Source organism: Pseudarthrobacter sp. AG30 (genome assembly GCF_003116525.1).
Lineage (GTDB): Bacteria > Actinomycetota > Actinomycetes > Actinomycetales > Micrococcaceae > Arthrobacter.
In genome coordinates, this window is record NZ_QEHL01000003.1 from 55,911 (window position 1) to 113,581 (window position 57,671).

Here is a 57,671-nt window from a genome sequence, read left to right on the forward strand (position 1 = left end):
ATGACGTGGCCCAGGTGTCCAGGACGTCGGCATCTCCGGTAAAGCCGTTTGCCTGGTCGCGCTGCGTCTCGTCGAAGCCGGGCGCGGCGTCCGCTGCCGGATCCACGGGGAGCATGTCGTCCGAGGGGAGGATGGGGTGGTCGTAATCCGGGTTGCCCTGCCCGTCCAGCGGGTACCAGACCGGAATGGGCACGCCGAAGAACCGCTGCCGGGAGACCAGCCAGTCGCCGTTCAACCCGGCGATCCAGTTCTCGTAGCGGGACCGCATGAACGAGGGGTGGAAGTCGATCTCCTTGCCGCGGCCGATCAGGCGTTCGCGGCGGTCCTCGTCGCGGCCGCCGTTGCGGATGTACCACTGGCGTGAGGTCACAACCTCGAGCGGCTTGTCGCCCTTCTCGAAGAAGTTCACCGGGTGGGTGATCTTCTTCGGCTCACCGTCCAGCAGGCCGGCTTCCTTGAGCAGTTCCACCACGGCCTCCTTCGCGGAGAACGCCGTCTTGCCGGCAATGGCCGCGTACGCCTCCTTGCCGGACTCGCTGGTGATCCACTCGGGGGTTTCGCCGATGATGCGGCCGTCACGGCCCATGATGGCGCGCGTGGGCAACTGCAGTTCGCGCCACCAGGTGACGTCGGTCAGGTCGCCGAAGGTACAGACCATGGCGATACCCGAGCCCTTGTCCGCCTTTGCCAGCGGGTGGGCCTTGACCTCCAGTTCGACGCCGAACAGCGGCGATGTCACGGTCTTGCCGAACAGTGGCTGGTACCGCTCGTCGTCGGGGTTTGCCACCAGTGCGGCGCACGCGGCCAGCAATTCCGGACGTGTGGTCTCGATGAAGATCTTTTCGCCGTCTTCGGTGAAAAAGGGGTAGCGGTAGTAGGCGCCGGGAACCTCGCGGTCCTCCAGCTCTGCCTGCGCCACCGCCGTGCGGAACGTCACGTCCCACAGGGTCGGGGCCTCGGCCATGTAGGCGTCGCCGGCGGCCAGGTTGGCCAGGAAAGCGCGCTGTGACACGGCACGGGAGGTGTCATCGATGGTGCGGTACGTCAGGTCCCAGTCGACGGACAGGCCCAGGGTCTGGAACAGGTTCTCGAAGACCTTCTCGTCCTCAACAGCCAGTTCCTCGCAGAGTTCGATGAAGTTCTGCCGGGACACGACGTCGAAATCGCGCTGGTTCTTGGCCGGCTGGGCCGGTGGCCGGTAGTCGGCGTTGTACGGAACAGCGGGGTCGCACCGCACGCCGTAGTAGTTCTGCACGCGCCGCTCGGTGGGCAGGCCGTTATCGTCCCAGCCCATGGGGTAGAAGACGTTCTTGCCCGTCATGCGCATGTAGCGCGCCTGGACGTCCGTCTGGGTGAAGGAGAACATGTGCCCCACATGCAGGGAACCCGACGCGGTGGGCGGGGGAGTATCGATCGAGTAGACCTGCTCCCGGGTGGTGTCGGGGTTGAACTTGTAGGTTCCTTCGGACAGCCAGCGCTGGGTGAGCGTGGCTTCCAGGCCTTCGAGGGCCGGCTTGTCCGGAACGTTGATGGGGGCGGTGGTGGGCGTGTCTGTACCCTGCGTGTCTTCAGCCATTGGGCAATTCTTTCATGCCCGCTTCAATCCCACCCAACCAACGCCGGGCCGCCCGGTCCCGTTAGGGTGGTGCCATGACTGAGGACTTGCAGAAAAAGGCAGCATTGGTGACCGGAGCGAGCAGCGGAATCGGGGAAGCATCCGTCCGTGCCCTGCGCGCAGAAGGCTGGACAGTCTTCGCCGTCGCGCGCCGGGCAGACCGCCTCGCCACCCTGGCGGGTGAGACAGGCGCCATGGCCATCCCGGCCGATATCGCAGAGGACGACGACGTGTCCCGGCTTCTTGCCCGGGTCACCGATGCGGGCGGCATCGATACGCTCATCAACATCGCCGGCGGCGCCCGCGGCGCCGACAGGGTAGGAGATGCCAGCACGGAGGACTGGGAGTGGATGTTCCGGGTCAACGTCCTGGGAACCATGAAGCTGACCCGTGCTTTCCTGCCGATGCTCCGCGCCACCGGCCGGGGCACCGTGCTCAACCTGACGTCGACGGCGGGACTGGACGCATATGAGGGCGGCGGCGGCTACAACGCGGCCAAGTTCGGCCAGCACGCCATGACCAATGCCCTCCGCCTGGAGGAAGCGGAGCACAACCTGCGCGTCATTGAGGTGGCGCCGGGCCTGGTGCAGACCGAGGAATTCGCGCTTAATCGGCTGGGCGATGCGCAGGCCGCCGGGAAGGTCTACCAGGGGGTGGAAAAGCCGCTGACCGCGGCGGACGTCGCGGACGTGGTCCGATACGCCGTCTCCGCCCCGCACCATGTCAACCTGGACCAAATCGTTGTCCGGCCTGTGGCGCAGGCCGCGACACACAAATTGATCAGGAAAGGCTAGGAGCCCCGACGTGCAGGGTGGCAACCACCGCCGCATGGTCGGTGCCCGGAACCGGCTGGACTGAATAGTTCGTGGCCCTGATGTCCGGGCTGGTCACCAAATGGTCCAACGTGATCCCGGGCAGCCGGTAGTCGCGCATCGGCCAGGTGGGCACGAGCCTCGTTCCCAGCGAGGCGGCCACGTCCACGAGGCTTTGGGTCCGGCCCGTTCCTGCCAGCAGCGACCGGAATTCGTGATGGTCGCAGGTGGCGTTGAAGTCGCCGGCCAGCAGCAGCGGCCCGGAGCCGGTGTCCACTCTCCCCACGGCCGAGAGGTCGGTGCGCCATTGCCTGACGGCCTCGCCTACGGGCGCCAACGTGTGAACGGCCACCACCCGCAGGGCCGTCCCGCTGTCATTGGCCAGTTCGAGGCTGGCCACGGGCATGGTGAATTGGGTGCCGGGCAGCACTCCGGACTCTTTGAGCTTGTAGGTGGAATAGATGGCGGCGCCGCCTGCGCCCTCCCTGGCATGGGCAACGCGGTGGGGGAGCAGCTGGTCCAGGCCGGCCGCCGTCAGCCTCCGTGCCAGCGCGGGCGTGTACTCCTCAACGGCCAACAGGTCCACGCGCCGGTCACGGACCATCCCCACGATGCTGGATGCGTCCGCACCGCCCAGTTCTGCGTTAATGGTCATGGCTACCAGCGTGACCGGCGCTGCGGCCTCGACCGCGGGCTCCCTGATGTCCAGCGGAACAAGCCACAAAACCTGGACCCCCAGCAGGACGGCTGCCACAGCCTGCTGCCAGCGGCGCCGCCCTGCGAAAGCCAAGGCAAGTGCTGCGGCGCCCGGGACTGCGAGCCACGGAGTGAAGGCCACCAGTTGCACCCCAAGCACCGGCCAATCGGCTGGTATTGCACGGAGGGCTGTTCCCGCCGCCACAGGCAGGACCGCGGGAAGAAACAGCCACCTGCACACCGCAGCCGCCCGCGCGCCGGGGGAAGAACCTTTCGATGCTGTCATGGGGCGAGTCTAGGCACCCCATGCCCCGGGTGTGATCGTGTTGGACATGGACGTGGGCTGGCCGATCCTGCGATGCCGGCCAAGGCACCCACCGGCGGCAACCTGATGCAGCCGATGGCACCGTGCCGCCACCCCCGGCCTTCGGAATGGCACTGGACGCGGCGGAAATAGTAGACTGGCCAGTGGCTATGACCCGGCAATCACCGGTGAGCTTCCGGAAGAACACGCTGCCGCCCGTCAACGGCGGCCGCGCCAGTAGAACCGGACGGGTAAGCCCGTCACAGCAGTCAACGAGAGGCCGGTGCGGCGCCCGTTCCGCGAGGGACACGCAGTGCCGGTAAGTGAGGTGGTACCGCGGTGAGCGTGCAGTCCCAGGACGGCACGGACGCCGTCCTCGCATCCTGAACGGAACAGCCGGCCCGCGCCGGAGGTTCACCGCGCCCAACCCAGGATGTCGAACATGACGTTTTACCCCAAGGCCTCAGCCTCCAGCACCCCAGCCAGCGGCAATGCCGGCGTTTCCGCCTCCGTGAAGTTTCCGGAGATCGAAGAGCGCATCCTGAAGTACTGGGACCAGGACGGAACGTTCCAGGCCAGCATCGACCAGCGCAGCGCGGATGCCCCCGGCGGCGAGCCGGGCAGCAACGAATTCGTGTTCTACGACGGCCCACCGTTCGCCAACGGCCTGCCGCACTACGGCCACCTCCTCACCGGTTACGCCAAGGACCTCGTGGGCCGCTACCAGACCCAGCGCGGAAAGCGCGTCGAGCGCCGCTTCGGCTGGGACACGCACGGACTGCCCGCCGAGCTCGAAGCCATGAAGCAGCTGGGCATGACGGACAAGACCCAGATCGAAGCCATGGGCATCGACAAGTTCAACGACGCCTGCCGGGCATCCGTCATGAAGTACGCCGACGAATGGCGCAGCTACGTCACCCGCCAGGCACGCTGGGTGGACTTCGACAACGACTACAAGACCCTGAACGTCGAGTACATGGAGTCGGTGCTCTGGGCCTTCAAGCAGCTGCACGACGAGGGCCTGACCTACAACGGCTACCGCGTCCTGCCGTACTGCTGGAAGGACGAGACCCCACTGTCCAACCACGAGCTGCGCATGGACGACGACGTCTACAAGAACCGCCAGGACCAGACGGTCACCGTCACGTTCCCCATCCTGGCCGGCGACTCCGCGCTGTCCAAGCAGCTCGACGGCGTCCAGGCCCTCGCCTGGACCACCACGCCCTGGACGCTGCCCACCAACGCCGCGCTCGCCGTCGGCCCCGACATCACCTACGCGGTGCTCCCCGCCGGACCCAACGGCGTCAAGGCTGCCTCGGCCGAGGCCCCGGTGACGGGCAGCTTCCTGCTGGCGGCAGACCTGCTGGGCAACTACGCCAAGGACCTCGGATACGACAGCTTCGAGGACGCCGAAGCGGCGGTCGTTTCCACCCACACCGGTGCCGAACTGGAAGGCCTGGAGTACCGGCGGCTCTGGGACGACTTCGCCGACAACGAAAAGTACGGCATGGAGAACGCCTGGCGCTTCCTGGTGGCCGACTACGTGACCACCACGGACGGTACCGGCATCGTGCACCAGGCTCCGGCCTACGGCGAGGACGACCAAAAGGTCTGCGAGGAAGCCGGCATCCCGGTGGTGCTCTCCGTTGACGAGGGCGCAAAGTTCCTGCCACTGTTCAAGCACGGCGACCTCCACGACATTGCCGGACTGCAGGTCTTCGAGGCCAACAAGCCCATCACCCAGGTGCTCCGCGCCCAGGGCCGGCTGGTCCGCCAGGCGAGCTACGAGCACAGCTACCCGCACTGCTGGCGCTGCCGCAACCCGCTGATCTACCGGGCCGTGTCCTCCTGGTACGTCGAGGTCACCAAGTTCAAGGACCGGATGTCCGAACTGAACCAGGAGATCAACTGGATCCCCGGCAACGTCAAGGACGGCCAGTTCGGCAAGTGGCTGGACAACGCCCGTGACTGGTCCATCAGCCGCAACCGCTACTGGGGCAGCCCCATCCCGGTGTGGCAGTCCACGGATCCCGACTACCCGCGCACCGACGTCTACGGTTCCCTCGCCGAACTCGAAGCGGACTTCGGCCGCCTGCCCCTGAACAAGGACGGCCAGGTGGACCTCCACCGCCCGTTCATCGACGAGCTCACCCGGCCCAATCCGGACGATCCCCGCACCCCGGAAGAGGGCCAGTCCGTGATGCGCCGGGTCGAGGACGTCCTGGACGTCTGGTTCGACTCCGGCTCCATGCCCTACGGCCAGGTCCACTACCCGTTCGAGAACGAAGCCTGGTTCAACACGCACAACCCGGCAGACTTCATCGTGGAGTACATCGGACAGACCCGCGGCTGGTTCTACATGCTGCACATCCTCTCCACGGCGCTGTTCGACCGCCCGGCGTTCCGGAACGTCATCAGCCACGGCATCGTGCTGGGCTCCGACGGGCAGAAGATGTCCAAGAGCCTGCGCAACTACCCGGATGTCTCCGAAGTGCTGGACCGCGACGGCTCCGACGCCATGCGCTGGTTCCTGATGTCCAGCCCCATCCTCCGCGGCGGCAACCTGATCGTCACCGAGCAAGGCATCCGCGACGGCGTCCGCCAGGTCATCCTGCCGCTCTGGAACGTGTACAGCTTCTTCACGCTCTACACCAACGCCGCAGACGGCGGCCGGGGTTACGACGCCACGCTGCGCTACGACGGCTACGCGGACACCCTGGACCAGTACCTGCTGGCCAACACCGGCGACCTGGTCCGGAACATGACGGCCCAGCTGGACTCTTATGACATCTCCGGTGCCTGCGACTCGCTGCGCAGCTACCTGGACATGCTCACCAACTGGTACGTCCGCCGCAGCCGGCAGCGGTTCTTTGATGAGGACAAGGACGCCTTCGACGCCCTGTACACGGCCCTCGAGACCGTCACCCGTGCCGCGGCGCCACTGCTGCCGCTGGTGTCCGAGGAAATCTGGCGCGGCCTGACCGGCGGCCGGTCCGTGCACCTGGCCGACTGGCCGGACGCGGGCCTCTTCCCCGCAAACCCCTCCCTCGTCGAAGCCATGGACCGGGTCCAGCAGATCTGCTCGACAGGATCCTCGCTCCGCAAGGCAGCCAACCTGCGCGTCCGGCTGCCCCTGCAGGAGCTCACCGTGGTGGCACCTGGTGCCGGTGCACTGGACGGTTTCGCCGCCGTCGTCGCCGATGAACTCAACTTGCGCGCAGTCCGCCTGCTCGACGCGGAGAACGCGTCCCCGGAGGAATTTGGCATCCAGCAGAAGCTGGTAGTCAACGCCCGCGCCGCCGGCCCGCGGCTGGGCAAGAACGTCCAGGCCGCCATCAAGGGCGCCAAGTCCGGCGATTGGTCAGTGGACGACGACGGTGTGGTCACCGCGGGCGGGCTGCGCCTGGAACCCCAGGAATACACCCTGGAGACCGTCGTGGCGGATTCCGATGGCAGTGACGGCGGCTCCAAGGCCGTGGCCGTGCTGCCCGGTGGCGGCTTCGTGGTGCTGAACACCGAAGTGACCCCTGAACTTGAGGCCGAAGGCCTGGCCCGCGACATGGTCCGCGCCATCCAGCAGGCCCGCAAGGATGCCGGACTCAATGTCAGCGACCGGATCCGCACCACGGTAACCGCCGCGCAGAACGTCGTGGCCGCCCTGCGGGCGAACGCCGAACTGGTCAAGGGCGAGACCCTGACCGTTGACCTGGCTGCCGAACCGGCAGACGTGGACGAACCCGCCGTCGTGGTGGAAAAAGTGGAGGCCTAGGACATGACCGACGAATTTTCGGTGGAAAGCGTCTACGCGGAACTGCTGGGCCGGGCGCCGGAAAACAAGATGGAGCCTCGCCTGGCTCCGCTGTTCCGCGCCATGGACGTCCTCGGCGAACCCAACAAGGCGTTCCCGATCATCCACGTGACGGGAACCAACGGCAAGACCTCCACGTCGCGGATGATCGAGTCGGTGCTCCGCGCCCATGGCCTGAGCACGGGGCGGTACACCAGCCCGCACCTGTCCAAGGTCACCGAGCGGATCAGCATCGACGGACACCCCGTGCCGGATGAGACGTTTGTGCGGATCTGGGACGAAATCCGGCCCTACCTGCAGATTGTGGATTCGGAACTGGAAGCCGAGGGCCAGCCGCGGCTGACGTACTTCGAATGCCTCACCATCCTTGGCTTCGCCATCTTCGCTGACCAGCCGGTCAACGTGGCCGTCATCGAGGTGGGCCTGGGCGGCATCACCGATGCCACCAACGTCGGGGACGGCCAGGTGTCGGTGGTTACCCCGATCTCCTTGGACCACACCGACCTGCTCGGTGACACCACGGAGGACATCGCCCACGAAAAGGCAGGCATCATCAAGCCGGGCGGCTACCTCATCAGTGCCGCCCAGCCCATCGACGCGGCCCAGGTCCTGCTGGAGAAGGCCAAGGAGGTTGGCGTGCCCTTCCGCTTCGAGGGGGTGGAGTTCGGTGTCGAGTCACGCACCGTGGCCGTGGGCGGCCAGATGGTCACCATCCAGGGCATCGCCGGGCGCTACCCTGACCTGCTGGTGCCCCTGCATGGATCCCACCAGGCCCAAAACGCCGCCGTGGCGGTCGCCGCACTGGAGGCGTTCTTTGGCGGCGAAAAGGAACTCGACTTCGAGGTCCTGCAGGAAGGATTCGCTGCAGTGACCTCGCCCGGCCGCCTGGAAGTGGTGCGCACGGCGCCCACCATCGTCGTGGATGCCGCACACAACCCGGACGGCATCCGGGCCTCCGCCGCCGCCCTGCAGGAAGCATTCACGTTCACCAAGCTGGTTCCGGTAGTGGGCGTACTCAAGGAGAAGGACGCCGAAGAGATCCTGCGCGAACTCAAGGAATCCCTGGGCGGCCTGGCAGACGAGTACTGCTTCACCCAGTCCAACTCCCCGCGCGCAGTTCCGGCAGCCGAACTCGCCGAGCTCGCCATTGACCTTGGCTTCGGCGAAGACAAAGTGCACATCGCCGAGAAGCTGGACGACGCCCTGGAATGGGCTGTTGAGCGGGCCGAAGCCAACGACGACCTCTCCGGCGCCGTCCTGGTCACGGGCTCCATCACCCTGGTGGCTGAGGCACGGATCCTGCTCGGGAAGACTGAGGCGTAATCCATGGCCAGACTGACAAAGGCACAGCGCGAGTGGCGCCCCGGGATGCCAAAGAAGCGCCGCTCCACCAAGGTCATGTTTGCCTCCACGGTGCTGCTCCTGGAAGCGTTCGTCATGTTTTTCGCCACCCTCGCGGTGTTCGGCCTGCGCCGGGAGGAGTTCCCGCCCGCCCTCATTTTGGGCGTGGGCCTTGCCCTGAGCGCCGTCATGGTGATGGCCTGCGCGGTCCTCAATAAGCCCTGGGGGGTGGCGCTGGGGTGGATCCTGCAGGTCATCCTGATCCTGACCGGCATCTTTGAGCCGGCCATGTTCCTGGTGGGCGCCCTGTTCGCCATCGCCTGGTGGTACGGGATCCGCACCGGCATCCGGCTTGACCGTGAAGCGGCGCAGCGCGCCCGCGAGCAAGCTGAATGGGAAGCCTCCCACCCGGACCAGGCCGCCGGCCCGGCCCAGCCATAGTCCCCGTAGACTTGACCTGAAACCCCACCCGAACCATTGGAGCAGTTGTGACCACAGAGCGCACCCTCGTCCTGATCAAGCCCGACGGCGTCGCCCGTAACCTGACCGGCGCCATCCTGGCCCGGATCGAAGCCAAAGGCTACAGCCTTGTTGAGCTGAAGAAGGTTGACGCCACCCGCGAACTGCTGGAGCAGCACTACGAAGAGCACGTGGGCAAGCCGTTCTATGAGCCGCTGGTGGAGTTCATGCTCAGCGGCCCGGTCGTGGCAGCCATCTTCGAAGGCCACCGCGTCATCGAGGGCTTCCGTTCACTGGCCGGGACCACCGATCCCACCACGGCGGCGCCGGGCACCATCCGGGGCGACTTCGGCCGCGACTGGGGCCTGAAGGTCCAGCAGAACCTGGTGCACGGCTCGGACTCCACCGAATCCGCCGGGCGCGAGATCAAGATCTGGTTCCAGGGCTGACAGGCCCCGGAACAGCAAGAAGCCCTTGGTTCTTCGGAACCAAGGGCTTCTTTCGTGTGCGGCCTAGAAGCCGGAGGTACCTGCGAACACCTGGATGAACGCAAAAAAGATGGTGGCGATGACGGCAACATACAGCAGCGCCGTGATGATCCAGCCGGAGTCACCGAGGATGCGGGTTGCCCGGGCGGGCAGGGGGATCACTCCTGCTGTGATGTTCCTGATGGTGGTCCAGACGAAGAGCGGGATCATGGCCGACCACACGATCATGCAGAACGGGCACAGGATGTGGATGGAGTACAGGGCCTGGGACCACAGCCACACGACGAATGCGAAGCCCAGCGTGACGCCCGCCTGCAGGCCAACCCAGTACCAGCGGGCGAAGGTGGCGCCGGCGAGCAGGGCCATGCCTACGGTAATGATGATGGCGAAGGCCACGATTCCGATGAACATGTTGGGGAACCCGAACAGTGAACTCTGCCAGGTCTGCATGACCTGGCCGCATGAGATCCACGGATTCACATCGCAGACGGTGGTGTGGTTGGGGTCCTTGAGAACCTCGAGCTTTTCCAGGACAAGGGTTCCGGAGGCAAGCCATCCCACAATTCCAGTGATGACCAGAAGCCAGCCGAACGGCCGGTTCCGGGTCATCCGGGGAAGGTTTTCGGCAGCAGCGGTGCGCGGCGCAACGGCTCGATCGCTTTCGTGGGCGCTGACGGGGGAGATGCTGGGCATGGGTGTGGCGTCCTTTTCATCCGGTGCTCCTGTGCCTGATTGTAACGCCGGTGGCTGGTCCCGCCACCCAGGAAGGCAGGAGCAGCGCGGGCCTCCGCGGCGATCCGGCCCGGGTATGAGAGAATGAACGTGGCTGGAAGCCGATCCACATTCGGACTCCGGTCCGGTGGTTTGTTCCCAAGACCGCCAATGATGAGCAGGGCAGGCTTCGGAATTCTCCGGCACTCCCGCGACTCCATTGAGCGGCACCTGGTTGTGGCACGCAGAACAACGGGTTTCAGAACATCCACCGGCTCCTGTGGGCTGCCGCACCCCAATGACGGTGCGAACCCGGGAGCATCCATTTGACTTCTGTCAACGCCTGCGGGTTTTGACAATATGTGCCCCAATGGGTGCCGGATGTGGCGGTACGTCAGGGGCAGGAGTGTAGCCACATATGGATATTGATCGAGAACTGGCCGTTAATGACGAAGCATTGGCCCCGGAGGCCGCTGCTGCACCGAAGAGGGCTCCACGGGTCCGGCGCAAGGCGGCGCCCAAGGCTGCCGAAGCCGTAGCGGACGAAGCTGCCGCACCAGAGCCTGCGGCCGACGCGCCGGTGGAAGAACCAGCCGCGGAGAAGAAGGCCCCGGCCCGCCGCACCCGCGCCCGGAAGAAAGCCGACGCCGCCGAACCTCTTCCCGCGTTCGCCGACGACGCTGCGTCCGCCGCAGCCGTTGCCGCGGTTGAGGTATCCGCACCGGCGCCGGCCCATGAGGCCCCGGCTGCCGGCCCCGCCCCGGATGCCGCGGCGAACGCCGAAACGAAGCCTGTGCGCCGCCGTCGGGTAGCCACCCGCAAGGTCGCTTCCCCGGCTCCAGCTCCGGCCCCGGAAACTGCAGCGGCGGAAGCTGCTGCCGCCGCTCCGGTGCAGGACGCCGTGGCAGAAACCGCATCGGAGGAAACCCCCGAGGCGGCTGTTGCTGCCCCGGAAGTCGCCGCCGCCCCCGCAGTCGAGGAGGTCCCGCAGGCGCCGGTGCAGGCACAGGAGCCCGCCGCCGCACCTGCAGCTCCCGAGGCCGGAAGCGACGCCGCGTCCACGGCGGCAGCAAGCCCCTTTGGTTCGCTGTTCCTGGAACCAGGTTCCCCCACGTCAGTCCTCTTCCAGGCGCCGGACCTGAGCACCGTGGTCCGCCCCGCGACGCCCGCGGCGGAGGACGCCGACGAAGAAGAGGCCGACGACGCAGACGATTCCGCCAGCCGCCGCCGGCGCCGCAGCCGTGGCCGCCGTGGCCGCAGCCGCATCGGCGAGCGGACAGATGAAGACGTCGAGGGCGGCACCGGTGACGCCGATGCCGAAGACGAAGCCGACGAGGACGCCAACGGGCCACTGGAAGACGGCGTGACCTCCCGCCGTCGCCGCCGCCGCCGCCGCGGTGACCAGGACCTGGAGTTGACCGGTGGGGAAGGCGACGATCCGCCCAACACGGTGACGAGGGTCCGTGCGCCGCGCGCGGTCAGCGAAGCGCCGGTCAACAACCGGGTCACCAGCGTCAAGGGCTCCACCCGCCTTGAGGCCAAGAAGCAGCGCCGCCGCGAATCCCGCGATACCGGTCGCCGCCGCACCGTGATCACCGAAGCCGAGTTCCTGGCCCGCCGCGAATCCGTGGACCGCCAGATGATCGTCCGGCAGCGCGACGACAGAATCCAGATCGGCGTCCTCGAAGACGGCGTCCTGGCCGAGCACTTCGTGTCCAAGACCCAGCAGGACTCGTTGATCGGCAACGTCTACCTGGGCAAGGTCCAGAACGTGCTGCCGTCCATGGAAGCTGCTTTCGTGGACATCGGACGCGGCCGCAACGCCGTGCTCTACGCCGGCGAGGTCAACTGGGAAGCCGTCAACCTCGAGGGCAAGCAGCGCCGGATCGAAAACGCCCTGAAGTCCGGCGACACTGTCCTGGTCCAGGTGACCAAGGACCCTGTGGGCCACAAGGGCGCCCGCCTCACCAGCCAGATCTCCTTGCCCGGACGCTACCTGGTGTACGTGCCCGGCGGCTCCATGACCGGCATTTCCCGCAAACTGCCGGACGTCGAACGCAACCGCCTCAAGCGCATCCTCAAGGACCGCCTCCCCGAACGCGCCGGTGTCATCGTCCGCACCGCCGCAGAGGGCGCCTCCGAAGAGGAACTCACGCACGACATCAACCGGCTGCGCGCACAGTGGGAAGGCATCGAAAGCCAGTCCACCTCCACCAAGGTCCTTGCCCCCGAACTGCTGTACGGCGAACCTGACCTCACCATCAAGGTGGTCCGCGACGTCTTCAACGAGGACTTCTCCAAGCTGATCGTCTCCGGCGAGGAAGCCTGGGACACCATCGAGGCCTACGTCACCTACGTCGCCCCGGACCTGGTGGGCCGCCTCGAGAAGTGGACCAAGGACCAGGACATCTTCTCCGCCTGGCGGATCGATGAGCAGATCCACAAGGCACTCGAGCGCAAGGTGTTCCTGCCCTCCGGCGGATCCCTGGTCATCGACCGGACCGAAGCCATGACCGTGGTGGACGTCAACACCGGCAAGTTCACCGGCAGCGGCGGCAACCTCGAGGAAACCGTCACCAAGAACAACCTCGAAGCTGCCGAGGAAGTGGTGCGCCAGCTGAGGCTGCGCGATATTGGCGGCATCATCGTGATCGACTTCATCGACATGGTGCTCGAATCCAACCGGGACCTGGTCCTGCGCCGCCTCGTCGAGTGCCTGGGCCGCGACCGGACCAAGCACCAGGTTGCCGAGGTCACGTCCCTGGGCCTGGTCCAGATGACCCGCAAGCGCATGGGCACGGGCCTGCTGGAAGTCTTCGGCGAGCAATGCGAGGCGTGTGCCGGACGCGGCGTCGTGACCCATGACGATCCCGTGGAGCACCGCCGCGCCAACATCGTGGCGGCCGAACACCACGTCCAGCGCGCCGACAACCGTCCCGAAGCCCGCGGGGAGGCCCACCGCCCCGACGGACAGCGGACCGATGCCGGCCAGCCCGGTGCACGCCCCGAGCGGAAGCGCCGCCGTGGACGCGGCGGCCAGCAGGCCGAGGCAGTACCGGCGCCGGCAGTGCACGTGCACACTGTGCAGCCGGATCCCAGTGACGCCGAGCGGCACGCCAAGGCTGAAGCCACCCGGCTTGCGTTGGCCAACATCGCCGCGGCGGCCCACGCGGCGCACCTCCACGACGACGAGCTGGCAGCTGCCCGGCACGCGCCGGCGGAGCAGGCTACGGCCCCGCAAGCACCGGTCCAGCCTGCACCGGCAGCTGACGGGGAAAAGCACGACGCCGATACGCACGGGCGTCCCGCGGCGGTCCTGACGTTCGGCGGCGAGAAAGTCCCGCTTCCGTTCGTGGAGCACGCGGAGGAGCAGCAGCCCAAGCCCGCCCTGACGCTGGACCGGCTCGCGGAAGCATTCGCGCACCTCGGCCAGCCGGTTTCCGCCGTCGAGGACGCTCCGAAAGATCCTGCAGCGGCTGAACCGGCAACGGAACAGGCCGCACAGGAGCCCCGGCCGCAGGGCGGCGGAGCCCCTGCGCGGGCCGCGGAAGCACCGGTTGAAAAGGACTACTCCGACCACACGCTGGAGCAGACAAGGCAGCGCAGGCCGCGCCGCCACCGGGCCGCCAGCCGAGCCCAGGGCGCCGCGAACGAAACCGCCGTCCAGCACCATGAGAACGTCCAAGCCGCAACTACCGGGCACTCGCACGCAGCCAAGGCCCCCGAGCCCGCGAACCAGCAGCCCGCTGATAGCGGCAAGCGTTCCGAGGAACCCATCATCCTCGGCGTGGGCGTCCCGGCTTCGGAGCTCTAAATTCCGGCAGACCACGGCGTCGAAAGGTGAAGTCCCCGTCTCGTGGACCATTCCCCCCGAAAGTACAGGGGGAACAGTCCACGAGGCGGGGACTTCCTGCATCCGGCCGCTGTCACCTTTAGCCCGGTACCGCGCCACCGGCTAGGCTGGGAAACCGACACGGGGTGCCGCGCAGAAGGCCGGCTGAGATCCACACCCGTTGAACCTGTCCGGCTAGTACCGGCGAAGGGATGTCTGTTGTCTTCGACCCTCTCCATGCCCCTGCCAAGTGCCTCCACTGACTCCTCCGGGACCCCTGCGGGCCGCGATATCCCACGCGTCCTCTCCATTGCGGGCTCTGATCCTTCCGGCGGAGCAGGAGTCCAAGCGGACCTGAAGAGCATTGCAGCGCACGGCGGATATGGCATGGCCGCCATCACGGCACTGACGGCGCAAAATACCCGTGGCGTTGTGGCCGTCCACGTCCCGCCTGCTGCGTTCCTGGCGCAGCAGCTCGATGCCGTCAGCGACGACATCACCATCGACGCCGTCAAGATCGGCATGCTCGGCGACGAAGCGGTGATCCGCACGGTCCAGCAATGGCTCGACAAGGTGCGTCCCGCCGTCGTAGTCCTGGACCCGGTGATGGTGGCCACCAGCGGCGACCGCCTGCTGAAGGAAACCGCCGAGGCCGCCCTCCGCGACCTGCTTCCGCTTGCCCACCTCATCACCCCCAACCTGCCCGAACTGGCCATGCTGGTGGGCGAAGAGCCAGCGGGGGACTGGGAAGGTGCGCTGGACCAGGGCAGGCGCCTGGCGGATGCCACTGGCGCCACCGTCCTGGTAAAAGGCGGACACCTGTCAGGCGAAGGCTGCCCGGACGCCCTGGTGAACACCGCCGGTGTGCTGGCCCGGGACGTGGTGGAAGTGCCCGGCCCCCGCGTCAACACCCGCAACAGCCACGGGACGGGTTGTTCGCTGTCCTCTGCCATGGCCACGGTCCAGGCCCGGTTGGGCGACTGGGAAGGGGCGCTGCGGACGGTCAAGCCCTGGCTGGCCGGAGCGCTTGAGGATTCCGGCAGGCTGGAGGTCGGCCACGGGAACGGGCCCGTGCACCACTTCCACCATGTGCGGCCCCACCTGCCGGAAGGCGGCTTCGCGGCCAGGCTCTGGGCCGAAGCCCGGCAGGACCTGGCGGATATTTACGCCCTGGACTTCATCCAAGGCCTGGTCTCCGGCGAACTGGCGGAAAAGGACTTTGCCTACTATCTGGCCCAGGACGCCCAATACCTCAACGGCTACTCCCGGGTCCTGGCCCGTGCCAGTGCCCTGGCCCCCTCCGAAGAGGAGCAGCTGTTCTGGGCAGGCTCGGCCCGGCAGTGCCTGGAGGTTGAATCGGAACTGCACCGCTCATGGCTCAGCACCCGGCCCGGGCAGACGGGCCTGGGACCCGTTACCAAGTCCTACGTTGACCACCTCACAGCCGTCTCGGCGTCAGGCAGCTACGCCGTCCTTGCCGCCGCCGTCCTGCCCTGCTTCTGGCTCTACGCCGAGGTTGGCAGGACACTGCACGCCCGGTTCCTCGCGGCGGGCGAACCGGACGGGCACGCGTACGCCGCGTGGCTCCGCACCTATGCCGACGAGGGCTTCGCCGAGGCCACCCGGCAGGCCATCGCCATGGTGGATGCGGCCGGACGGAAGGCCTCCGACCATGAACAGGCCGCCATGGTCACAGCGTTCAAGCAGTCCTGCCGGCTCGAAGTGGAATTCTTCGACGCGCCGCGCATTCACTCCTGACGCCCAACGGCGGCGCCCCGGCTACAATGGATACGCACGGTTGCGGCGCTGCATGCCATGCTGTGGTTACTATCACAGCCGGCCCTCCGGAACCAGCCTCATTTGCGGCTGGAGACGGATTTAGCGTATTCTGGATCTTCGGTGCTTACGCCAACACTTGGGTTATGACCCCACGGCGTTGAGGCACAGCGAGAAACCAGGCTTTTATTGAGTCGGTTCCGCACGCAAATTTTGTTATAAACGTCGAGAGAAGTGAGTTCCCAAGTGGTGTACGCGATTGTCCGCGCAGGCGGCCGCCAAGAGAAGGTTTCCGTTGGAGACTTCGTTACCCTGAACCGCGTCGCCGGTGGAGCCGGCAGCACCATTGAGCTGCCCGCACTGCTCCTGGTTGACGGTGACAAGGTCACCTCCGCAGCCAAGGACCTGGCCAAGGTAACTGTTACGGCTGAAATCCTCCAGGACCTGCGTGGTCCTAAGATTGTCATCCAGAAGTTCAAGAACAAGACCGGCTACAAGAAGCGCCAGGGTCACCGCCAGGAACTGACCAAGGTCAAGATCACCGGCATCAAGTAACCACCGGTTACTGTTCAGGCATTTCAACAGATTCCCCAGAATTTAGAGGCAGGCATTCCAGATGGCACATAAAAAGGGCGCGAGCTCCACTCGCAACGGTCGCGATTCCAACGCACAGTACCTCGGCGTCAAGCGCTTCGGCGGCCAGGTCGTTTCCGCAGGCGAGATCATCGTCCGCCAGCGTGGCACCCACTTCCACCCGGGCGCCGGCGTAGGCCGTGGCGGTGACGACACCCTGTTCGCACTGACCCCGGGCGCCGTTGAATTCGGCACCCGCCGCGGACGTCGCGTGGTCAACATCGTTGCTGCTGCAGCCGCAGAGTAACAACCAGTATTGAAGCGGTGGAGCGGGCCCGAGGGCCCGCTCCACTGTTCTTTTAACCGCATTACAATCGTTGTGGCGTCCCCGGGCGCCGCTTGAACAGCATCTGAGGAGATCCACGTGGCCAGCTTTGTAGACCGGGTAGTACTGCATGTATCCGGCGGTACCGGCGGCCATGGATGCGTTTCCGTCCACCGTGAGAAGTTCAAGCCCCTTGGCGGGCCCGACGGCGGTAACGGCGGCAACGGCGGCGACGTGATCCTCCGGGTGGACCACCAGACCACTACCCTCCTCGACTACCACCACGCGCCGCACCGGCACGCCAGCAACGGCGGACCCGGCATGGGCGACTGGCGCGGCGGCAAGAACGGCGAAACCCTGGTCCTTCCCGTTCCGGACGGCACCGTGGTCAAGTCCAAGGACGGCACCGTTCTGGCCGACCTGGTGGGTGAAGGCACCGAATATGTTGCCGCCGCCGGCGGCATCGGCGGACTCGGCAACGCAGCCCTGTCCTCCCAGAAACGCCGTGCTCCCGGTTTTGCCCTGCTGGGAATCGAAGGCGAATCCCGCGATGTGGTCCTGGAACTGAAGTCCATTGCAGACATCGCGCTTGTGGGATTCCCGTCCGCTGGCAAGTCCAGCCTGATCGCCGCGATGTCCGCCGCCCGGCCCAAGATCGCCGATTACCCCTTCACCACCCTCATCCCCAACCTGGGCGTCGTCCAGGCAGGCGACGTCCGCTTCACGATTGCCGATGTCCCCGGCCTGATTGAAGGCGCCAGCGAAGGCAAGGGCCTCGGACACAACTTCCTGCGCCACGTTGAGCGCTGCGCCGCCCTGGTGCATGTGCTCGACTGCGGCACGCTCGAATCCGACCGCGATCCACTCTCGGACCTCGCCATCATCGAAGGCGAACTCGAAAAGTACGCGGTGGACATGAGCTACGCAGGCTCCGACGGCCAAGTGGTCCCCCTCAACCACCGCCCCCGCCTCGTCGCACTGAACAAAGTGGACCTGCCCGACGGCAAGGACATGGCAGAATTCGTGCGCCCGGAACTGGAATCGCGCGGCTACCGCGTCTTCGAGGTCTCCGCCACCAGCCACGAGGGCCTGCGCCAGCTCGGCTTCGCCATGGCCGAAATCGTCCAAGCCGCCCGCGACGCCGTCGCGGCCGAACCTCCCAAGGTCCAGCCGGTCGTGCTCCGGCCGCGCGCCGTCAATGAAACCGGGTTCAAGATCCGCCGCGAGGAAAAGAACCTGGAGCCGCTGTTCCGTGTCCTCGGCGAGAAGCCCGAGCGCTGGGTCAAGCAGACCGACTTCACCAACGAGGAAGCCATCGGCTACCTTGCCGACCGGCTGGCCAAGCTGGGCGTGGAAACCGAACTGTTCAAGCAGGGCGCCAAGCCGGGGGATACGGTGGTCATTGGCGAGGACGACGGCGTTGTCTTCGACTGGGAGCCCACCATGATGGCAGGCGCGGAACTCCTGGCTTCACCCCGTGGCACGGACGTCCGGTTCGCCGATATCGGCGACCGCCCCACCCGCAGCCAGAAGCGTGAGGAACAACAGGAACGCCGCGACGCCAAAGCCGCCGCCCGTGCCGAACTCGAGGCCGAGCGCAAAGCCGGTATCTGGACCGAGTCCGTCAGCGGACGCCGTGCTGCCCGCCCCGTCCAGGACAGTGGAATGGAAGCGGACGATGACCTCTAGGGTCGTGGACGCGGCGCCCGTTGCGGGCTCCGCGGACAGAAGCCTGCTGGCAGATGCCCGCCGCATCGTGGTGAAGGTGGGGTCCTCCTCACTGACCAGCATCAAGGGCGGCATTTCCGAGGAGTCGCTCACCGCGCTGGCCGACGCCCTCGCCGCCAAGCGCAACGCGGGTGCCGAAATCATCCTGGTCTCCTCCGGCGCCATCGCCGCCGGGTTGGCCCCGCTGGGGTTGGAAAAGCGTCCCCGGGACCTGGCCACCCAGCAGGCGGCGGCCAGCGTGGGCCAGGGCCTCCTGATGGCCCGGTACACCCAGGCGTTTGGCGCCCACGGCGTCACTGTCAGCCAGGTCCTGCTCACGGCCGAGGACCTGATGCGCCGCAGCCAGCACACCAACGCCCTCCGCGCCATGGACCGGCTGCTCAGCCTCGGAGTGGTCCCCGTCGTGAACGAAAACGACACCGTGGCAACCCACGAGATCCGCTTCGGCGACAACGACCGGCTCGCCGCCCTGGTGGCACACCTGGTGCGCGCCGACGCGCTTGTGCTGCTGTCCGACGTCGACGCCCTCTACGACGGTCCGCCGGCCCACGGTGCCAAGCGCATCCCGCTGGTCACCGGAGCGCAGGACCTCGAGGGCGTGTCCATTGGCAAAGCAGGCAAGGCCGGGGTGGGCACCGGAGGAATGATGACCAAGGTGGAAGCCGCCAGCATGGCGGCAGGCTCCGGCATCCACGCGCTGGTGACATCCACGCCCAACGCCGCCGCCGCCCTGAACGGCGAGGACGTCGGCACCTGGTTCTCCGTGAACGGCTCGCGCAAGCCCGTCCGCCTCCTCTGGCTGGCACATGTCGCGTCCGTGCAGGGCCGCCTGGTCCTGGACGACGGCGCGGTGCGGGCCGTGCGCCACCATCACACGTCCTTGCTGCCGGCGGGCATCTCGGCGGTGCATGGCGACTTTGAAGCGGGCGACGCCGTCGAACTGGCCGGTGCCGACGGCACCGTAGTTGCCCGGGGACTGGTGAACTACTCATCCCAGGAGCTGCCGCACATGCTGGGGCGCTCCACGAGGGAGCTGGGCGAGGAACTCGGCAGCGGCTATGACCGCGAAGTTGTTCATGTAGATGACCTGGTGCTGGTCCAGGCCCCCGGCTCGCCTAAACTTGGACTATGACTGACGCCCTGATCCACGCTGCCGTTGATACCGGAACCACTGCTGACCACGCGCAGACGGGCCCGGCGGCAGGACAGGAGACAGGGGTGCCGGCCGCCGCAGCGGACGTCGAAGCGGCAGTCCACGCCATCGCGGACCGATCCCGCCACGCCGCCCGCAGCATGGCCACCGCCAACCGGGCATGGAAGGACCGCGGCCTCCGCGCCGTGGGCGCGGCCCTGCAGGAGAACGTGCAGGCAATCCTCGCAGCCAATGCCATGGATGTCCGGCGCGGCCGGGACAACGGCACCTCCAAAGCGCTCCTGGACCGGCTCACCCTCACCGAAAGCCGTGTTGACGGCCTGGTGGCGGCCCTCGAGAACCTGGCCAACCTCCCGGACCCCGTGGGCAACGTTGTCCGCGGCCAAACCCTCCCCAACGGACTGCGCCTCCGCCAGGTCAACGTGCCCATGGGCGTTGTGGCAGCCATTTACGAAGCACGCCCCAACGTCACTGTGGACATCGCCGGCCTGGCGCTCAAGAGCGGCAACGCCGTCATCCTGCGCGGCGGCAGTGCAGCAGAAGCCACCAACCAGGTCCTGGTGCGGGTACTGCGCGAAGCCCTCGAATCCGTAGGCCTGCCGGCCGACGCCGTCCAGACCGTGGACCAGTTCGGCCGCGCCGGCGCCAATGTCCTGATGAAGGCCCGCGGCCGGGTGGACGTGTTGATTCCCCGCGGCGGCCGCGACCTCATCCAGACGGTGGTGACCAATTCCGCCGTGCCGGTCATCGAGACGGGAGAGGGAAACGTCCACATCTTCCTGGACGAATCCGCGGACGAGACCATGGCGGTGGAGATCCTGCTCAACGCCAAGACCCAGCGGCCCAGCGTCTGCAACACCGTCGAAACCCTGCTGGTCCACTCCGGCGCGACCGTGCTGCCCGCCGTCGCAACAGCCCTTCGAAACGCCGGGGTCCGATTGCATGTGGACCAACGGATCGGTGCAGCCTTGCCCGCCGGGATCGACGCGGAGCCGGCCACGGACGAAGACTGGGCCACGGAATACATGGACCTGGACCTTGCCGTGGCCATGGTGGACAGCCTCGACGAAGCCGTGCAGCACATCCGCACATGGTCCACGGGCCACACCGAAGCGATCCTCACCAACAACCTCGCCAACGCTGAACGGTTCATCGCAGAGGTGGATTCCGCAGCGGTCATCGTCAACGCCTCCACACGCTTTACCGACGGCGGTGAACTCGGCCTGGGCGCCGAGGTGGGGATCTCCACCCAGAAGCTGCACGCCCGCGGCCCGATGGGACTGACCGAGCTGACCACCACGAAGTGGATTGTCCAGGGCGAAGGCCAGGTCCGCGGGTAGCAACGCGGTAACATAGACCAGAACCTTAGAAAGCAGCGGAAGGTTCCGCTGCCTGAAAATCCTTGACCATAGGGGAGAAAATGCTGCTCCAGCAGATCGTCACGTCCATCGCCGCGGCAGGCGACGCAGCCCATGAGGAGCCCGCCCCGCTGCTGGCAGAGCCGTGGGTCTTCGGCGTGTCAATGTTCGCCATCCTGGTGGTCCTGATGTTCATCACGCTGTCCTACAACAACCTGGGCAACCGGCACGCGGCCACCGAAGAGCACGCGGATCCGCACCGCCAGCACCCCAACAAGCACGATCGCGGGCAGGGCCACTAACATTTCGCACAACCTGCACCGCAATGGTGCCCGGGGAAGGCTGCGGCTTGGTGTCATGGGTGGGACGTTCGATCCCATCCACCATGGGCACCTGGTGGCGGCCAGCGAGGTCGCGGCCGAATTCGACCTCGACGAGGTGGTCTTCGTGCCTACCGGGCAGCCATGGCAAAAGTCCCATAAACAGGTCAGCGAGCCTGAGCACCGTTACCTGATGACCGTGATCGCCACGGCCTCCAATCCACGTTTCACCGTGAGCAGGGTCGACGTGGACCGGCCGGGTCCCACGTACACCATCGACACCCTGCGCGACCTCCGGGCCCAGCGGCCGGACGCCGACTTGTTCTTCATCACGGGTGCTGACGCCTTGGCTCAAATCCTGTCCTGGAAAGACATTGACGAGCTCTGGTCGCTGGCCCACTTCGTGGGAGTCACCCGCCCGGGGCACGTCCTGGACGGGATGGGCCGTAAGGACGTCAGTCTCCTGGAAGTGCCTGCCATGGCCATTTCGTCCACGGATTGCCGTGCCCGCGTGGCAGCGAACCATCCGGTGTGGTATCTGGTCCCGGACGGGGTGGTGCAGTACATCGCCAAGTACGACCTCTATGCCGATCCGCCGGCAGGCGCGGATGAACCACTTTCCGAAGCACGCGAACCAGCCAGTACTGAATGAGTTCTCAATGAGTCAGGAACAGCCTCCCATCCGCAGCCGCCGGGAACTCCGGAAGGCCAGGGACGCCCAACAGGGCACCCCGGCCACCACGGAGCAACGCCCGCCTGCCGCGAATCGGCCGGCCGAGGGTGCGCCCGAACCTGCCAGGCGGGCACCTGCCGCGCAGGACCCTGCGGTCCGCCCTGCCTCGACCGCAAGCGCCGAGCCTGCCGCGCGTCCGGAGGCTGTTCCAAGCCAGTCAGCCCCCCAGCGCTCATCCCAGATCCGTGCCCGCGACCGCGCCGCATTGCGCACCATCAAGGAGCTCGAAGAGAAGGAGGGGCAGCTGTCCGCCGGCGGTCCGCCCACCCGGCGCCAGCTGCGGTTGCAGCAGCTCAAGGAGCAGGCACTGACGGCCGCCAATCCAGTGGTTCCACCCGCGGCCGGCCCAACCTCCCCGCCGGCCGCCGGAGCTCCTGCGCCCACAGCCAAGCCGGCCGGCGGAAAGAACAGTGCGCCAGGTGACACCGTCAACCCGGGACCTACGACGGAAGCCGGCAGTTCCGCCCCGGACGGCATGACCGTGGAGCAGGCCCTGGAAGCACGGGCCCTCATCGCCGCACAGGCGCGGAACCAGATCGCCAAAATGGAGCACATCGCCTCCCAGGACCCCGAAGCGGTGGACCCGGAAATCCTCGCCGAACAGATCGCGCTGGCCGAGAGGGCCGCTGTCATGAACCGGCGGGCGATGGCCCGGCAAAAACTCGCCGAACAGGCGGGAGGCCAGGCCCAGGCCGCAGATCCCGCGAAGCAGGCAGCGGCTGCGGGCACCCAGGACAAATCCGGCCCATCCACTGCCAGCAACCTTGCCATGGTCACGCCGCTTGAGTTCGTCCAGGTGCCCGGCGTGGAGCGCCCGGTGATGAAACCGCCGGCAACTTCGCATGTTCCGGTCACCACCCGGCCCGGTACGAAGGTCCAGGCGGGCGGCAAACGCCGGCCGGCAGCCCGTACCAAAGCAGCGCCAGCCGAGTCCGGCACCGGCCGGTCCCAGGTGATTGCCAGGGCCGAAGCGGCCGCAAAGGCGGCCGGCCGGCCCAAACCGGCTGCACGGCCGGAGGGCCAGTCCGAAGACCTCTTCGAAGACCTGCCGCGGGTACCCGCACGGTCCGCCTACGGCCTTGATCCGCTGGACGCCGCAACAGCAGGGCTCACCAGGGCGCGGCGCAACCGGGTCCTCCAGTTCTGCATCCTCGCGTTCGGGATCCTGGCACTGGTTGCCGGCATCATCCTGATCGTCACCGGCATGTCCCGCTGATCCCACCAGCGGCAACAAACACTTAACCCAAACAAGGAGTCCCGTGACTGCAACACAAACGTCCATCGCCATGGCCCGTACGGCCGCCAAGGCTGCCGCTGACAAGATAGCCCACGACATCGTGGCCCTTGACGTGAGCGAACGGCTGGCCCTGGCCGACGTCTTCCTCATCGCCTCTGCACCCAGCGAACGCCAGGTCAACGCGATCGTGGACGGCATCGAGGAAGAACTTGCCAAGCAGGACCTCCGCCCGGTGCGCCGCGAGGGTCGCTCCGGTGGCCGGTGGGTGCTCCTGGATTACTCGGACATCGTCATCCACGTCCAGCACGAGGAAGACCGCGTGTTCTACGCCCTCGAGCGGCTCTGGAAGGACTGCCCGGTGGTGGACCTGCAGCTCGGCGACGACGTCCCCGCCCAGGCCGGTGCGGCGGCCGACGGCGAGTAGGCGAGTCGCCAGATCCGTGAATATTCCCGATTTGGAATTTTCGGAATTGCTGTTCTAAGATATTTGAGTTGCTTCGGGGGAGACCCCGAACAAAGCTTCTCGGAGCGGCAACATTCCGGGGCTGTGGCGCAGCTGGTAGCGCACCTGCATGGCATGCAGGGGGTCAGGGGTTCGAGTCCCCTCAGCTCCACCGGACATCCGCCGGAACCATCACGGTTCCGGCGGATTTTTTTGTACTGCTGTGTTCACGGCAGCCGCCGGCAGCTTCCGGCAGCGGTCAATCGCCGCCGGTGCCGCGGGAAAAGCCCGATTGGCGTCCAGCGGAAAAGTGCATTACTCTGGTCAGGTTGCTCCGGGGAAATCGACCGAAGAAACGCGAAGTACGGGGCTGTGGCGCAGCTGGTAGCGCACCTGCATGGCATGCAGGGGGTCAGGGGTTCGAGTCCCCTCAGCTCCACCGTGCAAAGTAGGAAAAAGGGAACCATCACCTGGTGATGGTTCCCTTTTTCATTGCTCCCTGGAAGCGGGCCGGCCCCGGTGCAAAACCCTTCCCGCGCAGGTCAAACCGGCGTACAACTGATCATGGAGGGCACAGCGTCCCGCCGCTGGTCTTCATTCACCAGAGTCCAGCCCCGGGACGTCGCTGACGAGGAGGTCGCAGATGTCCCAGGCGAATGAGTCCGGCTACGGTGCGAATGGCGAAGGGGTTCCCCACGGAACGCCGCTGTCGCGTGATACAGCCATCCGGGGACCGGCCAGGCCGGCTCCGTATATTGGGGCCGGCCTCCTGCTGGCGGCAGCCATTCTCCTCCCGCTGATGCCGCAGCTGTACTCCTTTGACACACCCCGGCTGGGCGGCATGCCGTTTTTCTACTGGTACCAGCTGGCATGGGTGCCAATTTCCGCCGTGCTGACCGGCACAGCCTATTGGCTGGTCACCAGGGAAGACCGACGACGGCGGGCTGAAGCACGGGCCGGCGGCCCGCCGAGGGCGGGTGGCGCCCCCGCCCGGACCGGCCGGGGAGGGGACCGGCCATGAACGGGCGCGAAATCAACTGGACCGCCCTGGTCATCGTTGTGCTGCTGTTCGTCGTCGTGGCCGTGATGGGGTTCCTCGCTGCCAAGTGGCGGCGCGGATCCGAAGTGGAGGGCCTGCACAGCCTTGACGAGTGGGGCCTGGGCGGCCGCGGGTTCGGAACCTGGATCACCTGGTTCCTGCTGGGCGGGGACCTTTACACCGCCTACACCTTTGTGGCGGTCCCGGCGGCCATGTGGGCCACGGGCGCGGTCAGCGGCTTCTTCGCCGTCCCCTACACGATCGTCCTCTACCCGATCATCTTCATCATCATGAGCCGGCTGTGGTCGGTCTCCCACCGCCACGGCTACGTCACCTCGGCCGACTTCGTGGGCGGCCGGTACGGCAGCCGTTGGCTTTCCCTGGCGGTGGCAGTCACCGGAATCGTAGCCACCATGCCGTATATCGCGCTGCAGCTTGTCGGCATCAAGGCGGTGCTCACAGTCCTGGGCCTGGGCAGCTCCGGCAACGTGCTGTTGACCGACCTGCCATTGATCCTGGCTTTTGTGGTCCTGGCCGCCTACACGTACACCTCGGGGCTGCGTGCACCGGCGATGATCGCCGTGGTCAAGGACCTGCTGATCTACCTCGCCGTCATCGTGGCCGTGATCTACCTGCCCATCAAGTTTGGTGGCTGGGACACGATCTTCAATTCCGCGCAGGCCAAACTGGGCACCGTCAACCAGGCCACGGGCAAGCCGGCCGGCGTCTTCATTCCAGGCGCCGCCAACTACTCCGCATACTGGTCACTCGCCCTTGGTTCAGCCATGGCTCTGTTCATGTACCCGCACTCCGTGACGGCCGTGCTGGCCTCGAAGGCACGGAACACCATCCGCCGCAACGCCGCGATCCTCCCGCTGTATTCGCTGATGCTCGGCTTCCTGGCCCTGCTGGGATTCGTTGCCATCCAGGCCGGGACCAAGCCCATCGACCTGGATGGATCGGTCAACCCGCAGCTGGTGGTCCCTCAGCTGTTCCTTGACCACTTCCCGGCCTGGTTCGCGGGAATCGCGCTGGCCGCCATCGCCATCGGTGCCCTGGTGCCGGCAGCGATCATGTCGATCGCCGCCGCGAACATGTTCACCCGCAACATCTACCGCGACTTCATCCGGCCCGACGTGGACGCCAGGACCGAAGCGAAAGTATCCAAGATCGTCTCCCTGGTGGTGAAGGTGGGCGCATTGGTCTTCGTCATCGCCATGGACCAGTCCGCCGCCATTAACATGCAGCTGCTGGGCGGCATCTGGATCCTGCAAACGTTCCCGGCGGTAGTGGCCGGCCTGTACACCCGCTGGTTCGACCGGTGGGCCCTCCTGGCCGGCTGGGCAGTGGGCATCGTATTCGGAACAGTCTCCGCCTATAACGTGGTCAACCCTGTCACCAAGGCGCACTTTGGTGGCTCGGTGGCAGCCTTCCCGGGGACGGACTTCAGCGTGTACATCGCGGTGTCCGCGTTCGCGCTTAACCTGGTGGTCGCCGTCGTCCTGACTGTGGTGCTGCGGGCACTGAAGGTCCGGACGGGGGAGGACCTGACGCGGCCCACGGACTACGCCGCCGATGAGACCGACCCGAAGGTCGTGCAGATCGAGCAGACCCAGCATTACACCCAGCCGGGTGGCCCGTCGCCAGTGGCCTAGCCGCCCATCCGGGCCTGGTGTCACAACCAGTCGTGGCGGCGCAGTGGCGGCTCAGCCCCGCCCGGCCGGCGGGCAAGGACCTGGTTGACGCCGGTCAGCCCGTTTTCGAAGCCCAGGGCGCTGGCCGCCATGTAGAGGCGCCATACCCTGGCGCGCCCCGCCCCGGCGAGGGCTACCGCTTCGTCCCAGTTCTCTTCCAGCCGCCGGACCCAGGCCCGGAGGGTCAGGGCATAGTGGCGGCGGAGGGCCTCGACGTCGAGGACTTCGAACCGGGCTGTTTCCAGGGCGGCCACCATCTCGCCCAGGCTGATCATTTCCCCATCGGGGAAAACGTACCGGGGAATGAACGAGTCGGGATCGGGGCTGGTGGGGCCGGCATTCCAGGAGATGGCGTGGTTCAGCAGCCGGCCGCCGGGCTTGAGCAGCCCGAAGAGCGCTGCGGCGTAGGCGGGGGTCTGGGCCCGGCCCACGTGCTCGGACATGCCAATGGAGCTGATGGCGTCGAACGGTCCGTCGTGCACATCCCGGTAGTCCTGCACCCGGATCTCCACGCTGCCGGTGAGGCCGGCATCTGCAGCCCGTTTGGCGGCCAGGGCGGCCTGTTCCGTCGACAGCGTCACCCCCACCACGCTGACCCCGTACCTGGCGGCCGCGTGGAGGGCGAAGCTGCCCCAGCCGCACCCCACGTCCAGGACCCGCATCCCGGGCTGGAGGCCCAGTTTGCGGCAGACCAGGTCCAGTTTGGCCTCCTGCGCGGCGTCCAGGCCCACGTCCGGCGCCTGCGGATCCGGCGCGCCGGCGGCCGGCCATACCGCGCAGGAATAGACCATGGAGGATCCCAGCACCAGGGCATAGAAATCATTGCCGACGTCGTAGTGATGGGAGATGGCGGCAGAATCCCGGCCCCGGGAATGCATCCGGCCCTTCCGTGCAATGCGGGCCTCCTCCGGCGGCGGAACCGGGTTGGGACCTACCGCGCCCAGCCTGACCGCAGTCCGTGCCAGCAGCAACAGTTCGCGGGCAGTGGGCGGACGGAAGGGGCCGGGCTCGGCAAACTTCCCTGCCGAGCTCAGTGCCCCGAAGGCCGCGAACACGTCTCCCGGAGCGTCGATCTCACCCGCTACATACGCCCGGCTCAGTCCCAGTTGCCCCGGTGACCACAGCATCCGCCGGAGTGCCCGGCGTGACCTGAACTCCAGGACCGGGGCGTCCGCGGGCCCGGCCTCGGAGCCATCCCAGGCCCTCAGGCGCAAGGGGATCCGATCCGTCCCCAGCACCACCCCCAACGCTGTTGCCAGCCGGTCAGCATGTCCCGTGGCCTTGGTGGCTCCCGCAGTGTCCATGGGCCCACCCTAAGGCTGTGCTGCCCTCCGCGACTATCATTGGGGAGTGATTCCTGAGCCGACCGATGTGGTGGTCATCGGGGCGGGCCAGGCCGGCCTGTCCGCCGCCTACCACCTGCAGCGCCGGGGATTCGATTTTGCGGTGCTCGACGCCGAGGACGGTCCGGGCGGTGCCTGGCGGCATCGGTGGAAGAGCCTGCGCATGGCAACGGTCAACGGAATCAGCGACTTGCCGGGGATCCCCAAACCGGACGTCGATCCAACCGAGCCCAGCTCCCAATTCCTGACCCGCTACTTTGGCGGCTACGAGGCCGCCCTGGGCCTTGCCGTGCACCGGCCCGTCAAAGTGCGTGCTGTCCGGCGGGAAGACGAGGACCCGGCCGGACGGCTGAGGGTGGAGACGTCCGACGGCGTCTGGAGCGCCAGGGCCCTCATCAACGCCACCGGCACCTGGAGCCGCCCGTTCTGGCCCATCTACCCGGGCCGGTCCTCATTCCGCGGCCGCCAGCTGCACGTTGCCGACTACGTCTCCGCCGCTGAATTCACGGGCAAGCACGTGATTGTGGTGGGCGGCGGCATCTCCGCCGTCGGCCTGCTGGACGAGATTTCCCGGGTGACGTCCACCAGCTGGTTCACGCGCCGGGAACCGGCCTGGCGGGACGCCCCTTTCGATGCCCGGGCCGGGCACGACGCAGTGGCCCTGGTGGAGGACCGTGTCCGCCGGGGCCTCCCGCCGCAAAGCGTCGTATCGGCGACCGGACTAATCTGGACTCCGGCGCTCCGCGCAGCACGGGAGCGCGGCGTCCTTGACCGGCAGCCCATGTTCACGTCCATCGAACCGGACGGAGTCCGCCGCGCCGATGGCAGTTTCCTGAAGGCGGACGTCATCCTGTGGGCCACCGGCTTCAGGGCCGAACTGGAACACCTTGCCCCGCTCCACCTCCGCGGACCGGGCGGCGGGATCGCGATGGAAGGAACCCAGGTGGCAGCTGAGCCGCGCGTCCACCTGGTGGGCTACGGTCCGTCGTCGTCCACCATCGGCGCCAACCGGGCCGGCCGGGCTGCAGTGGCAGCCATCGCGGCACTGCCCGGGATGGCTCCGGCGGCGGAAACGGTAACGTGGGGGTGACTCCGGGGAACCCGGGGCCGGCACGGACGACAGAAGGCGGCAGGACAGCGGTGGCAGCACATACCCTGGCGGAGATTTTCGATGTCCTGCGCCGGCGGCCCGATGTTGAAGCGCCCAACCTCCACGCCTGGGACGCCACGGACCGGCTGCTCCTGGACACCGCTGTGCAGCTTGGCCGGTCCGGCAGCACCATTGCCGTCATCGGTGACCGTTACGGCGCCCTGACCTTGGGCGCCTCCGCAGTCCTCGCCCCGGCCTCCCTGCGCGTGCACCAGGATCTGGTGACGGGGGAGCGGGCGCTGCGGTTGAACGCCGCGCAATGCGACGCACAGTTGCCGGGATACGCCGGTGACGGCACGGAGTTCGTCCAGCTGCCCCTCGGGCCTGAGCTCCTGGCAGGCGCGGAAACTGTCCTGCTGCAACTGCCCAAGACCCTGGCGGAGCTGGAGGAGATTGCGGCTGCCGTCGCCCGCCATGCGGCCCCCGGGGTGCTGCTGCTGGCCGGCGGCAGGGTCAAACACATGTCCCTGGGCATGAACGCGGTCCTGGAACGCTTTTTCGCGTCCGTCCAGCCGCAGCTCGCCCGGCAAAAGTCGCGGCTGGTCCTGGCCGCCGGACCAAAGCCGGCCGCACCGCCACGCTTTCCGGTGGTGGAGCACCTCGCTGAGCTGGACCTTGACGTTGCCGCCCACGGCGCTGTCTTCGCCGGCGCCAAACTGGACATCGGCACCCGATTCCTGCTGACGTTCCTGCCCGCCATGAAACCGGCACGGCACGCCGTCGACCTCGGCTGCGGCACCGGCATCCTCGCCGCCATGTACGCCCGCCAGTTCCCTGGCGCCGCCGTGACGGCCACCGACCAGTCCGCGGCCGCCGTGCAGTCGGCCCTCGCCACCGCACGGGCGAACGGCCTGGCGGACCGGATCACTGTCTTGCAGGATGACGCGCTCAGTACCTTCCCCGACGGCGCTGCCGATGCCGTCCTGCTGAACCCGCCCTTCCACGTTGGCGCCGGCGTCCACGCGGGCGCCGGGATCAAGATGATCGAGGCGGCAGGACGCGTCCTGGCCGCCGGCGGGGAGCTGTGGACGGTCTTCAACCGGCACCTTGCCTACCTGCCGGCGCTGGAACGGCACGTCGGACCCACCGTCGTGGAAGGCATGAATCCTAAATTCACCGTCACGCGAAGCGTCCGCCGTCCCCGCTGATCCGGGCCGGCGGCTGCCACCCGTTGACCGGCGCCCACCGCCAACCCGCCGCTGACGTGGACCGTTCCCGCGCCGCGCCGCCGCCCGGCCATGTGGGCGGGCGCCCGCCCGTAACGTACGATTCAAAGCATCACCGTATGCAGGTAGCCGAAGACGTTTAGGGGACACCGTGTCTGAGATCCGCCAATCTTCTCCGAGGCGCGGAACCAACTTGCCCAGGATGGGGGATTTCAACCTCACCGTCATCCTTGACGCGATCCGCAGGACCACCGGCGGTTTGAGCCGCGTGGAACTCGCGCAGATCGTGGGCCTGTCCCCGCAGACCATCTCCAATATTTCCCGGCGCCTGCTGGACCAGAACCTGATCGTGGAAGCCGGCAAAGAGGGCAGCGGACCGGGCAAGCCACGCACCATCCTGCGGCTCAACCCTGGCGGAATGTACGCCTTGGGTGTCCACCTTGACCCGGCAGTGACCACGTTCGTGGTCCTGGACCTGGTGGGGGCGGTGGTCCGGCATTCACGCATCAAGACCCCGGGCGGGAACGATCCCTCCGCCGTCATCAACACCATCGCCGCGGAACTGGCGCAGCTCGTCACCGATTCCGGCGTGGACCGCAGCCGCATCGCAGGCGTGGGCGTGGCCGCTCCCGGCCCCATCGACCTGGACAACGGCACCGTGGTGGACCCGCCGCTGCTGCCGGGCTGGGACCGGGTGGAACTGCGTGAGGCGCTGGCCAGGGCCACCGGCTACTCGGTGCTGGTGGACAAGGACGTCACCAGCGCGGCAGTGGCGGAAACCTGGGCGGGCGGCCCCAGCGGCGCGGGGAGCTTCGTCTTCATGTACATGGGGACCGGCATCGGCTGCGGCATCGTCCTCAACGACGAGGTCATCCGCGGAACCTCCGGCAATGCCGGCGAGATCGGCCACATCGTGGTGGATCCGGACGGCCCTCCCTGCGACTGCGGCCAGCGGGGCTGCGTCAAATCCTCCTGCATCCCGCAGGTGCTGGTGGCAGAGGCGGAAGCGGCCGGCATCCTGGAAGGATCCCCGGCCAGCAGTGCCGCCGAAATCAAGCAGAGCTTCGCCGACCTCTGCGCACACGCCTACGGCGGTGACGAACGGGCCTCCGCCATCCTGGACAAGTCAGCCGTCCTGGTGGCACGGGCAGTTTCAGTGGTCACCAACACCCTGGATGTTGAACGGGTTGTCTTCGGCGGGCCGTTCTGGACCTGCCTGTCCCAACGCTACCTGGAGCTGATCCCGTCCCTCCTGGATACCAACAGCGCCGCCCGCCTGATCCACCCCATCGAAGTTGTGGGCACCGGCGTAGGGGAGGACGTGGGCGCCATCGGCGCAGCATCGCTGGTCCTGGAACATACCCTCGCGCCCCGCGCCCAGCGGCTGCTGCTGGAAAGCTGACCGGACCATGCTTCGCCGGGTATCCGCCACGGTGTCCCTGCTGGCCGCCGCAGCACTGGCCCTCGCCGGCTGTACTCCCGCCGATCCTGCAGGCGGCAAGACGATCAAGGTGGCCTACCAGAAGACGGATTCCTTCACCGCACTGGACACCATGTTCCAGGACGCCAAGAAGGAGTTCGAAGCAGCAAACCAGGGCATCACCGTTGAACTCCAGCCCATCCAGGCAAACGACGACGACTACGGCACCAAACTGGCCCTCGCGCTCAGGTCGCCTGCCACTGCCCCCGACGTTTTTTACGAAGACACTTTCAAGGTCCGTTCGGACGTGGATGCCGGGTACCTCTTGAACCTGGACAGCCGGCTGGCGGCGTGGGAAGACTGGGACAAGTTCGACGCCGGCGCGAAGGAAGCCGGGAAGGCGGACGACGGCGGCACCTACGCAGTGCCGCTGGGCACCGACACACGGGCCATCTGGTACAACAAGAAAGTCTTTGAAGCCGCGGGCATCGCGCTGCCCTGGCGCCCGGCCACCTGGCAGGACATCCTGGACACCGCCAGGAAGATCAAGGCCTCGAACCCCGCCGTGATCCCGTTCAACATGTACGCCGGCAAAGGCACCGGCGAGGGAACAGTGATGCAGGGGTTCTACGAGCTGCTCTACGGCACCGGTGCCGGCCTCTATGACCAGGATGCGAAAAAGTGGGTCGTCGGCTCAGCAGGCTTCAAGGATTCACTCGCCTTCCTCCAGACGCTCTACCAGGAGGGCCTCGCAGTGCCGCCTGCCGATGCGCTGGACCCGAACGTCTGGAAGAAGGTGTTCGGGGACTGGTTCCCGAAAGCACAGTTGGGCGCCACCGTGGAAGGCTCCTATACGCCGTCGTTCTGGCAAAAAGGTGGAAGCTACGAATGGCCGGCGTACGCGCAGGACATGGGCGTGGCCCCGTTCCCCACGCAGAACGGCGGGGCACCGGGTGCCGTGAGCATGTCCGGCGGCTGGACCTTGGCCGTGGGCGCGGAAACCAAGCAGCCTGACCTCGCCTTCACGTTCCTGACCACGGCGCTGAATGCAAAGAACTCCCTGCAGTTCACGGTCGCCAGTTCACAGATCGCCGTCCGCACCGACGTCGCAGCCGATCCGGGCTACCAGTCCGCCAACCCCTTCGTCAAAGACGTGTCCAGCCTGGTGTCGGTGACCCGCTACCGCCCCGCCACCTCGGACTACCCCCGGATCTCCGCTGCCGTCCAGGAGGCCACCGAAGCCGTCATCACGGGCAAGAGGACCCCGGAGCAGGCGGCCGCCGACTACGACACGGCCGTGGCAGGCATCGTGGGCGGCGACAAGACCGTCCGGAAGTAGCGGTGGCACGCCACCACCAACGTCGGCAGCTCGCCCGCTACCTGCCGGTCCTGCCGGCCGTCCTGCTGCTTGCTGTCTTCCTGGCGGGCCCGGTGCTGTGGGCGTTCCAGGCCTCGCTGACCAATGCCGGACTGACCGGCCGGCATGCCAGGAACCCGGAATGGGTGGGTCTGGAGAACTACCAGCGGCTGTTGCAGGACCCGGTGTTCCCGCTCTCGCTGGCCCTGACGGTGCTGTTCGTGGGCGGCTCCGCCGTTCTGGGCCAGAACGTCCTGGGACTGGCCCTGGCGGTCCTTCTGCGCCGGGCACGGCCCGCAGTCTCGGCGGTGGTGGGTACCGCCGTCGTTGCCGCCTGGGTCTTGCCCGAAATCGTGGCGGCTTTCGCTGCCTACGCCTTCTTCAGCCGCGACGGGACGCTCAACCAGTTGCTCGGCGGGATGGGACTGGCGGAGGTCGACTGGCTCTACGCCGTGCCCATGCTGGCCGTGATCATGGCGAACGTGTGGCGTGGCACCGCCTTCTCCATGCTGGTGTACCGCGCGGCGCTGGGCGGGGTGCCGGCCGAGCTCACCGAAGCGGCACACATGGACGGTGCCGGCGCCTGGCAGCGGCTGGTGTTCATCACCCTGCCGGTGATCCGGGGCAGCATCGCCACCAACCTGATGCTGGTCACGCTGCAGACCCTGGCCGTGTTCACCCTGATCTGGGTCATGACCGCGGGCGGTCCGGCCAACGGCAGCTCCACATTGCCCGTCATGGCCTACCAGGAGGCCTTCAAATTCGGCGATATCGGCTATGGCACGGCGGTCGCCTCGGTGCTGATCCTGATCGGGGCAGTGTTCGGGGCCGCCTATCTTCGACTCTTGCGGGAGCAGAAGCCGTGACCGCCGCTCGGACTGCCCTCCGGCCACGGGCCCGCCGCCGTCCGCGGGGGAGCGCGGTGGCGGATGCCGTCCTGCTGGTGATCGGCGCGTGCTTCGTGCTGCCGCTGCTGTGGCTGGTCCTCGGTTCGCTGGACCCGGCCGCCGGGCATGGCACCAAAGTTCCGCTGCGGCCTGCCCTGGACAATTTTTCCGCAGTCCTCACCCCGGAGCTGCTGTTCCGGCCGCTGTGGAACAGCCTGTTGCTTTCTGCAGGGACCGGTGCCGTGACGCTGGCAGCGGCCGTATTGGCTGCCTATCCGCTCTCCCGTTTCCGGTCGCGGTTCAACACCCCGTTCCTCTACGGCATCCTGTTCGGCACCTGCCTGCCGGTGACGGCCATCATGGTTCCGGTGTACGGATTGTTCGTTCAGCTTCAGCTGTTGGATTCCTTGCCCGCCACAGTGCTGTTCCTGTCCGCGACCAGCCTGCCCATGGCCATCTGGATGACCAGGAACTTCATGGATGCGGTGCCCTTGGCCGTGGAGGAGGCCGCCTGGGTGGACGGGGCATCCCGGCTGGCTGCCTTGCGTTCAATCGTGCTGCCGCTCATGGGCCCGGGCCTGGGCGTGGTGTTTATCTTCGTGTTCATCCAGGCCTGGGGGAACTTCTTCGTACCGTTCGTGCTCCTGCTCTCTGAAGCCAACCAGCCGGCGGCGGTATCGATCTTCAGCTTTTTCGGCCAGTACGGGGCCGTGGCGTATGGCCAGCTGGCCGCCTTCTCCATCCTGTACTCCCTGCCGGTGCTGGCCCTCTACGGCATCGTGGCGCGCGGCGCCGGCAACCCGTTGGCGCTGTCGGGAGCTGTCAGGGGTTAGTCGATGTCCTCCAGCACCACCCCGAAGGGGAGGGTATCGTCCAGGTGGGCTTGGTGTCCGTGGTGGGTGTCCACTACGCGGACGCCGTGCAGTTTGTCCGCCGCGGACTGCATCAGGACCGGCCTGACGGTGTCGACGAACAACTGGTTCTTGCCGGCGAGGTACTCCTTGTAACTGTCTGGAAGCTCGGTCATGGCAAAAGGATAGACCTGCCTGGCCCGCATGGGGAGGGGTGCCCATTGCCGTTCCGGGCCCCGCGGTCTTGGATAGGATGGCGGGCGGGACACGGCCGGCCCGGCCCGCGACTCCATCACCGTCACCAGGGGGAATACCAGTGCTTTCGACCAGCGTGCCCGCAAGAATCGAACCGGCGGAGCTGGCCAGGGCGCAGCAGGTGGTCGCGAACATTTCCCGCAGTTTCGACGCCAAGGTGGTGGGGCAGTCCCGGCTGCGCGAATCGCTCCTGGTGGGCCTGCTGACCGGCGGCCACATCCTCCTCGAAAGCGTCCCGGGACTGGCGAAAACCACTGCGGCGCAAACGGTGGCCGAGGCCGTCAGCGCCGAGTTCCGCCGCATCCAGTGCACCCCGGACCTGCTGCCCAGCGACATTGTGGGAACACAGATCTACGACGCCGCCAAAGGAACTTTCGTCACCCAGCTGGGTCCGGTGCACGCAAACATCGTGCTGCTGGACGAGATCAACCGCTCCAGCGCCAAGACCCAGAGCGCCATGCTGGAGGCCATGCAGGAACGCCAGACCTCCATCGGCGGCCAGGACTACCGGCTGCCCTCGCCGTTCCTGGTCCTGGCCACCCAGAACCCGATCGAGCAGGAAGGCACCTACCAGCTCCCCGAAGCCCAAATGGACCGCTTCATGCTCAAGGATGTGCTGGACTACCCCTCGCCTGCGGAGGAAGCGGAGATTATCCGCAGGATCGATGCCGGCATCTTCACCGCGGACCAGAAGCCTGCTGCCGCCGCCTCCCTCGACGCCATCACCGAAATCCAGGCCCTCGCCAGGCGGATCTACATTGATCCTGCGGTGATCAACTACATCGTGGGGCTGGTGTACGTGACCCGGCATGCTTCGCAGTACATCGACTCCCGGCTTGCCGGATTCATCGAATTCGGCGCCAGCCCCCGCGCCAGCATCGCCTTCAGCCAGGCGTCCCGCGCGGTGGCCCTGTTGAATGGCCGCGACCACGTCATCCCCGAGGACGTCAGGTCGCTGGCCCACCGGGTGCTGCGGCACCGGCTGATCCTGAACTTCGACGCCGTGGCCGAGCAAGTGCCGGTCGAATCGGTGATCGACGCCATCGTCGCAGCCGTCCAGACCCCCTGACCCCGCATGCCAAGCCTGCTCCAGCGCGTGAAGTCGAAGATGGCCATCTTCGCGCACCGGAAAGCCCGGGGAATGCTCGACGGCGAATATGGTTCCGTCTTCCGTGGCCGCAGCCTCGACTTCGATGACCTGCGCGCCTACGTTCCCGGTGACGAGGTCCGCGACATCGACTGGAAGGCCTCGGCGCGCCACGGCTCACCCCTGATCCGGCGCTATGTGGCAGTCCGGAGGCAAACAGTCCTCCTCGTTACCGATACCGGGCGCAACATGGCTGCGGAGGCCAAATCCGGGGAGGCAAAGAAGGACATTGCCATCCTCGCACTGGGAGTCCTGGGCTACCTTGCCCTCCGCCATGGGGATGTGGTGGGCCTGGTCTGCGGCGACTCTTCCACCACCCGGTCCCTGCCCGCTAAGGGCGGTGAGGAGCACCTGGAGCGGCTGCTGAGGCACGTCGACACCAACACCAGGCTGGACGGCCCCCCGAGCAGGCTCCAGGACCAGTTGAAGCACGTGGCCGCCAACGTCAAGGGCCGCCGCCTGTTGTTCGTCGTCGCGGATGAACTGCCCGCTGATGACGCCACGGGCCAGCTCCTCCGCAGGCTCCGCGCGCAGCACGAGATCCTCTGGCTGACGGTCCGGGACGCGGACCTGGCGCCGTCCAGCCAGGAGATACGGGAATCTTCCACCTCCGATTCCTATAGCGTGGCCGATTCCGCGGTCATGGCCTGGCAGCCTGCGGCGGCGGCCGGCGTGGCGGCCGCCTATGCCACCGCGGCCGCCCAGCGCGATGCGGAGCGCAAGGCCATGCTGCGTGCTGCGGGGATCGTGGAGGGGGATGTGGCCGCCAGCGACGACGTCATGACCGGTCTGTTTGCCCTGCTGGAAAGGCACCGGCGTGCAGGCTGACCCCGGATTCTACGGACCGCTGCCGTACAACCCCGCATGGGTGTGGTGCGGAGCGGCAATCCTGGCCCTGGTGGCCGGCTGGTACGCCTTCGTGTGGTTAAGCTCCCGTGCCGGCCCCGCTTCCGGTTCCGCACCGGCGCGTCCCGCCCTGACAGACCTCCCGTCGCTCAAGGCCGCCTACCTGCAGCGCATCCGTGACGTGGAACGCGATGCTGCAGCAGGCACCCTCGACGCCCGGGCCGCGCACCAGCAGATCAGCATGCTCCTGCGCGGATTCGTCCGGGACGCCACCGGGGTGGACGCCACCCGGATGACGCAGCAGGACCTGGCGCAGCACCCGCTTCCTGCGGCCGCGGACGCCGTCGAAGCCCTCTACCCGGCCGAATTCGGGCCCGGTCCGCTGCCCTCCGTGGGCGCCTCCGCGGCAAGGACTTCGGCGGTGGTGCGCGCATGGAGTTGATGTTGTGGTGGGTGCTGCTGCCGGCTGCCGCTGCCGTGGCGTGGGCCGTGTGGGCCGGGCTGCGGCGCAACGGACGGGAAGACGTTCGACGCCGTCCGGTGGCCCACGCGGACCGGCTCACCGCGCTGCCGGAATACCAGGCAGCCCTTCGGCGGCACCGGAGATGGCTGCTCGTGGCCGGGACCGCGTGTGCCCTGCTGCTGGCCTCGACGGCGGTGGCTGCTGCCCGCCCCGTGGACGTGGCAACCACCCGGCCGGAGCAGCACAACCGGGACATCATGCTGTGCCTGGACGCATCCGGCTCCATGAGCAACGCCGACGCCGCAGTGGTGGACGTCTTCGCCGGCCTGGCCAGGAAGTTCGACGGCGAGCGGATCGGCCTGACCATTTTCGACAGCAGCGCTATCCAGGTGTTCCCGCTGACGGACGATTACGCTTATGCCCAGGAGCAACTCCAGGCCGCCAAGGACGCTTTCGACGGCAAGCCCGGCAGCTCCGGATTCCTGGACGGCACCTGGAGCGGCCGTGGTTCCTCGCTGATCGGCGATGGCCTGGCGTCCTGCCTGAACAGTTTCCAGGGCGCCACCGGCCCGGGTGCCGCCGGACCGCAGCGCTCGCGGTCGATAGTGCTGGCCACTGATAACTTCCTTTCCGGCAAACCCATCATGACCCTGGAGCAGGCGGCGCAACTGGCCAAGGAAAGGTCGGTGCACGTCTACGCCCTGAATCCGGGAGACGTTGACTACGGCGCCGGGACGGACCAGCCGGGCGCCCGGCTGCGGGCTGCGGCGGAGTCTACGGGCGGCTCCTACTACGCCCTGGACAGCCCTGACGCCGTGGCCGGGATCGTGTCCGGCGTCGAAAAGACCGAGGCTGCTGCAATCCAGGGAGCGCCGCGGGCCGTGCTGACGGAGGTTCCCGGAGTACCGCTGGCCACCGCAGCTCTGTCTGCACTGGTACTCTGCGCTGCACTGTGGCAGGTGCAGCCACCGCTGAGGCGCGGCCGGCATGGCACGCCGCCACGTCCCGCCGGGCCGGGGCGCCGTGCATGGTGCAGGCGTTCCGCCGTCGTCCTGCTCGTCGGGGCAGCAGCCCTGCGGCCCGGCCTGCCCGGCGGTAACGTGCCGGCCGCCTCGACGGACCTCAACGTGTTCTTCGTGGTGGACACCACCACCAGCATGGTGGCCGAGGACTACGGCGGCGCAACCCCGAGGCTCGAAGGCGTCCGCAAGGACATCAAGGCCATTGCGGAACAGCTGCCGGGCGCGCGTTTTTCAGTCATCACCTTCGACACCACCGCCCATGTCCGGATGCCGTTGAGCACCGATACCCTGGCCCTTGAGACCATCACCGACGTCCTCGAGCCCCAAGTCACCGCTTACGCCAAGGGCAGCAGCATCACCGCCGCCAGGCAGGTCCTCGCAGAGCGGCTGGCCGCCGCCCGGGACAGCCACCCCGGCCGCCCGCGGCTGGTGTACTACCTGGGTGACGGGGAACAGACCAGTGGCACGGAACCGGAGGCAATGGCGTTCGACGCCGGACTGGTGGCTGGGGGAGCGGTCCTCGGCTATGGCACGGCGGAGGGCGGCCGGATGAAGGAAAACTCCGGCCTGGACGCCGGCGACGGTTCTGCCGGCGGCGCTGCGACAGGACCGCACGGCGGATATGTCCAGGACAACGGCGCAGGGGACGCACGCTCCGTCATCGACGAGGGACGGCTCCGGACCATTTCGGCGCAACTGGGCGTACCGTACGTGCATCGGGACGCGGGCGCCCCGGTGGCGGACATGATGCGGCAGGCGCACCCGGGAAAGGCGGAACACTCGGACGGCGACGGTTCCGTCGCGGCCCGGACCGAGGTGTATTGGCTGTTGGCCGCCGGTGCGTTCCTGCTGGCCCTGCCCGAAGCGGCGGCGGTCCTGCGCCGGCTGCGCGGGCTCCCGCGGCCGGCACGGGCGGAGGCCGTACGGTGAAGCCTCCGGTCCGCCGCCGTCGCCTGCTGCTCTGGTCGCTGCTGCCGGTGCTCCTGGCGCTGTGCGTGGCGGCAAAGCTCCTCAGCCTCGGCGTCCTCGCCGAGCATGCTGCCGTACGGTACGCGGCCGGGGACGCTTCCGGCGTGGACGCCGCCGCCGGTGGCCTCGGCGTGGCCAACGTGGTGGAGCCGCACAAAGCGCCGTTCGCCGCCGGCGGCGCTGCGGTGCTGCGCGGAGACTACGGGGCCGCCCGGACCGACTTCGAAACGGCTCTCCGCACCGTCCCGGCCGGTTCCGGGGATGAATGCCTGATCAGGGTCAACCTGGCCCTGGTGATCGAACGCCTTGGTGACGAACGGCTGGAGGCCGGGGATCCGGCGTCGGCCGCTGCCCTGTACCAGTCCGCACTGGCCGCGGCGAAGGAGGCACCGGGTTGCTTGTCGCCGGACGCGCCAGCCGGGGCCGGTGGACGGTTGGGGCAAGCCGCCGAACGGCTGGAAGGAAAGCTTAGCTCGGCCGCCCAAGGGCCAGGCCCAACAGCGGCACCATCGACGGAGCCCGCGCCTGTCCCTTCGGCAGAGGCGCGGCAAAGCCAGCTGGACCAACTTCAGGACAGTGCGCGGCAGGCCGAGCGGGAACGGAACAGCGGCCGTGAACGCGAGCAATACCTGGACGACTCCAGCGGAACGGCGCCGGACCGGCCCTGGTAGGGCTGGTCCGCCGGCGAAGGAAATTCTGCAGCGGGTGTGGAACACGCCGTAAAACTGCGTCTTATTCGGTTGCCGACTTGAATGCACCCTCCGTGCCCCCATAGAGTCGTAGACAAGTTACCGCGGTAACGTGTCAGCGATCCTCCGTTCCGGAGGGTGTGGGTGCCCCCATGTGGGCCTGACATTTGCTCACGGACTACTTCATTCCAGGCGTAACAGTCGCGGCTGCGTCCTCAATGGAGTCCCTCCGTGTTCCCCAAACTCAATTCATTGCGGGTTTCCCTGTAGATTTACCGGCAGGCAACCCCAGTGGCCCAAAGCCAAGGACGCAAATGTCACCACCAAGCCTCATTGAAGCACACCCAAACCTCTCGGACACCGCCCCGGTGGCACTGTCCTATGAGCTGTTCCCGCCGCGCTCCCCGGCCGCCGCCGAGACGCTCTGGACCACCATCCGTGAACTCGAGACCACGGCGCCCGACTACGTCTCCGTGACGTACGGTGCCAGCGGATCCAACCGTGACACCGCCGTCGAACTCATTAACCGGCTCCTGCTTGAGACCACCCTCCGGCCGCTGGCACACCTGACCTGCGTTGGAAACACGCCGCAGGAGCTGGCCGGAATCATCGGCGAACTGCTGGACATCGGAGTGCGGGGCATCCTCGCGCTGCGGGGCGACCTGCCCAAGGACGGCGTCCGGCCCTCCGACGGTGCACTGCGGTACGCCCAGGACCTGATCGAGCTGATCAGGCGGGTGGAGCAGCGGCGTTCAGCACTGCTCTGCGCCGGAAAGATCGCCGTCGGCGTGGCCGCGTATCCCTCCCGGCACCCGGAATCGCCCAGCGAGGAACACGACGTCGAGGTGCTGCTGGCCAAGCAGCGTTCCGGCGCCGACTTCGCCATCACCCAGGTGTTCTTCGAGACCGAGCAGTACGCGAACCTCCTCACCAGGGCACGCCGCGCCGGAGTCACCATCCCGATCATCCCCGGCGTCATGCCGCTCACCAGCCTCCGCCGGCTCACCCGGCTCGGTGAACTGGCCGGCGTCGAACCGGCACCCGCACTGATGGAACGCCTGGCCGCCGCCGACAGCGACCTCGAACGCCTCCACATCGGCGTCGACGCCACGGTGGACCTGGCCAATGCCGCCCTGGATGCCGGAGCCCCCGGTATCCACCTCTACACCTTCAACGAGCACCAAAGCGCGCTCGAAGTGCTGGACAAGCTGGCCCTGCCGCGCCACAGCCGCCTGGGCACCCGCCGGGACTCCACCGCCCGGCCCCAGCTCGCCAGCTGAGCACTTCCCGGCCGAACCCCACAGACCACCCCCGCACGCTCCACACTTCCTAGGAGAACTCCATGCCTGAACTGACCGCGCCCAAAAACACCCCGTTCCCGTCGGCATCGCTGCTCGGCTACCCGCGCATCGGCCGCCGCCGCGAACTCAAGAAGGCCGTTGAAGCCTACTGGGCAGGCAAAATTGACGCCGCCGCCCTCGACGCCGCCGCCAAGGACATCCAACTGACCATCGCCCGGCGCCTGCAGGACCTTGGCCTGACCGAAGCCGCCGCCGTGCCGGGGACGTTCTCCTACTACGACCAGGTCCTGGACACCACCGCCCACCTGGGCGCCGTCCCGGCCCGCTTCGGCAAGCTCCTCGACGCCGAGGGCCGCCTGGACATCGACGCGTACTTCACCCTGGCCCGCGGCAACAAGGACCAGCAGCCGCTGGAAATGACCAAGTGGTTCGACACCAACTACCACTACCTGGTCCCGGAGATCGGCCCGGAGACCGAATTCAACCTTGCCTCCACCGCCAAGGTGGACGAGTTCGCGTTCGCGCTGGAGAACGGCATCGAGACCCGCCCCTACATCGTGGGTCCGGTCACCTACCTGCTGCTGTCCAAGGCGTCAGACGACGCACCGGCCGGCTTTGCGCCGCTGTCGCGGCTGGCGGACATCCTCCCCATCTACGTCCAGCTCCTCGAACAGCTCGCTGCCGCCGGCGCCAGCTGGGTCCAGCTCGACGAGCCCGCCCTGGTGGTCGACCAGGACCTCCCTGCCGCCCAGATCGAAGCCGCGGTTGCCCGGGCCTACGAGGTACTGACCGCTGCGGCCAACCGCCCGCAGATCCTGGTCTCCTCCCCGTACGGTTCCCTCGACGGACAGCTTGGCACCCTTGCTGCCACCAACATCGACGCCCTGCACATCGACGTCTTCAAGGGCGCCGTTCCGTCCGCCGCGGCGCTGGCAGGACTGGGCAACAAGACCCTGGTTGCCGGCGTCGTTGACGGGCACAACATCTGGCGCAACGACCTCGCAGCGTCGGCGGCGAAGCTGGACGAGCTGAAGGGCGCCGCCGCCAAGGTTGCCGTCTCCACCTCCACCTCCACCCAGCACGTTCCCCACGACGTCGAGGAAGAAACCCAGCTGTCCGCGCAGCTCCGCAGCTGGCTGGCGTTCTCCGACCAGAAAGCCGCCGAAGTCAAGATCCTGGCGTCCTGGCTGGCCGACCCCGCGGCCGCACAGGCAGCCATCGATGACGCCACCGCCGTGATCGCTTCGCGTGCCACCGCCCACGGTGTCCGCCGCCAGGATGTGCGGGCCCGCACCGAAGCATTGACGGCTGCCGACTTCAGCCGTTCCGAATACGCCGTCCGCGAAGCCGCCCAGGAAGCGGCGCTGCAGCTGCCGCCCCTGCCCACCACCACCATCGGATCCTTCCCGCAGACCTCGGAGATCCGTTCCGCCCGTGCCCGCAACACCAAGGGCGAGCTGAGCGACGACCAGTACGAGCGGCTCATGAAGGACGAGATCAAGCGCGTCGTGGACCTGCAGGAAGAGCTGGGCTACGACGTCCTGGTGCACGGCGAGCCCGAGCGCAATGACATGGTCCAGTACTTCGCCGAGAACCTCGAAGGCTTCGACGTCACGGTCCACGGCTGGGTCCAGTCCTACGGCTCCCGCTGCACCCGCCCGTCCATCCTGTGGGGCGATGTCACCCGCAGCGCCCCCATCACGGTCAAATGGGCGGAATACGCCCAGTCCCTCACCGCCAAGCCCATGAAGGGAATGCTGACCGGGCCCGTCACCATCCTGGCCTGGTCCTTCGTCCGCGACGACCAGCCGCTGGGCGAGACCGCCAACCAGGTTGGCCTGGCGCTGCGCGATGAGATCGCCGACCTCGAAGCCGCCGGCATCAAGGTCATCCAGGTGGATGAGCCCGCCCTGCGCGAGCTGCTCCCGCTGCGCAAGGCGGACCAGGCCGGTTACCTGAAGTGGTCCGTTGACTCCTTCCGCCTGGCCACCGCCGGTGCCGCAGACGCCACCCAGATCCACACCCACCTCTGCTACTCGGAGTTCGGCGTGATTATCGACGCGATCGACGGCCTTGACGCCGACGTGACCTCCATCGAAGCAGCCCGCTCCCGCATGGAGGTTGTCCACGACCTCGAGTCCCACGGTTTCGGCCGCGGCGTTGGCCCCGGCGTCTACGACATCCACTCGCCGCGCGTTCCGGGCGAAGCCGAAGTCACCGAGCTGCTGTCCACCGCCGTCAAGCACGTCCCGTCCCGCCAGCTTTGGGTCAACCCGGACTGCGGCCTGAAGACCCGCGGCTACGCCGAGACCGAAGAGTCCCTGCGCAACCTGGCCAAGGCAACCCAGACGGTCCGCGCCGGCCTGCTGGAAGCGGCCAAGTAGGAAGTTTGAGAAGCGGGCAGGCGGCCGGTCACATCACGTGGCCGGCCGTCGCCGGTTTCTTCATCCGCCATGCGCCGACCGTCAGCCACACCGCCGACACCACGATGGCCGCAATGCCCACCAGCGTCGGTACCGCATTGTCGGCGGAGAACCCGGATTCCCCGATAATCCACCCTTGCGCCATATAGGCCAGCCCGGCCAGCGCCATCGCATAACCGGCTGTCCGGGACATTCGGTGCGAAGCGGCCACCACGAAACCCAACAACACCAACGCCGTGCCCAGCAGGATACTTTGATAGCTGCGCATGCCCCATTCCAGCCAGCGGATGCCCTCAGCCGTGGCGAACCGCGAGGCCTTCTCCGATTCGGGCGAGGCAGCCCAGGCGTCCACGGCCTGTTTCAGGGCCACCCCGTCCACCGCCTGCAGGGCCGCGTACAGCGCAATGGCCGCAGCAGCGAAAAGGGCACCAAAGCGTGCGGTCCACGCGAGCGACCGGCGCTGGCAACCGAGCACGGTGCCCAGGCAAACCAGGCCCGCGCCCACCAACGCCATGCCCACGAACTGGCCAAGATGCACGGCGGTCCAGATTCCACTGTTGGCGTAAGCGGTGAAGGCTGCCACGTGATCATTCGCGTCGTGGGATTCGGCGTGCAGGACGCCGGCGAGGATCGACACCACGACGCCGGCCAGCAGCAGCGAGGACGCCAGCCGCCGGGTTCCGCGCCTGTCATCAAACACATCCATGGCGCCTGCACTCCTTAGTGCCGGGGTGTCACAACAGCGCCGGCAGCCTCACGACTCCCAGACGATCTCGTCGTCGACCACGCCGTCCTGGTCAGCGCAGGCCACCAGGACCTCATCGGTGAAGTGCTCGCCGAGGGTGAAGTCCAGGACAAAGTAGCGTTCGGGCTGGCCGGGGTAGATGCCCACATGGCCGAGCTTCAGTGCTTTGAGGAACACCTCATTGGTGAGCTGGCTGCGGTCCTGGACACCGAACACCTTGTGCAGGTGTTCTTCCTTGAGCGCGTTGCAGTGGAAGTGCAGGTATTCCTGCGGGCTGGTGCCCTCCTGCTCAAGTTCCTCGGCGATCATCTCGCGGACCTCGTCCACCAGTTCGGGCAGGAAACGCAGCCGGTATTCGACTTTCCGGAGCGCGGCTTCATCGAAGTGGTCGTGGGCATTGATGTTCAGGTCGAGTTCCAGCGGGTGGCCGCGCAGCTCGTGCCGGGCGGCGAAGAGATGATCCATGCCGTGGTTCAGGTCGATCTCTCCAAAGTGCTGGCTCGCTACCTTGTTCATATTCTCAACATAGACCCGAAGTCCGGCCCATTCCAGCGTTCGGGGCTAATTCACTGCGGTGCGCATGCCGGCAAGGGTTTCGGCCAGCAGGTCGACGAACAGCTGCACCCGTGCCGTTTTCCGGTCATTGATCAGAAGCGCGAACACGTTGCGTGCCAGCCGGATCTCGGGGACGTCCAGCACCACTACCCCAGCCGGTTTGTTCCGCAGCGCGAGCTCCGGGACAAGGGCGGCGCCCAGCCCGGCAGCTGCCATTTCCAGGCTTGCGTGGAAGTCGTCGCTGTGCGCCACCACGCGCGGGTGCAGGTTGCAGCCGGCGAAGAGCCGCTCAATCACCATGGCATCACTGGTGCCGGGGTGGTGCATGATCCATGGCATGTCGGAGAGATGGTCCGCTGCCACCTTCGCGTCGGCGCGGAATCCCCAGCCGGCAGGCAGCACCACCCGGAAGTCGTCGTCGCCAATCCATTGCCGGTTGATCGTGTTGGGCCAGGCGAAGCCGGTCTGGCCCACCTGGAACACCACCGCCAGGTCGAGGTCGCCGCCGGTCCGCAGCCCCTGGATGGTTTGGCCCGGTTCAGCCACGGACACCCGCAGGTCAATGCCCAGCTTCTTCCAGGCCGGATTTTTCAGGATCCGCGGCAGGACATAGGTGGCGAGGCTGGGGAAGATCCCCAGCCGCAGCTCCTGGCTTCCCGTGTCCTGTGCCCTGGACGCTGCCGCCATCAGGGCTTCGATGTCCGTGAGCACTTTCGCGGCGTGGCGGGTCATGACGACGGCGGCTTCCGTAGGGACCACGGCCCGCGCCGAGCGCTGGAAGAGCGTGACGCCGGTGTCCCGCTCCAGCGCGGACATCTGCTGCGAAACAGCGGAGGCAGTATAACCAAGTGTCGCGGCGGCCGCGGCGAATGAGCCAAGCCGCGTGACCTCCAATAAGGTCTTCAAGTGCACGGGGTTTACCACCAGCCCACAGTACTGCACCCATCCGCCGCCGCCACGGTACCGAATTGCCCTCTGTACACCCGGTCCGGCGGCAGATGTCCAACAGAGGAGCACGAATTGTCACCTAATCCAGCAGTAGATGCAGGCGGGCGACGGCGCATCGCCGTCATCGGCAGCGGCGTGGCCGGACTTACGGCCGCCTACGTGCTGAACCGGCAGGACAACGTCACCTTGTTCGAGGCAGATTCACGCCTGGGCGGCCATGCCCACACCCACGACATGCCCCAGCCGGACGGCAGCGCCATCGGCGTCGATACTGGTTTCATTGTTCACAATGAACGGACCTATCCCACGCTGCTGCGCTTGTTCGCCGAACTGGGCGTGGAAACCCAGGACTCGGAGATGAGCATGTCCATCCGCTGTGACGGCTGCGGACTCGAATATGCCGGCGCCCGGGACGGCGCACGCGGCATCATCGCCAAACCGTCGAGCCTGCTGCGCGGCCGCTACCTGCTGATGCTCCTGGAGGTCACCCGCTTCTACCGGAAGGCGCGCGAACTGCTCAGGACCGCGCCGCCGTCGGCCGTCAGCGGCGAGGTGGACGTTCCCGACCTGACGCTCGGCGCCTTCCTGGAGCGGGAAAAATTCAGCCCCTACTTCATCTCGCACTTCATGACCCCGGTAGTGAGCGCCGTCTGGTCCTGCGACCCCACCACCGCATTGTCCTACCCTGCGCGGTACCTCTTCACGTTCCTCGGCCACCACGGGATGCTGGGCATCAAAGGCTCACCGCAGTGGCGCACCGTCACCGGCGGCTCCGCCCGCTACGTCGAAAAGCTGGCTGCGACCCTTCCCGATGTCCGGTTGGAAACCCCGGTCACTGCCCTTCGGCGGACCCCTGACGGTGTGGAACTGGCAACTGCCGCTGGGCTGGAAGCCTTCGACGCCGTCGTCATCGCCACCCACCCGGCGCAGGCACTGGGGTTCCTGGCCGACGCCACGCCTGCGGAGAAGGAAGCGCTCGGCGGCATGCCGTACTCGGTCAACCACACCGTCTTCCACCGGGACCCCGCAGTCCTGCCCGCGGCGGAGAATGCCAGGGCTTCATGGAACTACCGGCTTCCCGGCTGCGACGCCCGACCGGACAAAGTCCTGGTCAGCTACGACCTGACGCGCCTGCAGCGGCTTGAACCGGCCGACGGCAGGCCGTACCTGGTCAGTCTTGGCGAGTCCGAACTGATTGCCGACGTCGCCGTCCTGGACAGGATGGTCTACGAGCACCCGCAGTACACCCCCGAGTCCCTGCAGGCCCAGCAGGCCATCAAGGCTCTCAGCAACGACCGGATCGCCTATGCCGGGGCCTATCTTGGCTGGGGCTTCCACGAAGACGGCGCCCTCTCCGGGGTCCGTGCCGCGGAGCAGCTCGGCCGCACCTGGCCGGTGGCCAGGGCCGATGACGGCGGAAACTCCTCCGGCGAGGGGGAGCGGGAACTGCTTGCCGCGGAACCGGCGTGACCATGGGTGCCGCCATCTACCGCACCGCCATCTCGCATGTGCGGCAGACCCCGCTGAAGAACGCGTTCACCTACCGCAGCTACAGCTGGTTCGTGGACGTGGATGACCTGCCACGCCTGCCCCGCCTGCTCCGGCCACTGGCGGAATTCCGCGCGGGAGACCATCTGGGCGATCCCGGGGCCAGCTTCAGGGCCACCGTGGAGCGTTACCTGCGGACGCAGGGAATCGAGCCCGACGGCGGCCCCATCCACATGCTGACCAGTGCCAGGGTTTTTGGCTACGTCTTCAACCCGCTGACGCTTTTCTGGTGCTACGGCACCAACGGAGAGCTGCGGTGCGTGGTGGCCGAGGTCCACAACACCTACGGCGAACGGCACTGCTACCTGCTCCGGACAGACACCTCGGGACGCGCGTCAGTGCCGAAGGCTTTCTACGTTTCACCCTTTAACGACGTTGACGGCGAATACCGGATGAAGCTTCCCGCCCCCGGAGAGCGGCTGGCGGTGTCAATCGTCCTGGAACGCGAAGGGCACCGACCCTTCGTGGCAACCATGGACGGCAAGCGTAAACCGGCCACCATCCGGAACATCCTCGCGGCAGCCGTTGCAGTGCCTGCCGCGCCGATGCTGGTATCCGCACTTATCCGGCTTCAGGGCGTTAAGCTCTGGGCAAGACGCCTGCCCGTCGTCGCCAGACCACATCACCCCCCACAGGAGGCAGTTCAATGACAATGACGGACGATAACGGCACCGCCTCGGCTGAGCGGCCGGCGGACCATCACGGTTCCGCCGCACCGTACACCGTGCCGCGGCCACCCGCGTCCATCGATGCGGGCATCTGGCCGGGAATCGCCGCCGTGCCTTCGGGTTTCAAGGCGAACGGTGCAGCGCGGATTGCGGACGGGATCTTCAAGGCCGCGGTGCGGCGCCTTCCGCTCGAGGTGCGCTACCCCGATGGCCAGGTGCTGGGTTCTGCCCCGGCCGGCTCGGGCGCACCCGTCATGACCATCCACCGGCCCGCGCAGTTTGCCCTGCGGCTGGGCGACGGAGGCTTGATCGGCCTGGGCGAGTCCTACATGGCCGGCGACTGGGATGCAGACAACCTGACAGCGGTGCTGGAGGTCTTCGCGGAGCGGGCGGGCACCCTGATACCGGCTCCGCTGCAGAAACTGCGGTCCATTTTCCTGCCGCGCCAGCCGCGGACGGAACGCAACTCCCTGAAGAACACCCGCTCCAATATCTCCCGTCACTACGACCTCTCCAACGAACTGTTCGCCACGTTCCTCGACGAGACCATGTCCTACTCCAGCGCGCTCTTCCCTGCATCGGGAAGCGCCGTGAAGGACATGCCGTGGGAGGGCTTCGCCGCCGCCCAGCAGGCGAAGATCGACCGCCTGCTGGACAAGGCCGGCGTCGGACCCGGAACCCGGGTGCTTGAGATCGGCACCGGGTGGGGCGAACTGGCGCTGCGTGCAGCCGCCCGCGGCGCCACCGTCTACTCGGTCACGTTGTCCAGCGAGCAGCAGGCGCTGGCCCGGAAACGGGTGGCGGAGGCAGGCTACGCGGACCAGGTGACCATTGAGCTGAAGGATTACCGTGCCGTGGAGGGCGAATACGACGCCGTCGTTTCGGTCGAGATGATCGAGGCCGTCGGTTACGAATATTGGGCCACGTACTTCCAAACCATCGAGCGTGTCCTTGCCCCCGGCGGAAAGGTGGCCATCCAGGCCATCACCATCGCGCATGACCGGCTCCTGGCCACCCGGACCGGATACACCTGGGTGCACAAATACATCTTCCCGGGCGGCGTGATTCCGTCGGTGCGGGCCATCGAGGAAGTCACAGAGAAGCGGACCGGACTGCAGGTGCGTGAACGCCTTGCCTTCGGCGAACACTACGCCGAGACGCTGCGCCTCTGGGAGGAACGGTTCATGGCGCGGAAGGACGAGGTTGCTGAACTCGGCTTCGATGCCGTCTTCCAGCGGATGTGGCTCTTCTACCTTTGCTATTCAAGGGCCGGTTTTGCCTCGGGCTACCTGAACGTCCAGCAAATTGTGCTGGACCGGAGGAAGAACGCTGCCGTCAACGGAGGCCGCTGATGACCGCTGCACTTGCCGAAACGATCGCAGAGGTGTTGAGGCCTGTGGTGGGCGGGGACCTGCCTGTCCGCCTGAAGGCCTGGGACGGTTCGGAAGCGGGGCCGGTGGACGCCCCGGTGGTCCGGCTCAACAGCCCGGACGCCATCCGCCGGTTGCTGTGGAACCCCGGCGAACTTGGCGCCGCACAGGCTTACGTCACGGGTGAACTGGACATTGACGGTGACCTCAATTCGGCGCTGCAGCAGCTGTGGGAAGTGGTCCGGCAGCGCCGGTTGTCCGGCATCCGCCTTACGCCCGGAGTCATCGCCGGGATCGGCAGGATCGCCCGCTCGGCCGGGGCCCTGGGGACACCGCCGGCGCCCCCGGCAACACAGGCCAAGGTCCGGGGACGGCTGCACAGCCTGATCCGTGACCGCGCCGCGATCAGCCACCACTACGATCTCAGCAACGACTTTTACGGCCTGATCCTGGACCCGCAGATGGCCTACTCCAGCGGTTACTGGACGGAAGCTCCCGGTCCCGGCTACGGCGTCGAGGATGCCCAGCGCGACAAGCTGGACCTGGTGTGCCGCAAGATCGGGCTGGAACCGGGTATGCGCCTGCTGGACGTTGGCTGTGGATGGGGTTCCCTCAGCCTGCATGCCGCGCGGCAGTATGGAGCCAAGGTAGTTGGTGTCACTCTCTCCGTGGAACAGAAAGCATTCATCGACGCCCGGATCAACGAGTACGGCCTGGCGGACCAGGTGGAGATCCGGGTACAGGATTACCGCGAGATCCCGGACGGGCCATTCGACGCCGTTGCCTCCTTGGAGATGGGCGAACATGTGGGGCAGAAGAACTATCCCGTCTACGCCCAGGCCTTGTTCGATAACCTGGCGCCGGGCGGGAAAGTGCTGGTACAGCAGATGTCCCGGCGCGGCCGCCACCCCGGCGGCGGTCCGTTCATCGAATCATTCATCGCGCCGGACATGCACATGCGCCCGGTGGGGGAGACGTTGAACTTCCTCGAGGGCGCAGGGTTTGAGGTGGAGGGGGTCGAGGGCATGCGCAGGCACTACGTCCGCACCCTTGACGCCTGGTACGCGACGTTCGAGCAAAACCTGGACCGGGCCCGGGAAATGATGGGCCCGGAAGTGGTCCGTGTCTGGCGGCTGTACCTGGTGGGGGCCCTCCGCAGCTTTGCCGAAGGCCGGATGGGCGTAGAGCAGATCCTCTGCAGCAGGCCCGCCCCGCTATAGCGGCTCCCGCCGCTTCCACCGGCACCAGGCGGCGGGTGCGATTGGTCACCCCAAGGGGTTCCGAAGGTCACTTCGGGACCCCTTTTCCGTGCCCGGAAGCCCTGTGGACAACGCCGCGACACGCCGTCGATTTCGCGACACGCTGGCCGTTAATTGTGGCTAAGTAGTCCACAGGGTGTGGACGGAACTTCCAAAAATCCCGGGATCCCGGCCATTTTATGGGCCCCTGCCTGTGGATTAACGGTGCATTAAATGACATACTTGTAATACATCATCTTGGGGTCCAAAAGAGGCGCCTGCACTACATGTAGTATCTACATACGGCTTGGACGGGGACACCGCACCAGCAAGAGATTTCAACTAAGGGGACAGCGACAATGACCGTAACGGTTTACACGAAGCCTGCGTGTGTTCAGTGCAACGCCACCTACCGTGCGCTCGACAAAAAGGGCATCACCTACCAGAGCGTCGACATCTCCCAGGACGCCGAGGCGCTGGAGCGCCTGAAGGCACTGGGCTACATGCAGGCTCCCGTTGTGGTCACCGACCAGGATCACTGGTCAGGCTTCCGCCCGGACAAGATCGAGGAACTGGCACTGTCCGCCGTTTCCTCCGTAGCCTAAGGTTTCCGCTTTTCCCGACAGCAACAAGCTGAGGTGACGTCCATGGTGGCACCCACAGCACAGCGTGACCATGCGGCTCAGCGCATGGAGGCGTCCGCATTGGCCGGTGCACAGGCTGATGCAGGGCCGGTCAGTACCGGCAGCCAGCTCATCTACTTTTCCTCCGCATCCGAGAACACCAGCCGCTTCGTCAGGAAGCTAGGCCGTGAGGTGGCCCGGATCCCGCTCTACGCGAAGGACGCACCCCTCCTCGCCACCCGGCCGTTCGTGCTGGTGGTGCCTACTTACGGTGGCACCGGGGGAGAGGGGTCCGTTCCCAAGCAGGTCATCCGGTTCCTCAACAACCCGCAGAACAGGCAACTGCTCCGCGGCGTGATTGGTGCCGGCAACACGAACTTCGGGGACAACTACTGCATGGCCGGTGACATCATCGCCGCCAAGTGCAAAGTACCCCACCTTTATCGATTCGAACTTATGGGAACGCCGGAAGACGTCACCCGGGTCAACCAAGGATTGGACACGTTTTGGACACGACTGTCGCAGACACAGAAGTAACCAGGGCCGGGAAGCCCGAGATGCCGGCCGCCTACAAGGGCCTGGGCTACCACGAGCTGAACGCCATGCTGAACCTCTACGGTCCCAGCGGCGAAATCCAGTTTGAGGCGGACCGCGAGGCCGCCCACCAGTACTTCCTGCAGCACGTGAACAACAACACCGTGTTCTTCCATGACCTGGAGGAGAAGCTCGACTACCTGGTGAAGAACCAGTACTACGAGCGCGAAACGCTGGACCAGTACACGATGAACTTCATCCGTGAACTGTTCAACCGTGCCTACAAGAAGAAGTTCCGCTTCGAAACCTTCCTCGGTGCCTTCAAGTTCTACACCTCGTACACGCTGAAGACCTTTGACGGCAAGCGTTTCCTGGAGCGCTACGAGGACCGTGTGTGCATGGTTGCCTTGCACCTGGCCCGCGGCAACGAGCAGCTCGCCCTGCAGATGGTGGACGAGATCATCGAGGGCCGCTTCCAGCCGGCCACCCCCACCTTCCTGAACGCCGGCAAGAAGCAGCGCGGCGAGCTGGTCTCCTGCTTCCTGCTCCGCATCGAAGACAACATGGAGTCGATCGGCCGCTCCATCAACTCCGCGCTGCAGCTGTCCAAGCGCGGCGGCGGCGTGGCCTTCGCCCTGACCAACATCCGCGAGGTGGGCGCGCCCATCAAGCAGATCGAGAACCAGTCCTCCGGCGTCATCCCAGTGATGAAGCTCCTCGAAGACAGCTTCTCCTACGCCAACCAGCTCGGTGCCCGCCAGGGTGCCGGTGCCGTATACCTGCACGCCCACCACCCGGACATCTACCGCTTCCTGGACACCAAGCGGGAGAACGCGGACGAGAAGATCCGAATCAAGACCCTCTCCCTGGGCGTCGTCATCCCGGACATCACGTTCGAGCTGGCCAAGAAGGACGAGGACATGTACCTGTTCTCGCCGTACGACGTCGAACGCGTCTACGGCATGCCGTTCTCCGACGTCTCGGTCACCGAAAAGTACTACGAGATGGTGGACGATTCCCGGATCAAGAAGACCAAGATCAAGGCGCGCGAGTTCTTCCAGACCCTCGCCGAAATCCAGTTCGAGTCCGGCTACCCGTACATCATGTTCGAGGACACCGTGAACCGGGCCAACCCGATCGACGGCAAGATCATCATGTCCAACCTGTGCTCGGAGATCCTCCAGGTCTCCCAGCCCACCACGTACAACGATGACCTGTCCTACGCCGACACCGGCAAGGACATCTCCTGCAACCTGGGCTCGCTGAACATCGCCAAGACCATGGACTCGCCGGACTTCGGCCTCACCATCGAGACCGCGATCCGCTCGCTGTCCGCCGTCTCCGACATGTCCAACATCACCTCGGTGCCGTCCATCGCCAAGGGCAACGACCAGAGCCACGCCATCGGCCTGGGCCAGATGAACCTGCACGGCTACCTGGCGCGGGAGCGGGTCCACTACGGCTCCGAAGAGGGCCTGGACTTCACCAACATCTACTTCTACTCGGTGGTGTACCACGCGGTGCGCGCCTCCAACCTGCTGGCCATCGAAACCGGCCAGACGTTTGGCGGCTTCGAGAAGTCCAAATACGCCTCGGGGGAGTTCTTCGATAAGTACACGGAGCAGGAATGGGTTCCGCAGACCGAGAAGGTCCGCGAGCTCTTCAAGAACGTGCACATCCCCACGCAGGCTGACTGGCGCGAGCTGAAGGCTTCGGTCATGGAGCACGGCATCTACAACCAGAACCTGCAGGCCGTGCCGCCCACCGGCTCGATCTCCTACATCAACAACTCCACCTCCTCCATCCACCCGGTGGCGTCCAAGATCGAGATCCGCAAGGAAGGCAAGCTGGGCCGCGTGTACTACCCGGCGCCGTACCTGACGAACGACAACCTGGAGTACTACCAGGACGCGTACGAGATCGGCTACGAAAAGGTCATCGACACCTACGCCGCCGCGACCCAGCACGTGGACCAGGGCCTGTCCCTGACGCTGTTCTTCAAGGACACCGCCACCACGCGCGACATCAACAAGGCCCAGATCTACGCCTGGAAGAAGGGCATCAAGACGATCTACTACATCCGTCTCCGCCAGCTCGCGCTGGAAGGGACCGAGGTGGAAAATTGCGTTTCCTGCATGCTGTAACCAGAATCGGTTGAGTTCTGCTTAGGAGAGAGATGGAAACGACGACGGCGGCGGGCGGCTTGGTCTACGGCATCCGGCTTCGGCGGGAGGTCGAGTACCGCTACGTCGGTATCACCACCAAGACGGCCAGTCGTCGTTTCCATCAACACCTCCGGGCAGCAGCGGAGGGCCGAAAAACGCCGTTCTACGATTGGGTCCGCAAGCACGATCCCGCCGACCTGATCGCGGACGAACTGGATTGGATCGAGGGCTTGCAGGATCTGGGCCGGGCCGAGATGGAGTGGATCAGCTTCCTGCGCCGCGAGGGTGATCGCCTGCTGAATCTTTCCGATGGCGGACTTGGTCCCACGGGCGTCATCTGGACGGACGAGATGCGGGCGGCAGCCAGTGTACGTGGTACCGGGCGTAAGGGGTCGAGCCGGCCGGGTGCAGCGAACCCCTTCTACGGCGGAAAGCACAGCGTGGAGCAGCGCAGCAAGTGGTCACAGGACCGCAAAGGTACGAATTCCGGGACCGCTAACCCGAATTACGGCAGGTTCGGGCCGGACCATCCAGGGTTCGGACGCACTGTCGGCGAAGAAGCCCGAAGGGCACTTTCTGAAGCCAGGAAGGGCGCCGGGAATCCGAACTTCGGGAAGAAGGCCAGCGAGGAAACCCGTGCGAAAATGTCAGCGGTTCGGAAGGGCCGTCCAATGCCTTCCAGCCAGCGCAGCGCACACACTAGACATCACACCAACAAAGGCATCGAGAAAGCCGACTGCAAGTATTGCGTCGAGGACTCAGCCAAACCAAGTCTCTCTTCAGAAAGCGAGTCGGAGTCATGACCGAAAAAGTGAAGCTTCTCAGTCACGTCGAGGCCATCAACTGGAACCGCATCCAGGACGACAAGGACGTGGACGTCTGGAACCGCCTGGTGAACAACTTCTGGCTGCCGGAGAAGGTGCCGCTGTCCAACGACGTCCAGTCCTGGAACACGCTGACGCCGGCCGAGCAGCAGCTCACCATGCGCGTGTTCACCGGCCTGACCCTGCTGGACACCATCCAGGGCACCGTTGGTGCTGTCTCCCTGATCCCGGACGCGCTGACTCCGCACGAGGAAGCCGTGTACACGAACATCGCGTTCATGGAGTCCGTGCACGCCAAGAGCTACTCCTCCATCTTCTCCACCCTGGCCTCCACCAAGGAGATTGACGAGGCGTTCCGGTGGTCCACCGAGAACGAGAACCTTCAGAAGAAGGCCCAGATCGTCATGGACTACTACCAGGGCGACGATCCCCTGAAGCGGAAGGTGGCCTCCACGCTGCTGGAGAGCTTCCTGTTCTACTCCGGCTTCTACCTGCCGATGTACTGGTCTTCGCGGGCCAAGCTGACCAACACGGCTGACCTGATCCGCCTGATCATCCGCGACGAAGCCGTGCATGGCTACTACATCGGCTACAAGTTCCAGAAGGGCCTGGAGAAGGTTTCCGAGGAGAAGCGCCAGGAGATCAAGGACTACACCTTCGAGCTGCTCTTCGAGCTGTACGAGAACGAGGTGCAGTACACCCACGACCTGTACGACGGCGTGGGCCTGGCCGAGGACGTCAAGAAGTTCCTGCACTACAACGCCAACAAGGCCCTGATGAACCTGGGCTACGAGGCGATGTTCCCCGCTTCCGTCACCGACGTGAACCCGGCGATCCTCTCGGCCCTGTCGCCCAACGCCGACGAGAACCACGACTTCTTCTCCGGATCCGGTTCGTCCTACGTGATCGGCAAGGCTGTCAATACTGAGGATGAGGACTGGGACTTCTAAATCGGGTGTGAGACCAGAAGCTGGTTGGCGGTTTTGCGGCTGGTCGTGAGTTGACGACTTAGTTGGCACCACTGCAAGCTAGTTGGCGCTGTGACATACAGGGGGCGCGGCGCCAACTAGCTTGGCCAGCTTCAGTCGCTTGGCCACTTTGACCTTGGCTGGTAATCGGCGCCGCGCCCGGTGTACGTCCACCGGCAGTTCACACTGAAATGTTTCCGCAACCGGTGCAAATGGCAATCAGATCCGGGGATGGCCGCCAGCCCCGCCGCGCTACGAAAGATCATGAATCCGTTGAGCCTGCATTCTCGTAGTCTCCGAAGCAAGATCAGCTCAAGCACCTTGCACGGGGGCCAGTCGGGTGGTTCAGTGCAGGCATGTCAGCAGCACCGACCGGGCCTCAGAGTCGTAAGCCGGTTGCCTCTAAAGAGGAAGCCCGGCGCAGGATCAAACGAATCGCGTACTGGTCGCTGCCCTTCATGATCGCCTTCGGGGTCTGGAATCTAATTCCGAACCTTCCTGATGCTTGGCGATTTGCAGTTATGCCCGTCGAGATCGTGTTTGTCGTCGTCTACGGAACGGCCGTTATCCGGTTCTCATTGTGGCAGCGTGACGAATACTGGCGGGAACGGGGCCGGGACCCCAAGCACCCGGAGAGGTTTCCGAAAGACCGGCCCGGAGGTGGTCCGGGCTAGGGCAGGTGCATTCACCGTATGGGGATGTTGCCAGACCAGGGGACGAGCTGGCAGTCGGGAGCGGAATCGCCAGGTTCAAACGTAACGGTCGATCCAGGGAATCCAGGGCGGCTCGCACCGGCGGCTCCGCTGGTCGGTCGCAGCGAGCGATCCCCCAATCCCTCCTTGCCCGGCCCAGTCTGGCAACGGGGCCTGCATGTACGTGGGGGACGGCGCTGCCGGGGGCTAGACTCGATTCATAAGCGAGCTTGGGGGAAGCAACGCATATGCGCATGGCAACAGGTCCTTTGGTATCCGCAGTCCTCATCGTCGCGCTGGCCGGATGTGAGTACACCGGCCCGGAGAGCGCGCCGGTCAGTTCCCAGGCCCAGGCCGGCGGCACGCGAATGCTGTCCTTTGAGGAAAACGTTGATGAAGTTGCGCGCTCACTCATGGTTTCTTCGGATGAACCAGGGATGCCGACGGTTGGGGAACCATTAGGGAAACTATCGGTTGACCTCGCGCCAGGGGACTACGTGATCAAGAGTGCATGTGCTGGTGTTCACGGTGTCACAGTCTCCATTGTCCAAGGCGAGAAGCCAACGATAGGGGTGCCCTACACGTGTGACTCTGTCTTGGAGCGATTTGTCCGGCACGCCGGCGGCCCGATCACCATCAGTACCGTCTCGCCCGTGGACAAGCCTGCCGCCGCCGGTGTCATGCTTGAACTCAACACTGATCCGCGCGCGTCAGAGTTTGAGGACATGTCGGAATGGGTGGCTCGGCAGCTTCAACCCAAACTGCCTGGACAGTTGGCGGGTGCCGCCAGCTCAAGCTCGCCCACGAGCCAAGGATTATCGGCAGAACCGGGCAGCTACGAAGTGCAGTTCCTTTGCGACGGAGCGGCCGACGTTGAGTTTTCAGTGGCCAGTTGGACAGGGGCGGAAGTTTTGAGCCCGATGAGCATCCCTTGCAACGGAAACGTCTTCAAGGCCCCTGTTGAGCTCCGGACCCGGGGAGCAGAATTCAGCATGGTCCCGAGCAGCGGGACCAAAACCCGTTATGCCTTCAAGCTTGTTCCGAACCCGTAGTCGCTTCC

At 66.4% G+C, this 57,671-nt stretch carries 50 protein-coding genes, 2 tRNA genes and 1 riboswitch (1 of these 53 only partly in view); of the genes, 44 read left to right on the forward strand and 8 right to left on the reverse strand.

Annotated elements, in window-relative coordinates:
• Positions 1-1,576 carry the 5' portion of a valine--tRNA ligase gene (valS, locus tag DC347_RS03480; protein ID WP_109044457.1) on the reverse strand. The gene continues 1,046 nt to the left of window position 1, outside the view, so 1,576 of the gene's 2,622 nt are visible here — the first part of the coding sequence; its start codon is at positions 1,574-1,576; its stop codon lies beyond the left edge, outside the window.
• A gap of 74 nt (positions 1,577-1,650) precedes the next feature.
• Here valS and DC347_RS03485 point away from each other — a divergent pair, with 74 nt between their 5' ends.
• The gene (locus tag DC347_RS03485) at positions 1,651-2,409 is read left to right on the forward strand and encodes an SDR family oxidoreductase (RefSeq protein ID WP_018761576.1); all 759 of its coding nucleotides are present in this window, start codon (positions 1,651-1,653) and stop codon (positions 2,407-2,409) included.
• Here DC347_RS03485 and DC347_RS03490 read toward each other — a convergent pair.
• Positions 2,396-3,409, reverse strand: coding sequence for an endonuclease/exonuclease/phosphatase family protein (locus tag DC347_RS03490; protein WP_240617683.1), 1,014 nt, complete (start codon positions 3,407-3,409; stop codon positions 2,396-2,398). The genes DC347_RS03485 and DC347_RS03490 overlap by 14 nt on opposite strands.
• Positions 3,410-3,869: 460 nt before the next feature.
• On the opposite strand from DC347_RS03490, the gene ileS reads away from it, so the two are divergent.
• The 4 genes from ileS to ndk are packed head-to-tail and all read left to right on the forward strand — an operon-like array spanning position 3,870 to position 9,484.
• Complete coding sequence (gene ileS, locus DC347_RS03495; protein ID WP_109044459.1) at positions 3,870-7,196, forward strand: isoleucine--tRNA ligase; 3,327 nt, start codon at positions 3,870-3,872, stop codon at positions 7,194-7,196.
• A 3-nt stretch (positions 7,197-7,199) separates the two neighbouring features.
• A complete protein-coding gene (locus DC347_RS03500; RefSeq protein ID WP_109044460.1) occupies positions 7,200-8,558 on the forward strand; it encodes a folylpolyglutamate synthase/dihydrofolate synthase family protein in 1,359 nt (452 codons plus the stop codon).
• Between the two features lie 3 nt (positions 8,559-8,561).
• Positions 8,562-9,017: a DUF4233 domain-containing protein gene (locus DC347_RS03505; protein WP_026264535.1), complete on the forward strand. Its 456-nt coding sequence runs from the start codon at positions 8,562-8,564 to the stop codon at positions 9,015-9,017.
• A gap of 47 nt (positions 9,018-9,064) precedes the next feature.
• Entirely contained in the window at positions 9,065-9,484 is a 420-nt protein-coding gene (gene ndk / locus DC347_RS03510; protein WP_018761571.1) for a nucleoside-diphosphate kinase, read from the forward strand.
• Positions 9,485-9,547: 63 nt separating this feature from the next.
• Here ndk and DC347_RS03515 read toward each other — a convergent pair whose 3' ends face one another.
• The gene (locus DC347_RS03515; protein WP_018761570.1) at positions 9,548-10,216 is read right to left on the reverse strand and encodes a vitamin K epoxide reductase family protein; all 669 of its coding nucleotides are present in this window, start codon (positions 10,214-10,216) and stop codon (positions 9,548-9,550) included.
• A 436-nt stretch (positions 10,217-10,652) separates the two neighbouring features.
• Between DC347_RS03515 and DC347_RS03520 the strand changes: the two genes are divergently transcribed.
• The 15 genes from DC347_RS03520 (at position 10,653) to mctP (ending at position 26,405) form a co-directional block, all read left to right on the forward strand.
• Positions 10,653-14,048 (forward strand): Rne/Rng family ribonuclease, encoded by a 3,396-nt coding sequence (locus tag DC347_RS03520; RefSeq protein ID WP_109044461.1) that lies wholly within the window; start codon positions 10,653-10,655, stop codon positions 14,046-14,048.
• Positions 14,049-14,198: 150 nt separating this feature from the next.
• A riboswitch (TPP riboswitch) is annotated at positions 14,199-14,296 on the forward strand.
• Positions 14,297-14,303: 7 nt separating this feature from the next.
• Positions 14,304-15,824 carry a bifunctional hydroxymethylpyrimidine kinase/phosphomethylpyrimidine kinase gene (gene thiD, locus DC347_RS03525; protein ID WP_109044462.1) on the forward strand — a complete coding sequence of 507 codons (1,521 nt, stop codon included), beginning with the start codon at positions 14,304-14,306 and terminating at the stop codon, positions 15,822-15,824.
• Between the two features lie 264 nt (positions 15,825-16,088).
• Complete coding sequence (gene rplU / locus DC347_RS03530) at positions 16,089-16,397, forward strand: 50S ribosomal protein L21 (protein ID WP_018761567.1); 309 nt, start codon at positions 16,089-16,091, stop codon at positions 16,395-16,397.
• A gap of 61 nt (positions 16,398-16,458) precedes the next feature.
• Positions 16,459-16,722 carry a 50S ribosomal protein L27 gene (gene rpmA / locus DC347_RS03535; protein ID WP_009372867.1) on the forward strand — a complete coding sequence of 88 codons (264 nt, stop codon included), beginning with the start codon at positions 16,459-16,461 and terminating at the stop codon, positions 16,720-16,722.
• A 117-nt stretch (positions 16,723-16,839) separates the two neighbouring features.
• Entirely contained in the window at positions 16,840-18,429 is a 1,590-nt protein-coding gene (gene obgE, locus DC347_RS03540; protein ID WP_109044463.1) for a GTPase ObgE, read from the forward strand.
• Positions 18,419-19,600: a glutamate 5-kinase gene (proB, locus tag DC347_RS03545; RefSeq protein WP_109044464.1), complete on the forward strand. Its 1,182-nt coding sequence runs from the start codon at positions 18,419-18,421 to the stop codon at positions 19,598-19,600. Before obgE ends, proB begins: the two co-directional genes overlap by 11 nt.
• Positions 19,597-20,961 (forward strand): glutamate-5-semialdehyde dehydrogenase, encoded by a 1,365-nt coding sequence (locus DC347_RS03550; protein ID WP_109044465.1) that lies wholly within the window; start codon positions 19,597-19,599, stop codon positions 20,959-20,961. The genes proB and DC347_RS03550 overlap by 4 nt, the downstream gene beginning before the upstream one ends.
• 80 nt (positions 20,962-21,041) lie before the next feature.
• Positions 21,042-21,281, forward strand: coding sequence for a hypothetical protein (locus DC347_RS03555; RefSeq protein WP_018761563.1), 240 nt, complete (start codon positions 21,042-21,044; stop codon positions 21,279-21,281).
• Between the two features lie 40 nt (positions 21,282-21,321).
• Positions 21,322-21,951: a nicotinate-nucleotide adenylyltransferase gene (gene nadD / locus DC347_RS03560; protein ID WP_255414767.1), complete on the forward strand. Its 630-nt coding sequence runs from the start codon at positions 21,322-21,324 to the stop codon at positions 21,949-21,951.
• Between the two features lie 7 nt (positions 21,952-21,958).
• Entirely contained in the window at positions 21,959-23,248 is a 1,290-nt protein-coding gene (locus tag DC347_RS03565) for a hypothetical protein (protein WP_109044466.1), read from the forward strand.
• 43 nt (positions 23,249-23,291) lie between these two features.
• Positions 23,292-23,693 carry a ribosome silencing factor gene (gene rsfS / locus DC347_RS03570; RefSeq protein WP_026264528.1) on the forward strand — a complete coding sequence of 134 codons (402 nt, stop codon included), beginning with the start codon at positions 23,292-23,294 and terminating at the stop codon, positions 23,691-23,693.
• 117 nt (positions 23,694-23,810) lie between these two features.
• Positions 23,811-23,883 (forward strand) — tRNA-Ala (locus DC347_RS03575).
• Between the two features lie 194 nt (positions 23,884-24,077).
• Positions 24,078-24,150: transfer RNA gene (locus DC347_RS03580), tRNA-Ala, on the forward strand.
• A 204-nt stretch (positions 24,151-24,354) separates the two neighbouring features.
• Positions 24,355-24,732, forward strand: coding sequence for a DUF3311 domain-containing protein (locus tag DC347_RS03585; protein WP_109044467.1), 378 nt, complete (start codon positions 24,355-24,357; stop codon positions 24,730-24,732).
• On the forward strand, positions 24,729-26,405 hold the full coding sequence (gene mctP / locus DC347_RS03590) for a monocarboxylate uptake permease MctP (RefSeq protein WP_109044468.1): 1,677 nt from the start codon (positions 24,729-24,731) through the stop codon (positions 26,403-26,405). Before DC347_RS03585 ends, mctP begins: the two co-directional genes overlap by 4 nt.
• Positions 26,406-26,425: 20 nt before the next feature.
• Here the strand turns inward: mctP and DC347_RS03595 are convergent, their stop codons facing one another.
• Complete coding sequence (locus DC347_RS03595; RefSeq protein ID WP_018761557.1) at positions 26,426-27,748, reverse strand: class I SAM-dependent methyltransferase; 1,323 nt, start codon at positions 27,746-27,748, stop codon at positions 26,426-26,428.
• Between the two features lie 46 nt (positions 27,749-27,794).
• Between DC347_RS03595 and DC347_RS03600 the strand changes: the two genes are divergently transcribed.
• The 6 genes from DC347_RS03600 to DC347_RS03625 all read left to right on the forward strand — a co-directional run bounded on the left by DC347_RS03600 (position 27,795) and on the right by DC347_RS03625 (position 34,600).
• The gene (locus DC347_RS03600) at positions 27,795-28,877 is read left to right on the forward strand and encodes an FAD-dependent oxidoreductase (RefSeq protein WP_109044469.1); all 1,083 of its coding nucleotides are present in this window, start codon (positions 27,795-27,797) and stop codon (positions 28,875-28,877) included.
• Between the two features lie 50 nt (positions 28,878-28,927).
• The gene (locus DC347_RS03605) at positions 28,928-30,085 is read left to right on the forward strand and encodes a class I SAM-dependent methyltransferase (protein ID WP_109044470.1); all 1,158 of its coding nucleotides are present in this window, start codon (positions 28,928-28,930) and stop codon (positions 30,083-30,085) included.
• Between the two features lie 220 nt (positions 30,086-30,305).
• Complete coding sequence (locus DC347_RS03610) at positions 30,306-31,505, forward strand: ROK family transcriptional regulator (RefSeq protein ID WP_109044471.1); 1,200 nt, start codon at positions 30,306-30,308, stop codon at positions 31,503-31,505.
• A gap of 7 nt (positions 31,506-31,512) precedes the next feature.
• Positions 31,513-32,862, forward strand: a complete 1,350-nt coding sequence (locus DC347_RS03615; protein WP_109044472.1) for an extracellular solute-binding protein — start codon at positions 31,513-31,515, stop codon at positions 32,860-32,862.
• A gap of 2 nt (positions 32,863-32,864) precedes the next feature.
• Complete coding sequence (locus DC347_RS03620; RefSeq protein WP_109044473.1) at positions 32,865-33,746, forward strand: carbohydrate ABC transporter permease; 882 nt, start codon at positions 32,865-32,867, stop codon at positions 33,744-33,746.
• Positions 33,743-34,600, forward strand: coding sequence for a carbohydrate ABC transporter permease (locus tag DC347_RS03625; RefSeq protein ID WP_109044474.1), 858 nt, complete (start codon positions 33,743-33,745; stop codon positions 34,598-34,600). Before DC347_RS03620 ends, DC347_RS03625 begins: the two co-directional genes overlap by 4 nt.
• Here the strand turns inward: DC347_RS03625 and DC347_RS03630 are convergent.
• Positions 34,597-34,824, reverse strand: coding sequence for a hypothetical protein (locus DC347_RS03630; protein WP_109044475.1), 228 nt, complete (start codon positions 34,822-34,824; stop codon positions 34,597-34,599). The genes DC347_RS03625 and DC347_RS03630 overlap by 4 nt on opposite strands.
• A 110-nt stretch (positions 34,825-34,934) precedes the next feature.
• Here DC347_RS03630 and DC347_RS03635 point away from each other — a divergent pair, with 110 nt between their 5' ends.
• The 7 genes from DC347_RS03635 to metE all read left to right on the forward strand — a co-directional run bounded on the left by DC347_RS03635 (position 34,935) and on the right by metE (position 43,694).
• Positions 34,935-35,942 carry a MoxR family ATPase gene (locus tag DC347_RS03635; RefSeq protein ID WP_109044476.1) on the forward strand — a complete coding sequence of 336 codons (1,008 nt, stop codon included), beginning with the start codon at positions 34,935-34,937 and terminating at the stop codon, positions 35,940-35,942.
• 6 nt (positions 35,943-35,948) lie between these two features.
• Positions 35,949-36,848, forward strand: coding sequence for a DUF58 domain-containing protein (locus tag DC347_RS03640; RefSeq protein ID WP_109044477.1), 900 nt, complete (start codon positions 35,949-35,951; stop codon positions 36,846-36,848).
• Complete coding sequence (locus DC347_RS03645) at positions 36,838-37,308, forward strand: hypothetical protein (RefSeq protein WP_109044478.1); 471 nt, start codon at positions 36,838-36,840, stop codon at positions 37,306-37,308. The genes DC347_RS03640 and DC347_RS03645 overlap by 11 nt, the downstream gene beginning before the upstream one ends.
• A complete protein-coding gene (locus DC347_RS03650; RefSeq protein ID WP_240617684.1) occupies positions 37,299-39,281 on the forward strand; it encodes a VWA domain-containing protein in 1,983 nt (660 codons plus the stop codon). Before DC347_RS03645 ends, DC347_RS03650 begins: the two co-directional genes overlap by 10 nt.
• A complete protein-coding gene (locus tag DC347_RS03655) occupies positions 39,278-39,991 on the forward strand; it encodes a hypothetical protein (RefSeq protein WP_109044480.1) in 714 nt (237 codons plus the stop codon). The genes DC347_RS03650 and DC347_RS03655 overlap by 4 nt, the downstream gene beginning before the upstream one ends.
• 332 nt (positions 39,992-40,323) lie before the next feature.
• Complete coding sequence (locus DC347_RS03660; RefSeq protein ID WP_109044481.1) at positions 40,324-41,289, forward strand: methylenetetrahydrofolate reductase; 966 nt, start codon at positions 40,324-40,326, stop codon at positions 41,287-41,289.
• A 62-nt stretch (positions 41,290-41,351) separates the two neighbouring features.
• Positions 41,352-43,694, forward strand: a complete 2,343-nt coding sequence (gene metE / locus DC347_RS03665; RefSeq protein ID WP_109044482.1) for a 5-methyltetrahydropteroyltriglutamate--homocysteine S-methyltransferase — start codon at positions 41,352-41,354, stop codon at positions 43,692-43,694.
• 28 nt (positions 43,695-43,722) lie between these two features.
• On the opposite strand, the gene DC347_RS03670 is transcribed toward metE, so the two are convergent.
• From DC347_RS03670 to DC347_RS03680, 3 genes are read right to left on the reverse strand one after another with little or no spacing between them, the layout of a single operon-like run.
• Positions 43,723-44,439, reverse strand: a complete 717-nt coding sequence (locus tag DC347_RS03670; RefSeq protein ID WP_109044483.1) for a hypothetical protein — start codon at positions 44,437-44,439, stop codon at positions 43,723-43,725.
• 48 nt (positions 44,440-44,487) lie between these two features.
• Positions 44,488-44,994 carry a DUF2004 domain-containing protein gene (locus tag DC347_RS03675; RefSeq protein ID WP_018761541.1) on the reverse strand — a complete coding sequence of 169 codons (507 nt, stop codon included), beginning with the start codon at positions 44,992-44,994 and terminating at the stop codon, positions 44,488-44,490.
• Between the two features lie 45 nt (positions 44,995-45,039).
• Complete coding sequence (locus tag DC347_RS03680) at positions 45,040-45,957, reverse strand: LysR family transcriptional regulator (protein ID WP_026264521.1); 918 nt, start codon at positions 45,955-45,957, stop codon at positions 45,040-45,042.
• Positions 45,958-46,053: 96 nt separating this feature from the next.
• Here DC347_RS03680 and DC347_RS03685 point away from each other — a divergent pair, with 96 nt between their 5' ends.
• The 11 genes from DC347_RS03685 (at position 46,054) to DC347_RS03730 (ending at position 57,663) form a co-directional block, all read left to right on the forward strand.
• Positions 46,054-47,451 (forward strand): NAD(P)/FAD-dependent oxidoreductase, encoded by a 1,398-nt coding sequence (locus tag DC347_RS03685; RefSeq protein WP_109044484.1) that lies wholly within the window; start codon positions 46,054-46,056, stop codon positions 47,449-47,451.
• A complete protein-coding gene (locus DC347_RS03690; protein WP_109044485.1) occupies positions 47,448-48,179 on the forward strand; it encodes a DUF1365 domain-containing protein in 732 nt (243 codons plus the stop codon). Before DC347_RS03685 ends, DC347_RS03690 begins: the two co-directional genes overlap by 4 nt.
• On the forward strand, positions 48,176-49,549 hold the full coding sequence (locus DC347_RS03695; RefSeq protein WP_018761537.1) for a class I SAM-dependent methyltransferase: 1,374 nt from the start codon (positions 48,176-48,178) through the stop codon (positions 49,547-49,549). Before DC347_RS03690 ends, DC347_RS03695 begins: the two co-directional genes overlap by 4 nt.
• On the forward strand, positions 49,549-50,787 hold the full coding sequence (locus tag DC347_RS03700) for a cyclopropane-fatty-acyl-phospholipid synthase family protein (protein WP_018761536.1): 1,239 nt from the start codon (positions 49,549-49,551) through the stop codon (positions 50,785-50,787). Before DC347_RS03695 ends, DC347_RS03700 begins: the two co-directional genes overlap by 1 nt.
• A gap of 377 nt (positions 50,788-51,164) precedes the next feature.
• Entirely contained in the window at positions 51,165-51,410 is a 246-nt protein-coding gene (nrdH, locus tag DC347_RS03705; protein WP_013601222.1) for a glutaredoxin-like protein NrdH, read from the forward strand.
• 84 nt (positions 51,411-51,494) lie between these two features.
• The gene (gene nrdI, locus DC347_RS03710) at positions 51,495-51,965 is read left to right on the forward strand and encodes a class Ib ribonucleoside-diphosphate reductase assembly flavoprotein NrdI (RefSeq protein WP_026264518.1); all 471 of its coding nucleotides are present in this window, start codon (positions 51,495-51,497) and stop codon (positions 51,963-51,965) included.
• Between the two features lie 20 nt (positions 51,966-51,985).
• Complete coding sequence (gene nrdE, locus DC347_RS03715) at positions 51,986-54,106, forward strand: class 1b ribonucleoside-diphosphate reductase subunit alpha (RefSeq protein ID WP_109044486.1); 2,121 nt, start codon at positions 51,986-51,988, stop codon at positions 54,104-54,106.
• 32 nt (positions 54,107-54,138) lie between these two features.
• Positions 54,139-54,930 carry an NUMOD3 domain-containing DNA-binding protein gene (locus tag DC347_RS03720; RefSeq protein WP_109044487.1) on the forward strand — a complete coding sequence of 264 codons (792 nt, stop codon included), beginning with the start codon at positions 54,139-54,141 and terminating at the stop codon, positions 54,928-54,930.
• Positions 54,927-55,901 carry a class 1b ribonucleoside-diphosphate reductase subunit beta gene (gene nrdF, locus DC347_RS03725; RefSeq protein ID WP_018761532.1) on the forward strand — a complete coding sequence of 325 codons (975 nt, stop codon included), beginning with the start codon at positions 54,927-54,929 and terminating at the stop codon, positions 55,899-55,901. Before DC347_RS03720 ends, nrdF begins: the two co-directional genes overlap by 4 nt.
• A gap of 374 nt (positions 55,902-56,275) precedes the next feature.
• Positions 56,276-56,593 carry a hypothetical protein gene (locus tag DC347_RS21500; protein ID WP_133247069.1) on the forward strand — a complete coding sequence of 106 codons (318 nt, stop codon included), beginning with the start codon at positions 56,276-56,278 and terminating at the stop codon, positions 56,591-56,593.
• A 266-nt stretch (positions 56,594-56,859) separates the two neighbouring features.
• Positions 56,860-57,663, forward strand: a complete 804-nt coding sequence (locus tag DC347_RS03730) for a hypothetical protein (RefSeq protein ID WP_133247070.1) — start codon at positions 56,860-56,862, stop codon at positions 57,661-57,663.
• Positions 57,664-57,671: the final 8 nt, after the last annotated feature.

Excerpts from the sequence above, each read along its gene's own strand:
- DC347_RS03485 (WP_018761576.1), top strand. The coding sequence starts at position 1,651 with ATGACTGAGGACTTGCAGAAAAAGGCAGCATTGGTGACCGGAGCGAGC.
- DC347_RS03490 (WP_240617683.1), bottom strand. The coding sequence starts at position 3,409 with ATGACAGCATCGAAAGGTTCTTCCCCCGGCGCGCGGGCGGCTGCGGTG.
- ileS (WP_109044459.1), top strand. The coding sequence starts at position 3,870 with ATGACGTTTTACCCCAAGGCCTCAGCCTCCAGCACCCCAGCCAGCGGC.
- DC347_RS03500 (WP_109044460.1), top strand. The coding sequence starts at position 7,200 with ATGACCGACGAATTTTCGGTGGAAAGCGTCTACGCGGAACTGCTGGGC.
- DC347_RS03505 (WP_026264535.1), top strand. The coding sequence starts at position 8,562 with ATGGCCAGACTGACAAAGGCACAGCGCGAGTGGCGCCCCGGGATGCCA.
- DC347_RS03515 (WP_018761570.1), bottom strand. The coding sequence starts at position 10,216 with ATGCCCAGCATCTCCCCCGTCAGCGCCCACGAAAGCGATCGAGCCGTT.
- DC347_RS03520 (WP_109044461.1), top strand. The coding sequence starts at position 10,653 with ATGGATATTGATCGAGAACTGGCCGTTAATGACGAAGCATTGGCCCCG.
- thiD (WP_109044462.1), top strand. The coding sequence starts at position 14,304 with ATGCCCCTGCCAAGTGCCTCCACTGACTCCTCCGGGACCCCTGCGGGC.
- rpmA (WP_009372867.1), top strand. The coding sequence starts at position 16,459 with ATGGCACATAAAAAGGGCGCGAGCTCCACTCGCAACGGTCGCGATTCC.
- proB (WP_109044464.1), top strand. The coding sequence starts at position 18,419 with ATGACCTCTAGGGTCGTGGACGCGGCGCCCGTTGCGGGCTCCGCGGAC.
- DC347_RS03550 (WP_109044465.1), top strand. The coding sequence starts at position 19,597 with ATGACTGACGCCCTGATCCACGCTGCCGTTGATACCGGAACCACTGCT.
- DC347_RS03555 (WP_018761563.1), top strand. The coding sequence starts at position 21,042 with ATGCTGCTCCAGCAGATCGTCACGTCCATCGCCGCGGCAGGCGACGCA.
- DC347_RS03565 (WP_109044466.1), top strand. The coding sequence starts at position 21,959 with ATGAGTCAGGAACAGCCTCCCATCCGCAGCCGCCGGGAACTCCGGAAG.
- DC347_RS03585 (WP_109044467.1), top strand. The coding sequence starts at position 24,355 with ATGTCCCAGGCGAATGAGTCCGGCTACGGTGCGAATGGCGAAGGGGTT.
- mctP (WP_109044468.1), top strand. The coding sequence starts at position 24,729 with ATGAACGGGCGCGAAATCAACTGGACCGCCCTGGTCATCGTTGTGCTG.
- DC347_RS03595 (WP_018761557.1), bottom strand. The coding sequence starts at position 27,748 with ATGGACACTGCGGGAGCCACCAAGGCCACGGGACATGCTGACCGGCTG.
- DC347_RS03610 (WP_109044471.1), top strand. The coding sequence starts at position 30,306 with ATGGGGGATTTCAACCTCACCGTCATCCTTGACGCGATCCGCAGGACC.
- DC347_RS03615 (WP_109044472.1), top strand. The coding sequence starts at position 31,513 with ATGCTTCGCCGGGTATCCGCCACGGTGTCCCTGCTGGCCGCCGCAGCA.
- DC347_RS03630 (WP_109044475.1), bottom strand. The coding sequence starts at position 34,824 with ATGCGGGCCAGGCAGGTCTATCCTTTTGCCATGACCGAGCTTCCAGAC.
- DC347_RS03640 (WP_109044477.1), top strand. The coding sequence starts at position 35,949 with ATGCCAAGCCTGCTCCAGCGCGTGAAGTCGAAGATGGCCATCTTCGCG.
- DC347_RS03650 (WP_240617684.1), top strand. The coding sequence starts at position 37,299 with ATGGAGTTGATGTTGTGGTGGGTGCTGCTGCCGGCTGCCGCTGCCGTG.
- DC347_RS03660 (WP_109044481.1), top strand. The coding sequence starts at position 40,324 with ATGTCACCACCAAGCCTCATTGAAGCACACCCAAACCTCTCGGACACC.
- metE (WP_109044482.1), top strand. The coding sequence starts at position 41,352 with ATGCCTGAACTGACCGCGCCCAAAAACACCCCGTTCCCGTCGGCATCG.
- DC347_RS03670 (WP_109044483.1), bottom strand. The coding sequence starts at position 44,439 with ATGGATGTGTTTGATGACAGGCGCGGAACCCGGCGGCTGGCGTCCTCG.
- DC347_RS03675 (WP_018761541.1), bottom strand. The coding sequence starts at position 44,994 with ATGAACAAGGTAGCGAGCCAGCACTTTGGAGAGATCGACCTGAACCAC.
- DC347_RS03695 (WP_018761537.1), top strand. The coding sequence starts at position 48,176 with ATGACAATGACGGACGATAACGGCACCGCCTCGGCTGAGCGGCCGGCG.
- DC347_RS03700 (WP_018761536.1), top strand. The coding sequence starts at position 49,549 with ATGACCGCTGCACTTGCCGAAACGATCGCAGAGGTGTTGAGGCCTGTG.
- nrdH (WP_013601222.1), top strand. The coding sequence starts at position 51,165 with ATGACCGTAACGGTTTACACGAAGCCTGCGTGTGTTCAGTGCAACGCC.
- nrdI (WP_026264518.1), top strand. The coding sequence starts at position 51,495 with ATGGAGGCGTCCGCATTGGCCGGTGCACAGGCTGATGCAGGGCCGGTC.
- nrdE (WP_109044486.1), top strand. The coding sequence starts at position 51,986 with ATGCCGGCCGCCTACAAGGGCCTGGGCTACCACGAGCTGAACGCCATG.
- DC347_RS03720 (WP_109044487.1), top strand. The coding sequence starts at position 54,139 with ATGGAAACGACGACGGCGGCGGGCGGCTTGGTCTACGGCATCCGGCTT.
- nrdF (WP_018761532.1), top strand. The coding sequence starts at position 54,927 with ATGACCGAAAAAGTGAAGCTTCTCAGTCACGTCGAGGCCATCAACTGG.
- DC347_RS21500 (WP_133247069.1), top strand. The coding sequence starts at position 56,276 with ATGTCAGCAGCACCGACCGGGCCTCAGAGTCGTAAGCCGGTTGCCTCT.
- DC347_RS03730 (WP_133247070.1), top strand. The coding sequence starts at position 56,860 with ATGCGCATGGCAACAGGTCCTTTGGTATCCGCAGTCCTCATCGTCGCG.